Genomic DNA, 44,886 nt, shown 5'->3' on the forward strand with positions numbered 1-44,886 from the left:
AAGACCACGGCGATCCGCTGCATGACCACCCTCCTGCCGGTACCCGCGGGCATGGTCCGCGTCTTCGGGCACGACACCGCCGGGGACCGCATGGCGGTGCGGCGGCTCCTCGGCTACGTGCCGCAGCAGCTGTCCGCCGACCAGAGCCTGACCGGACGCGAGAACGTCGCCCTGTTCGCCCGGGTCTTCGACGTGTCCCGCCACGAGCGCGCCGCCCGCGTCGCCCAGGCCCTCGACGCCGTCGACCTCACCGACGCCGCCGACCGGCTCGCCAAGACCTACTCCGGCGGCATGGTCCGCCGCCTCGAACTCGCCCAGGCCCTGGTCAGCGCGCCCCGGCTGCTGATCCTCGACGAGCCGACCATCGGCCTCGACCCGATCGCCCGGACCGGTGTGTGGGAGCACATCAACGCCGTCCGCGCGGCCACCGGCATGACCGTGCTGGTCACCACCCACTACATGGACGAGGCCGACCAGTACTGCGACCGGGTCGCCCTCATGCACCGCGGCCGCGTCCGCGCCCTCGGCACCCCCACCGAGCTGAGGCAGAGGCTCGCCGTACAACGCAACACGCAGGCCCTGCCCACGCTGGAGGACGTCTTCCGCGACCTCGCCGGCAGCGGACTCGACGACCAGTCAGGAGACTTCCGCGATGTCCGAAGCACCCGCCGCACCGCAGGCCGTGTCGGCTGACCGCATCGGTCTGCTGCTGAAGCCGCCACAGCCCCGCGCGGGCTGGCGGCTGCTCCCCGCCAGGGTCGGGGCCATGTGCGCCGTCGAACTCCAGAAGCTGCGCCACGACCGCACCGAGCTCTACACCCGGGCCGTCCAACCCGCCCTGTGGCTGCTGATCTTCGGCCAGACCTTCACCCGGATCAAGGCGATCCCCACCGGTGGCATCCCCTACATCGACTATCTGGCACCCGGCATCATCGCCCAGTCCGCGATGTTCATCGCCATCTTCTACGGCATCCAGATCATCTGGGAACGGGACGCGGGCATCCTCAACAAGCTCCTCGTCACCCCGACCCCGCGCTCGGCACTGATCACCGGGAAGGCGTTCGCGGCCGGAGTGAAGTCGCTGGTCCAGGCCGTCGTCGTGATCCTCATCGCCGCGGTGCTCGGCGTCGCCCTGACCTGGAACCCGCTGAAACTGCTCGGCGTCGCCGCGGTCGTCGTCCTCGGATCCGCCTTCTTCTCCTGCCTGTCCATGACCATCGCGGGCATCGTCCTCAGCCGCGACCGGCTGATGGGCTTCGGACAGGCCATCACCATGCCGCTGTTCTTCGGCTCCAACGCCCTCTACCCGCTGTCCGTCATGCCCGGCTGGCTCCAGGCGGTCAGCAAGGTCAACCCGCTCAGCTATCAGGTGGACGCCCTGCGCGGACTCCTCCTCGGCACGCCCGCCCATCTCGCGCTCGACTTCGCGGTGCTGTTCGTCGCCGCCGCACTGGGCATCGCCGCGGCCTCGTCGCTGCTCGGTCGTCTCGCGCGCTGATCATGCACACGGACGTGATGTGCGGCACGCCCGCCGGGCGCGGTGCGCCCCCCTGTCGGCGAGTTCTTCCTGCGCACGGCTTGATCACTGATCAAAGGGGGTGAACCCGCTGGCCACAGCGCATTCCGCTCATTTGACAGTGCACTGAGCACACAGATAGGAAGCAGCTCTCTGAGGGACAAGAGGTGGATTGTGTACGAGCCGAACGTGGTCGGGGACTGGCAGGAGTACGACGAGCTTGCCGGCCTGCGTGTCCGCGTCCACGGGCTGGAAGCCTCCGAGCCACCACGCGGCCGGGACGACGCCGCCGAGGGGCTCACGTACTTCAGCGTCCGCGTGACCGTCGAGAACCGCGGCGGCCGGCACTCCACCATCCACCTGGAGGACGGCCAGATCGACGTCCGGCTCGGTCCCGACGGCGAGAGCGCGTTCATCGACTGGCGCAACTCGCAGTTCATCGAGGGCTTCGACGTCTATCCGCTGCGCCGGGCGACCGCCGTGCTCTACGCCGCCGGCCCCGAGGCGTCCCTGAGTCTGGTCGACGTACAGATCCAGCTGCGGGTCGACGACGACTGGGCCGAGCGTCGGCTGTGGGCGGGCGGTATCGGTCTTCAGGAAGGCGCCGTGCAGGCGGCGACCGGACGGGACGGCCTGGCCCACCAGGTGAGCAACTTCCTGCGGGACCAGGCCGAGGAGGGCACCGCCTGACGGCGGTACGTCAGTGCGGGATGCCGTCGATGATCTCGCGGGCTCCCTGACGCAGCAGTGCCACCGCGACCGAGGTGCCCAGGGTGGCCGGGTCCAGCCGGCCCGCCCACTCGTGGGCGTTGAGGCGGGTCTTGCCGTCCGGGGTGAACACACAGGCCCGCAGGGACAGTTCGCCGCCGTGGTCCACGCGCGCGTACCCGGCGATCGGGCTGTTGCAGTGGCCCTGGAGCACATGCAGGAACATGCGTTCCGCGGTGGCCTCCCGGTGGGTGTCCGGATCGCCGAGCCCGCTGACCGCGTCGATCAGCTCGGTGTCGCCCTCGCGGCACTGCAGGGCGAGGATGCCCGCGCCGATCGGCGGCATCATCGTCTCGGGGGAGAGGATCTCGCTGATCACGTCCTCGCGGCCGATGCGTTCGAGGCCCGACACCGCGAGCAGCAGCGCGTCCGCCTCGCCTGCCGCCAGCTTCGCCAGCCGCCGGTTGGCGTTGCCGCGGAACGGCACGCACTCCAGCTCCGGATGGGTGGCCGCCAGTTGGGCGACCCGGCGCACCGAGGACGTCCCGATGCGAGTACCGGCCGGAAGCTCGTCCAGGGGGAGCCCGCCCGGATGGATCAGCGCGTCGCGGATGTCGTCCCGCTTGAGGAACGCGGCGAACGTCGTACCCGCCGGGAGCGGCCGGTCGGCGGGCACGTCCTTGACACAGTGCACCGCGAGGTCGGCCTGCCCGGCGAGCAGCGCGGCGTCGACCTCCTTGGTGAAGGCGCCCTTGCCCTCGACCTTCGACAGGTCGCCCATCCACTTGTCGCCGGTCGTCCTCACCGGCACGACCTCGGTGCGCACCCCGGGGTACAGCGCGGTCAACTCGGCGCGGACACGCTCCACTTGGGCGAGCGCCATGGGCGAGTCGCGGGAGACGATACGGATCAGTTCGGGCACGGACATGCGGGACACGATAGACCCTCGCGGTCGTGCGGCTGTCCAGTACCGCTCTTCACATACGCCAGTCGAAGGGGAAGAACTCCTCACCCGCCGCGCCCGCGGCATCCGGCGTGCGCACCAGGCAGCGGTGACGCAGCAGTTCACGCCGCTCCTGCGGGGACAGGCCGGGGGCGGTCCAGTCCTCGGCGTCGACGTCCTCGCGCCCGCACGCGTTGATCTCGTCACCGGACGCGGTCCTCAGGTCCACCCGGAAGTCGGTGCGCCACTGGGAGTTGTGCCCCCAGCCCTGGGACAGGTCCACGGTCGGGCGGTGCCGGCGCAGATAGGTCCAGTGCAGCGGCGAACGGTCGGCCACCCCGCGCTCCGCGTGCCGGACACCCGCCCGTACCCGCACCCCGGCCCGGGAGAACAGCAGGGACCCGAACCGCAGTCCGGGCCACACGACACCGGTGATCCGTACCGGCTCGTCCGGGTCCTCGGCCTGTTCGACCTCCACGATCTCGTGCAGGAACGGGTCGAAGGCGTCGCTCTCCTCGAACGGTGTCAGGCCCAGGCCGGTGAAGAGCCGGAGGTACTCGGCCCGCGACACGGCGGGCCAGACGCCGGCGTGCTCACCGGCAGGCTGGAAGCCGGTCAGCAGGACATCGCTGACCCGGCTCAGCGCGTACAGCTCCCACAGCAGGTCGCCGCACCGCTCGTCCGGTCCGTCGACGGCCGTCGCGGTGAGCAGTTCGACGCCCGTGGTGAGGGCCTCGCGGTAGGCGAGTCGGGCCCGTGCGAGCCAGGGTTCCACGACGGTGGGGTACGCGTTCGCGCCTTCGTGGTCGCGCAGTGCCTGGAACAGCATGCGTGCGTTGACCCAGGCCTCCTCTTCGTCCATGCGCGCACCCTAGCGACGGCCAGGAGTGGTGATCCACACGTTTATCCGGCGAGGGGAACACTCATCTCGACCGAGCGCAGTGCCGCGGCGAGCGCCGGATCGTCGCCGACGTCCAGAGCCGTGTCGGTCAGCTTGATGACGTGCTCGTCGCCGTGGGCGAGGGCACGTTCCATGACCTCTTCGGGGGTGAGCCGGCTCGGAGGTGCGTAGGCGACGGGCTCTTCGGGCGCGTACATCGCGGTGACCGCCGCGGACGCGCTCCACGCCGCGCGCAGGCTCGGTGCCCACTGCTCGCGGGGCAGTGAATCCAGGGCGCGCAGCACGGCGTTGGGCGCGGTGGCGGCGTGCACGAGCATGGTGGGTTCGCCGTGGCCGTGGGTGGCGTAGCGGTGGGTCGCGGCGCGCACGAGTTCGGTCAGCCGTGCGCGGGCCGTGTCCGGATCGGTCACCTCGTCCGCCCACGCGGGCAGCCGGTGCACGGCGGCGAGGCGCTTGCGGAACCCCAGGTGGCCCGGCTCGATCGGGGGTACGGCGTCCAGGGACTCCATGGCGGTCGGCGCGCCCGGCAGCACGGCGACGCCGGTCACCGGCTGGTGCCGGGCCGCCCAGTACCCCAGCGCGTGGGCGAGTTCGGTGGTCCGGGGCGCGTTCTCACCGGTCTCCAGGGCGCGTACGGCGTGGCCGACGCGTATCACGGTGTGGGTGGCGCCGCCGTACAGACCGGGCAGCAGGCGCGGCCACCACTCGGCGAGGACGTCCCGCCACGGGCGCTCGGCGAGGGTTCGGGAGTAGTGGTCGGTCCAGTCCGAGATCCGGCGTGGATCGCCCAGTGCCTCCTGCCAGTTGTCGGCGGTGACGGGGGCCACGCGGTCGGGGAAGTCCTCCAGCTTGTCCCGGTAGAGGTCGACCCAGTGGTGCACCGCCCCCGCCTGTCCGTGGGCGGCGAGCGCCTCGACGACCATGGGGGCGTGGTTGGACAGCCAGCCGTCGCGTTCGGGGCCGGAGGCGTGGAGGCGTTCCAGGGCTTCTTCGAGCTGTCCGCTCGTGTCGGTGTTGTCCATGAGCCGGACGTTATGCCTCGTGCACGGGTGCCGGGATCGGGCGCGGGACGGAAGCCGCGGGGTGCACGGGTCCTAGGTCCCGCGCCCGATGCGCGCCGGATCAGGCGTTGGGGTCGAAGGAGATCCCCGACGGCTTGGCCTTCGTCAGGTCGGAGGCGAAGTTCGCGTCCTTGAGGGCGAAGTTGGCGCTGCCGAAGTCGTACGCGACCAGCTTGTCGCGCACGCCCGACGGGTAGCCGTTCCAGCCGACCAGCGGCGGGTACTGCCAGGTGCCCTTGGCGTTCTCCGGCGGCTCGTCATTGGAGTTGGCCAGCCGGAAGGCGTGGGTGCTGATGCCGTCCTTGTGGTAGACGATCTTCGCGTGGGTGCCGTCGAAGCGGACGCCGGAGGTCGCGGTCGTCGAGTACGCGCCGTGGGCGGACGTCGACACGTACTGGATCGTGCCGTTCTGCACCCAGATCACGACGTGTTCCCAGTCGTGCCGGTGCCCGCCGATGCTGCTGTTCGCCAGGGCCTGGTCCTTCTCGAAGTAGAGGCCGTACATGTAGGCGCACCAGCCGTTGTTGCACTTGTAGCGCGAGTACGAGTTGGTGTTGTTCAGGTCCGAGAGGTCGTGGCACTCGCCGCTGAGCGAACCCGTCGGGTTCAGACCGCCGTTGACCGTGCCGTCGGGGCCGATCGCGGGCGTGGGGTAGCAGCCGTCGGTGTCGTAGTCCCAGGCCGGCTGGTAGGTGTACTCGGCCGACTCGGCGTTGGTGGGCAGGGCGGTGGGCGGGGCGGCGAAGGCGGCGCTGGGGAAGGCGACGACCAGGACGGCGGCGCCGGCCAGGCCGGTGAACCATCTGGCGCGGTGCTTCTTGAACGACGGAGACGACACTGCGTCCTCCTCTTGGTGCGGGCGCAGCCCAACGGCTGTGGGGGAACGGGAGGTTCAGCTTCCCGAGTTTTCATGTCCGCGCCAAGAGTCCGTAAGCGACTCTCTGGTAACAACCGTCCGAACAGTGGGATCTTGTTCGGGATGTCAGACGAGGTCGTCCGGAAGGTCGGCCGCCGACTCCTCCGGTGCGAGGTCGGGGCGCAGCCGCAGCCAGGACGGCTGACGCAGCAGTCCCGCCCGGGTGCGGGTGCTGTAGCGGACCTCGCCGACCAGGCGGGGCAGGACCCAGTGCGCGCCCGCGACCGGCGGCGGGGCGTCGAAGGGGCACACGTCCGTCGCCGCGGCCCCGAGGAGCGCGGCGAGCCGGGTCCGTTCGGTCTCGCTCCAGCCGGTGCCCACGTTGCCGACGTACCGGAGGCGTCCGGCGGTTCGCTGTCCGACCAGTACGGCGCCCGGCAGGCCCGTCAGCCGTCCCCTGCCGGGCTGCCAGCCGCCGACGATGACGTCCTCGCTGCGCATGTTGCGGATCTTGATCCAGGCGCGGGAGCGCACCCCGGGCTCGTACACCGAGTCGAGCCGCTTGCAGACCAGGCCCTCCAGTCCGTGGTCGAGGGTGGCCTCCAGCGCCTGTCGACCGTGACCCACGACGGCGCCCGGGGTCGACCAGAACGGTCCGTCCAGGCCCAGTTCCTCCAGCTGTCCGCGCCGTCGGACATAGGGGAGCGCGGTCAGGGGGTGTCCCGCCAGATGCAGCACGTCGAACAGCGCCAGGTGGACGGGTGCTTCGGCGGCCTTGCGTGCGGCCTTGCCCGGGGAGTGGGCCAGCCCCATGCGGGACTGGAGCGACTGGAAGTCGGCACGCCCCTGTTCGTCGAGTGCCAGGACCTCGCCGTCCAGCACGGCGGGCAGCGTGCCGAGCGTGCCGCCGAGTGCCCCCAGTTCGGGATAGGCCGCGGTGATGTCCTCCCCGGAACGGGCGCGCAGCACCACGCTTCCGTCCCCGGCGAGGTACACCACGACGCGCTGGCCGTCCTGCTTGGTCTCATAGGCCCAGTGCGCGTCCTGCGCGGCCGACGGCAGGGTGCCCGAGGTGGCGAGCATGGGCGGGATCACGGGGAGGCTCACGGGTCAGTTGTCGACGGGCCCCGGTGCCGGCACGCGCGCGTGAGGGCGGTTTCGCCTGAACGGCGGTGTCCCGGACGGGGGAGGGCCGCACCCCTCAGATGATCCCGCCGTTGGCCCGCAGCACCTGTCCGTTGACCCAGTGCCCGCCCGGACCGGCCAGGAAGGAGACCACGGAGGCGATGTCCTGCGGTGTCCCGAGGCGCTCCAGCGGCGGCTGGGCGGCCAGCCGGGCGACGGTCTCCTCGTCCTTGCCGTCGAGGAAGAGGTCGGTGGCGGTCGGGCCGGGCGCGACCACGTTGACGGTCACGTCACGGCCCCGCAGCTCCCGGGCGAGGACCAGCGTCAGCGCCTCGACCGCCCCCTTGCTCGCGGCGTACGCGCCGTAGGTCGGGAAGGCGAGGCCGACGACCGAGCTGGAGAAGTTCACCAGCGCCCCGCCCGGGCGCAGCCGGCGGGCGGCCTGCTGGCCGACGGCGAACGTGCCGCGGATGTTGGTGCGGTACAGGGCGTCGAGCTCGTCGAGATCGAGTTCCGCGACCGGCGACAGCAGCATCCGCCCCGCCGCGTGCACCACGACGTCCACCCCGCCGTACGTCGCCTCCGTCAGGTCGAACAGGGCGGCCACCTCGGCCTCGTCGCCGACGTCCGCGCGGGCGGCGCGGGCGGAGCCTCCGGTGGCCTCGATGTCGCGCACGGCCTCGTCGGCCGCGTCCTTGTTGCCCGCGTACCCGACGACGACGGCGAAACCGTCGGCGGCCAGCCGCTGGGCGACCTGGCGTCCGATGCCGCGCGATCCTCCGGTGACGATCGCGACGCGCTGCTGTGTGGTCATGTCCGCTCCTCGTGTTAGCGACGCTACGTGCATCACGTAACGACGATAACACAGTTCCGTAGCGTTGGTATTCCCCGGCTCGTATCAGCGCTACGAATGTCGTACCGTGCAGCCATGGACGCGAGGGAAAAGATCCTGGAAGCCGCCGCGGAACTGCTGGCCGCGGCCCCGGCCGCCGATGTCTCCACCCGTGCCGTGTGCGAGGCGGCCGGCGTGGGCGCGCCGATGCTCTACCGGCTGTTCGGCGACAAGGCGGGGCTGCTCGCCGCCGTGGTGGACCGGGGATTCGAGCAGTACCTCGCCTCCAAGCGCGCGGCCCGGCCCGGCGAGGATCCCGTCGCGGACCTGAAGAGCGGCTGGGACAACCACCTGCGGTTCGCGCTGGATCACCCCCATCACTACCGCCTGATGTATTCGCCCGAACTCACGGTCCCGCCCGCCGCCGTGAGCGAGGCGCACGCCCTGCTGCACGCGATCCTCGAACGCTGTGCGGCGGCCGGCCGGCTCACCGTCCCGCCCGCCCTCGCCACGCAGATCATCATGTCCGCCAACGTCGGCGCGGCCCTGTCGATGCTCACCAGGCCGGAGCAGTACCCCGATCCGGGATTCGCGGCCCGGTCGCGGGACGCGGTGATCGACTCCCTGACACGCCCGGCCGACGCCGCGGAGGGGGACGGGGTTCCCGTCGCGGCCGCCACCCTCGCGGCCCGGCTGCGCGCGGAGCCGCGTGAGTTGTTCACCGCGGCCGAGTCCGGCCTGTTGCAGCAGTGGCTGGAGACGCTCGCCGGGAACTGACCCGTCAGGGCGCCTGTACGAGCCCCGACTGGTAGGCGATGACGACGAGTTGGGCGCGGTCCCGGGCACCCAGCTTCGTCATGGCCCGGTGCACATGCGTGCGCACCGTGAGCGGGCTGACGAAGAGCTTCTGGGCGATCTCCTCGTTGGAGTGGCCCTCGGCCACCCATGCCATCACCTCACGCTCCCGCGCGGTCAGCGCGACGAGGTCCCCCGGCACCGCGAGGCGGCCGCCCAGCGCGGGCGCGGCCAGGAAGCGGGTGATCACCGCGCGGGTGGCCGCGGGGGACAGGAGGGACTCGCCCGCCGCCACGGTCCGCACCCCGGCCAGCAGCACGTCGGCGGTGACGTCCTTGCCGAGGAAGCCGCTCGCCCCGGCCCGCAGCGCCTGGGCGACGTACTCGTCGATCTCGAACGTGGTCAGGATCAGCACCCGGGTGTCGGCCAGGTCCGGGTCGGCGCAGAGGGCGGACGTGGCGGCCAGACCGTCGGTGCCCGGCATCCGGATGTCCATCAGGACGAGGTCCGGGCGGTGGATGCGGGCCAGGGAGACGGCCTCGGCGCCGTCGGCCGCCTCGGCGACCACCTCCATGTCCTCGCAGGAGTCGATCAGGATCCGGAAGGTGGCCCGCAGCAGGGCCTGGTCGTCGGCGAGCAGTACGCGGATGGTCATGGGTTCCGTTCTTCCGGTTCCGGAGCGATGGGGTACAGCGGCAGCCGGGTCGTCACCTCGAAGCCGCCCTCGGCGCGGTGCCCGGCCTTGAGCGCGCCGCCCATGGACCGGGCCCGCTCCCGCATGCCGATCAGACCGAATCCCTGCCCGGGCTCCGCGTCGGCGGTGGTCGAGGTCCCGTCGTCGGTCACGCTGATCGTCAGATGGTCGGTGGCGTACCGCAGGCGCACCCAAGCCGCCTCGGCCGCCGCGTGCTTGGTGACGTTGGTCAGCGCCTCCTGCACGATGCGGTACGCCGTCAGGTCCACACCCGGCGACAAGGGGTGGGGCATGCCCTCCGTGTCGACCCGGACAGTGAGGCCGGCCGACTCGAACGAGGCGGTGAGTTCGTCGAGCCGGCCGAGTCCCGGGCTGGGGGCGAGAGGTGCGTCGGGGTCGTCGGCCGCGCGCAGCAGACCCACGGTGGCCTTCATCTCGCGCAGCGCCGCCGAGGTCGTACCGGCCAGGTCGGTGAGGATCCGGCGCACCTGCTCGGGATGGGTGCGCGACAGGTGCGCGGCCGTGCCCGCCTGGGCGTTGGCCAGGGCGAGATGGTGGGCGACGACGTCGTGCAGTTCCCGGGCGATGCGCATGCGCTCCTCGGCGACGCGATGCCGTGCCTCCTCCTCCCGGCCGCGTTCGGCGTACTCGGCGCGGGCCTGCACCGCCTCCACGTAGGCCCCGCGGAAGCGCACCGCGTTGCCGGTGGCGACCGGCAGCAGCAGCCAGGCGGCGGGACCGAGCGTCTTCAGGGGCCAGGGATGCGCGACGGGATCGGCGACGTAGCCCGTCGTGATCAGCAGGGCGAGCGCGGCGAGGAAGGCCCAGCGGGTGGTGCGGCGGTCGGTGTGCAGGGCCAGCCGGTACAGGGCGAGCATGAGCGGGGCCATCAGGAGCGGGGTGAGCAGCATGCCCAGCGCGCCGGCGGCGGCGGTGCACAGTGCCGTCACCGTGACGACGGTCCGGGGGCGGGTGCGCTGCCAGAACAGGGAGCCGCAGGCGACGGCGGCGAGGGCGATCGTGGGTCCCACGGGGTCCGGCTGCCGCACGCGCGGGAAATTGATCTCGCTGCCGAACAGGAAGCACGCGAACAGCAGCGCCGCCGTCATGGTGTCGACGGTGCGGGCGTGGTCGTCCGCGTAACGCTGCCAGGGGTTGCTCATCGCTGTTCTCCGGTCGGTGCCTGAGGACATGGTCGGTGCCGCCCGCCGGGAGCGACGGCGGGGCCGCCCCTGTCCGGCTCCACGAACCGCCCCAGGTTTCCTGGTGAGAGCCCTTCCTGTCGTCGTGCGCCTGCTGACAATCACGGCTACTCGCTGCGCAGTACGCGCGGCCCTGTGCGTCATCCCCGGGCACGAGCGCGGGCGGCCGGAGTTCGACGATCTTAAGTCAACTGCTTGACTTGGTTGGATCTCCGGGATTGCCTGACCGTGCGGCAATGGCGCCGGACCGGAGGAGGGCCCATGTCCCGGAGCGACGAGAAGCAGGCGCTGACCTATCCGATGTACGGCGGATCGGCCCTGGAGCCGCCCGCCGAGTGGGAACTGCTCCGCAAGGAGTGCCCCGTGGCCCGGGTGACACTGCCCAGCGGGGACGAGGCGGTCCTGCTGACCCGCTACGACGACGTCCGTCAGGTCCTCTCAGACCCCCGGTTCGCCGCGGTGCTGGACTCCGAGGGCGCCGCCCGCATCGCCGACGACGAGACGGGCGGCGTCTTCAGCACCGACATGGCCCGGTTCCTCCCGCAGCAGGGCGAACCCCACCGGCGCTGGCGGCGGATGGTCGGCCAGTGGTTCACCGTCACCCGCATGGCCGGGCTGCGGCCGGGGATCGAGGCGATGGCCGAACGTCTCGTCGACGAGATGGTGGCGCACGGCGGGCCCGCGGACCTGAGGGCCCACCTGGCCTTCCCGCTGCCGGTATGGGTGATCTGCGGCCTGCTCGGCGTCCCCGAAGCGGACCGCGACCGGTTCACCCACTGGTCCGACGCCCTGCTCAACCTGACCCGGTACACCCAGGAGGAGGTCGACACCGCGCAGGACGACTACGTCGACTACATGGCCGCCCACGTCGTCGCCAAGCGGGAGGCGCCGGGCGACGACCTGCTCGGCGCACTCGTCGAGGCCGTGGAGCCCGACGGCTACCGGATGTCCGAGCGGGAGCTCGTCTACACCGGCCAGTCCCTGCTGATCGCCGGGCACGAGACCACCGCGAACATGATCGGGAAGACGGTCGCCCTGCTGCTCGCCGACCGCCGACGCTGGGAGCGGCTGCTCGCCGACCCGTCCCTGGTGCGGCCGGCCGTCGAGGAGGCGCTCAGGGTCGACGCCGACCCCGGCATCGGCATACCGCGCTATCTCACCGAGGAGACCGAGGTCGGCGACAGCGTCCTGCCGGCCGGTACGACCGTGCTGTGCAGCATGGGGGCGGCCAACCGGGACGAGAGCATCTTCGACGCGGCCGACGAGATGAGGCTCGACCGGCAGCCCAACACGCATCTCGCCTTCGGGGTCGGACCGCACTCCTGTCTCGGCCAGGCGCTGGCCCGTGTCGAGCTCCAGACCGTCCTCGACGTGCTGTTGCGTAGGCTTCCGTCCTTGGAACTCGCCGTAGCGGCGGAGGAGCTGCGACGGCTCGAGGGGCTGGCCGTCGGAGGGCTGAGGGAAGTCCCGGTGCGATGGTGATGATGGCGGCAGGCAGGGCGGTACGGGCGGAGCAGGTCGGCGCGACCCGGGAGCTGATCCTGACCGCGGCCGAGCGGCTGTTCGCCGAGCGCGGGGTCTACGCCGTCTCCAACCGCCAGGTCAGCGAGGCCGCCGGGCAGGGCAACAACGCGGCGGTCGGCTACCACTTCGGCACCAAGGCCGACCTCGTGCGCGCCATCGTCCGTAAGCACGCCGAGCGCATCGAGGAGATCCGCGCCCGGCTGCTGGCCGCGATCGGCGACCCCACGGACCTGCGGGACTGGGTGGACTGCCTGGTCCGCCCCGTCCCCGAGCACCTCGCGGCCCTGGAGGGCCCCACCTGGTTCGCGCGGTTCTGCGCACAGGTGATGACCGACCCGGCCCTGCACCGGATCATGGTGGAGGAGTCGCTGGCCTCCCCGTCCCTGCGCCAGATCGTCGACGGACTGCACCGGTGTCTGCCCGAGCTGCCCCCCGAGGTCCGTGCCGAACGCGGCGACATGGCACGCCATCTGCTCATCCACCTGCCCGCCGAACGGGAGCGCGCCCTCGCCGAGAACCGGCCCACCGCGCGCTCCAGTTGGCACGACTACGCCACCGGGCTCGCCGACGCGGTCGTCGGCATCTGGCTGGCACCGGTGACGCAGGGGAAGGCCGAGCCCCCGCGTGATCGATGACAGGCCGGCGCTCGCGCGTGGCTCCGGGCAGCACGTACTGGTCGTCGGTGGGCCCGAGCTGGCCGAACTGCTCTCCACCACCCTGGAGTTGGCGGGGTATCGCACCGCCGTGGCCGCCACCGGGGCCGAGGCGCTGACGCGGGCCGCGGAGCACCGCTACGACCTCGTCCTCCTCGACACGACCCTGCCCGACGTGCCCGGCCTCGGCCGCCGGCCCCTGCCGCCCGCCACGCACCGACCACCGGTCCTGTTCCTCACCGCCTGCGACGCCTTGGACAGCCTCCTGCCCGAACTCGGCCCGGGCGAGAAGGACTACGTCACCCAACCCTTCCGGGTGGCCGAAGTCCTCGCCAGGATGCAGGTGTTGCTGCGCGGCGCGGGTCCGGTCCGGCGCCATGAGGGCGGACCCCGCTACCGCGACCTGGTGCTCGACGACACCCTCTGCCAGGCGCGGCGCGGCACGCTGGCACTGGACCTCACACCCGCGGAGTACCGGCTGCTGCGCCACCTCCTGGTCCATGCCGACCGCGTGCTGTCCAAGGAGCAGATCGGCCGCTACGTCTGGGGCGACTCCCGAGGCGACTCCCGGGGCGACAACGCCATCGAGCAACTCGTGTCCCGGTTGCGGCGCAAAGTGGACCGCGACGCTCCGGCGTTGATCCACACCAGGCGGGGTTTCGGGTACTGGCTGGGGCGGTCCGACGTGGATGGATCGGCAACTGGTCCGTAGAACAGGGAAGTTGCCGCCCTCCTCGGTGAGGCGGCAGGGGTGTGAGCTGGGTCACGTCGGCTTTCTGTCAGGGAACTGACCGGAGCCCGTCAGGCCCGTCTGTTTGCATGTGCTCATCGAGGCCTCACCCCTTCCCCCCGGCGCTCCGGCTCTCGACCGGAGCCCCCACCACCGAGGAGAACCCATGGCCGACGCACTGGCCGTTCCCGAATTCCCCATGCCGCGGGCCGCCCGCTGCCCCTTCGACCCGCCGCCCGGCCTCAAAGAGCTCCAGAACCAGGGGCCGTTGGCGAAGGTGCGGCTGTGGGACGGCAGCGAACCGTGGCTCGTGACCCGCTACGCCGAGCAGCGCGCCCTGTTGGGCGACGCCCGGGTCAGCTCGGACATCGACCGCCCCGGCTTTCCGCCCAAGGCCGGCTCCGAGGGCGGCGAGGGCAAGCTCAGCTTCATCATGATGGACGACCCCGAACACGCCCGGCTGCGGCGGCTGGTGACGGCCCCCTTCGCCATCAAGAAGGTCGAGGCCCTCAGGCCCGCCGTGCAGCGGATCGTGGACGGCCTGATCGACGACCTGCTCGCCGGCCCGCAACCCGTCGACCTGGTCGAGGCGTTCGCCCTGCCCATCCCCTCGCTGGTGATCTGCGAACTGCTCGGAGTGCCCTACGACGACCACGAGTTGTTCCAGTCCCACACCAAGACGATGGTCAGCAGCGCCGCGACACCCGAGCAGCGCGGTGTCGCGACCCGGGAGATCGCCGGCTATCTCGCCACGATGATCGGCAAGCGGCTCGCCGAACCCGAGGACGACCTGCTGTCGAGCATCGCCGGACGGATCACCACGGGCGAACTCGACCACCAGCAGGCCACGGAGATGGCCCTGCTCCTGCTGATCGCCGGACACGAGACCACCGCGAACATGATCGCGCTCGGCACCGCCGCCCTCCTCCAGCACCCCGACCAGCTCACCCTCCTGCGCGAGAGCGAGGACCCCGAACTGGTGGCCTCGGCCGTCGAGGAACTGCTGCGCTACCTGAACATCACCCACCAGGGGCGCCGCCGCGCGGTCACGCAGGACATCGAGATCGCCGGAGAGGTCATCAAGGCCGGCGACGGCGTCATCGTGGTCAACGAGATCGGCAACCGCGACCCCGAGGCCTTCGAGGACCCCGACCGCCTCGACATCACCCGGGACGCCCGGCGCCACGTCGCCTTCGGCTTCGGTGTCCACCAGTGCCTCGGCCAGCCCCTCGCCCGGATGGAGCTCCAGGTCGTCTACGGCACCCTCTACCGGCGCATCCCCACCCTCAAGCTCGCCTGCGACATCCAGGACGTGAAGTTCAAGCACGACGCGTTCATCTACGGCGTCCACGAGCTGCCGGTGGCCTGGTGACGGCTCCCCGTCCCGCGAACGAACAAGCACCACGCGACAAGAAGGGCAATCCCATGAAGGTGGAGCTGGAAGCCGACAAGTGCGTCGCCTCGGGGCAGTGCGTGCTCGCCGCGGCGGACGTCTTCGACCAGGACGACGACGGCATCGCGATCCTGCTGGCGGAGGAGGTCGGCGACGCACTCGTCGACGACGTCAAGGAAGCCGTCGCGGTCTGCCCGGCCGCCGCGATCCGACTGGTCCAGCGGTGAACCGGATCGTCGTCGTCGGAGCCTCGGCCGCCGGACTCGCGGCGGCCGAGACACTCCGCCGCGAAGGCCACGCGGGCCCGCTCACCCTCGTCGGCGACGAACCCCGCGCACCCTACGACCGTCCGCCGCTGTCCAAGCAGCTGCTGTCCGGCGAGTGGCGGCCCGAGCGGCTGGATCTGCGCACCCCCGCGGACCTGGCCGCGCTCGGTCTCGACCTGAGGCTCGGCGTCCCCGCGACCGGCCTCGACCTCACCGAGCGCGCGGTGCGGCTGGCCGACGGCTCGACGGTGCCGTACGACGGACTGATCGTGGCCACCGGCGTCCGGCCGCGCCGGCTGCCCGGCGAGGGCGCGCATGTGCTGCGGACCCTGGACGACGCCCTGACCCTGCGCGACCGGCTGGGTCCGGGACAGCGGCTCGTCGTGGTCGGCGCCGGGTTCCTCGGGGCGGAAGCCGCCGCGGTGGCCCGGCGGCTGGGCGCCGAGGTGACCGTGCTCGAACCCGCCCCGGTGCCGCTGGCGCACGCCGTCGGCACCGAGGTCGGACGGGTGCTCTCGCAGGCGCACCTGGAGCGGGGCGTGGACCTGCGCTGCGGGGTCGCGGTCACCGAGGTGACCGAGGACGGGGTGCGGCTCGCGAGCGGCGAGGTGATCGAGGCCGACGAGGTGCTGGTGGCCGTCGGCTCGCTGCCCAACACCGAGTGGCTCGACGGCAGCGGGCTGAGCGTCGGCGACGGAGTGGTCTGCGACGAGTACTGCGAGGCCGCGCGGAACGTGTACGCGGCCGGTGACGTCGCCCGCTGGTACAACCCGCTGTTCGGGACGTCGATGCGGATCGAGCACCGCACCAACGCCGCCGAACAGGGCATGGCCGCCGCCCGCAACCTCCTCGGCCCCCAGGCACGCAAGCCGTTCGCGCCGGTGCCGTACTTCTGGTCCGACCAGTACGACATGAGGATCCAGGCGTACGGCTTCCTGCGCGGCCACGACGAAGTCGCCGTGGTGGAGGGCGACCTGGCCGAACGGCGGTTCGTCGCCCTGTACCGCACCGGCGACCGTGTGAGCGGCGCCCTCGCGGTCGGCATGCCGCCCAAGGCGATCCGGCAATGGCGCCAGTCGATCGTGACCGGCGCGGCGTGGAACGACCCGGGCTCGTACGATCACGGCAGTAGTCCGAGTAAACGTACGCAGTAGATTACTTGAGTTACGCAACAAGATGGTAAAGTGGCTCGCATGGCCACTCCCTCGCTCCCCGAGCTCCCCGACGGCCCCGCATCTCCGGAAGTGATAGAGATCGAGCGGGCGCTGACGCGCATCACGTACCTGAGCACGCGCGCCCGGCAGCACGACCGGCTGATGGCACTGGCCGGAGTGCCCCTGGACCGGGCCGCCGTGGCACTGCTGCGCCAGGTCGCCGACTCCGAGCCGCTGCGCCCGGGGGAGCTGGCCAACCGGCTCGGCGTGGAGGCCTCGCACGTGACCCGTACCGTGCAGCAGCTCCAGAAGACGGGGTACGTCACCCGGGTCCCGGACCCCGACGACCGCCGCGCCCAGCGCATCGAGCTCACCGAGGCGGGCCGACAGGCCATCGACCGGGTCCGGGACGCCGGCGCGCGCGGTATGCAACTCGCCCTGTCCGAATGGGCGCCGCAGGAGCTGGGGCAGCTCGCCACCCTCTTCCACCGCATGGTCGACGACTTCCTGGCCTACGCCGTCGAGGACGACGCGGAGCCGACGACCACCGTCTGATCCCCGGCGCCGGGTTCACGCAGCCCGCACATCAGGAGCCGGCCCACCGCGGGCAGCGCGACGAGCGGGAGCAGCGCGGTGCGCAGGGACGTGGCGTCGGCGAGGGCACCGACGGCGGGCGCGGCCAGCCCGCCGAGGCTCACCGTCAGCCCCAGCGTGACACCGCTCGCCGTGCCGACCCGCCGCGGCAGATAGTCCTGGCCCAGCGTGACATGCAGCGAGAACGGCACATACAGGACCGCCGACGCGAGCGCGACGAACAGGTACGCGAGCGGTCCCGGCGCGAGCACCACCCCGGCGACGGCCAGGACGGTCAGCGGATACGACCGGCGCACGACCGTCAGCCGCCCGTACCGCTCCGCGAGCCGCCCGCCGGCCACCGTGCCCACCGCACCCCCGGCGTAGAGCACGCACAGCGCGACCGTGCCGGCCACCTCCCCGCCCCCGGTGCGCTCACGGACGTACAGCGGGACGAAGGCGCTCAGCCCGACGAACACGACCGACCGGCAGACGATCGCCCCCGACAGCCGCAGGAACGACGGCCAGTCGTCGCGGCCCGGACCGGCGGACGCATGACCGGACACGGAACGGCGTCCGGCCGTGCGGACCGCCGCCGCGCACAGCACCGCCCCCACGAGGGCCGGGACCAGCAGCAGGGGAGAGGCGCCCAGACCGCCGGTCCCGACCACGGCCATGACGAGCAGCGGTGCCGCGGCGAAGCCGAGATTGCCGCCCAGGGCGAACCACCCCATCGCCGTGTGGCCGCCACCCGCGGCGGCGCGGGCGGCCCGGGCGGCCTCCGGATGGTAGGCGGCCACCCCGACCCCGGACACGGCGACCGCGGCGAGGGTCAGCGCGTACGAGCCGGTGACCCCGCTCAGCGCCACCCCGGCCCCGGCGGTCAGCGCGCTCAGCGGCAGCAGCCACGGCATCGCCCACCGGTCGGTGAGCGCCCCGAACAGCGGCTGCACGACGGACGACAACAACGACGCGGCGAGGACGACGCCCGAGGCGGCGGCGTAGGTGTAGGCGCGCTCGGCGACGAAGTACGGCACCAGGGCGGCCACCATCCCCTGGTAGACGTCGACGCAGGCGTGGCCCAAGGACAGATGGCGTATCGCGGTCATACCGAGATCGTCGCGAGAGGGAGGCGTGGCGCGCTTTCGATAAACTGCCTACCTATGCCGGATGCCCGCCATACCCGCCACACCTCCAAGGCGCCGACCCGGGCCCGGAGCCTGGCCGCCGGGGAGCACATCGACGCGCACCGCCACGACGACCACCAGATCGTCTACGCCGGCTCCGGCGTCCTGGCCGTCACCACCGACGCCGGCACCTGGTTCGCCCCCGCCAACCGCGCCCTCTGGGTCCCCGCCGGCGCCGTCCACGCCCACCGCGCCACCGGCCACATCGACCTGCATCTGGTGGGCCTGCCCGCCGACGACAACCCGCTCGGCCTGAGCACCCCCACCGTCCTCGCCGTAGGACCGCTCCTGCGCGAACTGATCGTCGCCTACACCCGGACCCCCGACGACGACAGCCCCGAACGCCACCGCCTGCTCGCCGTCCTCCGCGACCAGCTGCGCGCCTCGCCCCAGCAGCCCCTGCACCTGCCCACCCCCACCGACCCGCGCCTGACCGCCGTCTGCGCGCTCCTGCACGCCGACCCCGCCGACCCGCGCACCCTGGCCGCCCTCGGCGCCGTGACCGGGGCGAGCGAACGCACCCTCAGCCGGCTCTTCCGCGGCGAGTTCGGCATGACCTTCCCGCAGTGGCGCACCCAGTCACGCCTCTACCACGCCCTGCGGATGCTGGCCGAGGGAGCACCCGTCACCACCGTCGCCCATCGCTGCGGCTGGTCGTCCACGAGCGCGTTCATCGAGGTCTTCCGCCGCTCGTTCGGGCATACGCCAGGGACCCACAACCGCCTTGCCCCGTAGGCGAACAGGCCGCCGTACGACCTGCGTGTACCGTCCAGTAATATCGCGCGGCAAGCCCCCCATAGGAGGAACCGTGCCCGGGTCCCAACGCTCACCCCTGCTGCTGGCCGGTCTGCTGGCCGGCGTGGGGGTCACCCACTTCACCGCGCCACGCTCGTTCGACGCGACCATCCCGAAGTTCCTGCCGGGCAAGCCCCGCACCTGGACCTACGCCAGCGGCGTCGCCGAGTTCGCGCTGGCGGCCGCTCTCGTCGCGCCCCGCACCCGCAGGGCCGCCGCCCTGGCCTCGGCCGCCTTCTTCGTCGGGGTCTTCCCGGCGAACGTGAAGATGGCCGTGGACTGGCGCCACCGCCCCACCCCGCAGAAGGCCGCCGCGATCGCACGGCTGCCGCTCCAGGTGCCCCTCGTCCTGTGGGCCCGCAACGTCGCACGGAACACGGAGGGTCAGGCATGAGCGCGCGCATCGACGTCGGGGACAAGATCGAGGACTTCGAGCTGCCCGACGAGACCGGCACCCCGCGCAGCCTGACCTCGCTGCTCGCCGACGGGCCCATCGTCCTGTTCTTCTATCCCGCGGCACTGACCGCCGGCTGCACCGCCGAGGCCTGCCACTTCCGTGACCTGGCGGCCGAGTTCGAGGCCGTCGGCGCCCGCCCCGTCGGCATCAGCGGCGACTCCGTGGAGCGTCAGCAGGAGTTCTCCGGCAAGCACACACTCGGCATGCCGCTGCTGTCCGACGCCGACGGGGCGATCCGGGAGCGGTTCGGGGTGAACCGCGGATTCTCGCTGGCCCCGACCAAGCGGGTCACCTTCGTCATAGCGCAGGACCGCACGGTCCTGGAGGTCGTCCGCAGTGAGCTGCGGATGAACACCCACGCCGACCGGGCGCTCGCGGCATTGCGCGACCACCGCAAGTGACGTACGAGTCCTGGTAGCCGTACCGAGGTTGTTGCGGTGCGGCAAAGGGACCATCCTGGACGATATGGAGCACGCCTCGGCCGCGGTGATCATCGACGCGCGCGGCATGGTGACGGGGTGGAGCGACGGTGCCCGGCGGCTGACCGGATACCCGGCCGAGGAGGCCGTGGGACTCCCGGTGCGCGAGCTGCTCGCCGAGGACCCGTCGCCCGACGTCCTGGCGGCCCGGACCGGCACCGTCGTCCTGCGGCACCGGGACGGCACCCCCGTCGCCCTCCCGGTGAGGGCGTGCGAGGTGCTGGGCCCGGACGGCTCACCCGGCGGGTTCGTGATCACCGCGGAGCAGCCCGGCGGGGCGGAGCCGACCCTCGCCGGGCAGGCCTTCCAACAGGCCTCCATGTCCATGTCGGTCTTCGACCCCGAGCAGCGCTATCTACGGCTCAACGGCGTCGCCTGCCAGGTGATGGGGGTGCCGGAAGAGGCCCTGCTCGGCCGGTTCTTCCCGGAGACCGTGGAGGACGCCGAGCACAGCCGGGGCTTCCACTGGCATCTGCGGCACGTCACCGAGACGGGCGAGCCCATCCAGTACGAGAGCTACACCCGCGCCCCGTCCGGCAACCGCTACCACGCCTGGAACATCGAGATGTGGCCGGTCCGCAACGGCCTCGACGACGTGGTCGGTGTCGCCCTGGCCGCCTTCGACAGCACCGAGCAGCACTGGGCCCGCCAGCGCCTGGCCCTGCTGAACGAGGCCGCGGACGCCATCGGCACCACCCTCGACGTGGTCCGCACCGCCGAGGAACTGGTCTCCCTCGTCGTCCCCCGGTTCGCCGACTTCACCAGCGTCGACCTCCTCGAATGGGTCCTCGGCGCGGACGAACCGCCCAGCGCCATGCCCCAGGACGTCGTCCTGCGCCGGGTCGCCCACGGCTCCGCCCACGAAGGCACCCCGGAGGCCGCCGTCCACCTCGGCGCGCTGGACGTCTACCCGCCGTACTCCCCGCCCGCGCGGGCCCTGCGCGAGGGCCGGGCCGTGCTCAGCCGGGTCGGCGAGCCGTCCTTCGACCGCTGGGTCCGTGAACGCAACGCACGCGCCCCCAAGGGCCGGCCCTACCGCGAGGGCACCCACTCGATGCTGGCCGTACCGCTCAGGGCCCGCGGCATCACGCTGGGTGTCGCCGTCACCGTCCGCATCGGCCCCACGGACCCCTACGTCCAGGACGACGCCGCCCTCGCCGAGGAACTGGCCAGCCGCGCCGCCGTCTGCATCGACAACTCCCGCCGCTTCGCCCGGGAACGCACGACCGCACTGGCCCTCCAGCACAGCCTGCTGCCCCGGGGCCTGCCCGGACAGGCCGCCGTCGAGGTCGCCCACCGCTATCTGCCCTCCGGCTCCCTCGCGGGCATCGGCGGCGACTGGTTCGACGTCATCCCGCTCTCCGGCAGCCGCGTCGCCCTCGTCGTCGGCGACGTCGTCGGGCACGGCATCGCCTCGTCGGCGACGATGGGCCGCCTGTGCACGGCCGTCCGCACCCTCGCTGACGTGGACCTGCCACCCGACGAACTCCTCACCCATCTGGACGACCTGGTCACCCACCTGGCGGCCTACGACGGCGACGACGACATCGCGGAACTCGGCGCGACCTGCCTCTACGCCGTCTACGACCCGGTGTCGCGCCGCCTCACCCTCGCCGCCGCCGGCCACCCGCCGCCCGCCCTCGTCCTGCCCGACGGCACCGCGGACCTCATCCCCATGTCCGCGGGACCCCCGCTCGGCGTCGGCGGACTGCCCTTCGAGGCCACCGAGGTGGAACTCCCCGAGGGCGCCGTCGTCGCCCTGTACACCGACGGACTCATCGAGGACCGCGACCGCGACATCGACCACGCCACCGGCGAGCTGTGCCGCGCCCTCACCGCGCGCGCCAGCTCTCTGGACGCGCTCTGCGACACCGTCCTCAAGGCCGTGCTTCCCGAGGAGCCGAGCGACGACGTGGCCCTCCTGCTGGCCCGCACCCGCGCACTCGGCGCCGACCGGGTCGCCACCTGGGACATCACACCCGACCCGGCCCGGGTGGCCGACGCCCGCCAGTCCGCCACCGAGCAACTCACCGCGTGGGGCCTGGACGAGGCCGCCTTCGTCACCGAACTCGTCGTCAGCGAACTGGTCACCAACGCCATCCGGTACGGCGCCCCGCCCATCCAGCTCCGGCTGATCCGCGACCGCACCCTCATCTGCGAGGTCTCCGACGGGAGTTCCACCTCGCCGCATCTGCGCCGCGCCCACGCCTACGACGAAGGCGGGCGCGGGCTGCTCCTTGTCGCCCAGCTCACCCAGCGCTGGGGCAGCAGACAGACCGGCGCGGGCAAGACGATCTGGGCCGAACAGCCGCTGCCCCCGCCCTGATCACTCGAAGTCGCAGCCGGGGTTGGGCACGTCCTCGGAGAACGCCGATCCGTGCGGCAGCACGTACAGCACCTCCAGGACGAGCGGCGTGTCGCCCAGGTTCCGGCCGAGGTGGACGTCGGTGGGTCCGCCCGGCTCCCGTACGACGGTGCCCTTCGGGTAGACCCCGTCCGTGGCGCAGTCGGAGTGGTAGTGGGTGAGCGTGCCCTGCTTCACGTACCCGTACACGGGGCCGCCGTGGTAGTGCCAGCCGGTGGCCTGGCCGGGCGGGATGGTGACCTCTCTGACGGTGTAGTCGGTGTCCCCGACGGTGATCTGGCTGATCAGCCTGGCCGTGACGCCGGGGCCGGGCGGGGTCGCCTGTGCGGTGGTGCCAGAGGTGAGGGCGGCGGCCGCGGCCACCGCCCCCGTTATGCCGACGCGGAGCGACGTGCGCATACGGGGCCTCCTGACGCTGAGCGGAAGATCGATGATGTTCCGCAGCGAACATAGAGGCAGAGATCGGCAGTCGGGGCCGGATTCGGCAGAACTCAGAACTCCTCGTGCACCTGCGGATCCCCGCCCCGGCGCTCCTGGGTCCGGTCGGCGATGGCCGCCATCTGGTCGGGCCCGAGCTCGAAGCCGAAGATCTCCAGGTTCGCGCGCTGCCGGTCGGGGTCCGCCGACTTCGGGATCGGCACCGAGCCGAGCTGGGTGTGCCAGCGCAGGACGGCCTGTCCCGGCGTCACCCCGTGGGCCTCGGCGACCGCGGCCACGACGGGGTCGTCCAGCAGCGTGGAGCCGGGCGCCAGCGGGCTCCAGCTCTCGGTGCGGATGCCCTTGGAGGCGTGGAAGGCACGCAGCTCGTCCTGCCGGAGGAAGGGATGCAGCTCGATCTGGTTGACCGAGGGCAGGACCCCGGTCTCCTCCTCCAGCCGCCCGATGTGCTCCGCCGTGAAGTTGGAGACGCCGATGGAGCGGACCAGGCCCTCCTCACGGAGCTTGATCATGGCCCGCCATGAGTCGACGTACCGGTCGACGCGGGGGAGCGGCCAGTGGATGAGGTAGAGGTCCACATGGTCCAGGCCCAGCCGGCGGCGGGACTCCTCGAAGGAGGCCAGGGTCTCCTCGTAGCCGTGGTGCCGGCCCGGGAGTTTCGTCGCGACGACGACCTCCTCGCGCGGGACACCGCTGCGGGTGACACCGAGGCCCACCCCTGCCTCGTTGCCGTAGTTCGTCGCCGTGTCGACCAGGCGGTAGCCGAGCCGCAGGGCCCGCGCCACCGCCCGCTCCGCCTCCGCGTCGTCCATGGGCCAGGTGCCGAGGCCGATGGCCGGGAACCTCGTACCGTCGTTGAGCGTGTGTACCGGGTTGTCGATCACTGTTGGACCTTTTCCCTCGACCGTGTCGTCCCTCCAGCCTCGCGGATAGGGTGAGCCGTGATCAACCGGACGGGTGGGGGATGAAGGCGGCGGACGGCATGGGCGGCACCGAGGAGAACCAGCAGCCGGGCGGACGTCCCACGTCGAAGGATGTCGCCCGGCTCGCCGGGGTCTCCCACACCGCGGTCTCCTTCGTCTTCAACGGCCGCGCCGAGGGCAACCTCTCGCCCGCCACCCAGGAACGCATCCGGCAGGCCGCCGCCCGGCTCGGCTACCGCCCCGACCCCGTCGCCCGCGGTCTGCGCCGCCGTCGTACGGCCGTGATCGGCCTGGTCACCGACGAGATCGCCACCTCGCCCTTCGCGGGCCGGCTGCTGCGCGGCGCGATGGAGACCGCCTGGGACAGCGAGCATCTCGTCCTGACCGTCGACTCCGGCGGCGACCCCGCCAAGGAGGACGCGGCCGTCGCCGAACTCCTCGACCGACGGGTGGACGGCATCATCTACGCGGCCATGTCCCTGCGCCGCGTCCGCGTCCCCGAGGGCCTGCGCCGCACCCACTCCGTCCTCGCGAACTGCGTCCCCGAGGACGACTCCCTGCCCGCCGTCATCCCCGCCGAGCGCGCCGGCGGCCGTACCGCGGCCCGGCTGCTGCTGGACGAGGGGCACCGCAGGGTCGCCATGGTGGGCGGCCAGGACGACATGGCCTTCACGGACCGGCTGCGCGGCTTCCGGGACGCCCTGCGCGCCGAGGGCATCACCGTCCCCAAGGAGTGGGTCGTGCGCAGCGGAGGCGAGATCAGCAGTGGGTACGAGGGCGCACTGCGGGTCCTCGACGGCGTCGCCGCAGACCGGCGCCCCACCGGGATCTTCTGCTACAACGACCGGGTCGCGGCGGGCGTCCTGCACGCCGCGACCCGCCTCGGCATCGCCGTCCCCGAGAACCTGTCGGTGGTCGGCTACGACGACCAGGAACACATGGCCGCGTACCTCACCCCGGCCCTGACCACGGTCGCGCTGCCCCACCGGGCGATGGGCGAGGCCGCCACACGGCTCCTCCTCGACTCCATCGACACCGGCAGGACCCCGCCCGCGACGGTACGGCGCCTGGCCTGCCCGGTGATCAGTCGTGCGTCGGTGGGACCAGCTCCCAGCCGGTGACCGTGGCCCCGGCACCCGTGACGAGGAGCTCGGGCACATCGTCCGGCCGCCGGTAGACCCGCTCGGTCACCGTGGCCCGGTCGCCCACGAACAGCTCGAACAGCGAACCGTCCACGAGGACCCGCACCTCACCGACCGGCGCCCGCACCACGATCGGCGCCGACCCGTCCGGCCGTGTCCGCGGCCAGTCCGCCCGGTCGAGCGTCACCGTGCCCTCCTCCGGATCGAGCAGGACCGTCAGCCGTGCGCCGCGGGCGGACCGCAGCAGACTCACGGTGGTCCTCGTCGACGCGGTCACGGTCAGGTCGTACGCGTCCGGCAGCGCCGTGGGACGGCCCGGCGCCGTGACGAACGGCTCGGCCGCGCGCAGCAGTTCGAGCTCCGGAGCCGGTACGACACTCAGGGCGCCGTCCGGACGGACGTCGACGACCCTCGGTGCGCTCAGCACCCCGGCCCACCCGGCGCGATCGACCTCGCCCTGCTCACGGGCCTCCCAGGACCAGCCCCACAGCAACGCCCGCTCCGGTTCCTGGAGCACGGCGGGCGCGTAGAAGTCCCGCCCGTGGTCCAGCCGGCCGCCGGTGCGCGCCACGAAACGCAACTCGCCGTCCCCGCAGGGCTGGAGACGTCCCGTCAGATAGCCGGTGGAGCACGGGTCCCCGTCCCACAGCGACAGCACCAGCACCCACTCCCCGCTCGCCGTCGCATACAGCTGCGGACACTCCCAGCCGACGGCCTCGTCCCCGAACGCGTCCACCGCGACGGGGTCGCCGCCGTCGAGCAGCACCCCGGCGAAGCGCCAGTCGGACAGGTCCTCGCAGTCGTACACGAGCACCGACGGAGTCCCGTCGGCGTGCCCCGCGCCGACCAGTGCCCACCGCCGGCCGCCGCTGCGGAACACGAACGGGTCGCGGAACATGACCACGTCCAGGCCGTCCGGCGGGCCGGCCACCACGGGTGTGGGCAGCGGCTTCCAGTCGGTCAGGGTCTCGTCCTGAGGCACCAGCGCACGTGCCAGACAGATCGAGCCGAGCCCGGTGTGGTGCCGGTCGACGCCGGTGTAGACGGCGGTCGGCACACCCTCGTCGTCGACCACGCACCCCGACCAGCAGCCCGCCTCGTCGGGGCCGCCCGGGGTCGGGGTGAGGGCGACCGGATGGTGTTCCCAGTGGGCGAGGTCGGGGCTGGAGACATGGCCCCAGTGGACGTTCGCGTGGACCGGGGCGTCCGGGTTGTGCTGGAAGAACAGGTGGTAGCGGTTGCGCCAACGGAACGGCCCGTTGGGGTCGTTGACCCAGTTCGCGGGCGGACGGACCCTGAACCGGGGGGCGTCGGGGCTGTGGCTCAACGGTTGACTCCTGCGGAGGTGATGCCCTCGCGCAGAGGGCGCTGGCCGACGAGGAACACGGCGACGGCGGGAAGCATGGAGAGCACGACACCGGCGAGCACCACCGAGATGGAGCCGGTGCCGAGGTTGCCCTGGAGGGAGACCAGACCCAGCGGGAGGGTGTAGTTCTGGCCCGAGGTCTCCAGGATCAACGGCCGGAAGAACTCGTTCCAGTGGTAGTTGAAGGCCAGCACGCCGACGATCGCCAGACCGGGCGCGGCCAGCGGCGCGTACACGGACCGGAAGATCCGCCAGGGCCCGCAGCCGTCCAGCATGGCCGCCTCGCCCAGGTCCTTCGGCATGCCCAGGAAGTACTGGCGCATCAGGAACGTCCCGAACGCGGTCGGGAAGGCCGGGATGATCAGCCCGAGGAGGGTGTCGGTCAGGCTCATCGACTTCAGCACCAGGAACACCGGCACGATGGTCACCTGCAACGGCACCATCATGGTCGCCAGGACCAGGCCGAACAGCGGCTTCTTGAACCGGAACTCCAGGCGTGCGAAGGCGTATCCGGCGAGACCGGCGGTGATCATCTGGCCGACGGCGATCAAAGCGGTCACGAGCGTGGAGTTCAGCGCCAGCAGCCAGACGTCGATCTGGTCGAAGACCCCGCGGTACGACTCCAGCGTCGGGTCCGTCGGGATGATCTTCGGTGGCAGGTCGAAGGACTCGGCCGGGGTGCGCAGGGACGTGGAGACGGTCCAGATCACCGGGCCGAGGGTCAGCAGCGCGCACACCGCGAGGGCGGCGATCCGCGCCCAGGGGGCGAGCGAGTGGCGGACGCGGCTCGGATTCAGGGTCGCTTGGGTCATGGAGGTCACCCGGCTCACTGGTAGTGGACGAAACGCCGGCTGAGCCGGAACTGGAGGGCGGTGACCGCCATGATCAGCACGAACAGCAGCACGCCCACCGCGGAGGCCTCACCGAAGCGCAGCTGCTCGAACGCGCTCTCGTAGATGACCATCACCACGGTCCGGGTGGAGTCACCGGGCCCGCCGTTGGTGAGGACGTAGGGCTGCTCGAAGACCTGGAGCGCGTTGATGATCCCGACCACCGACGCGACCAGCAGGGTGGGGGAGAGCAGGGGCAGGGTGATGCTCAGGTGCTTGCGCAGGCCGGTCGCGCCGTCGAGAGAGGAGGCCTCGTGGATCTCCTTGGGGATGTTGTTCAGGCCGCCGACGAACAGCAGGAAGGAGAAGCCGAACTGCTGCCAGACATAGACCAGGACGACCGTGGCCATTGCCCCGTTCTCCGAGGTCAGCCAGGGCGCGGGGGCGATCCCGACCGTTCCCAGCAGCCAGTTCACGACCCCGAAGTCCTGGTTGAACAGGTACTTCATCACCACCGAGATCGACGCGGCGGACAGCACCAGCGGGAAGAAGAACGCCGAGCGGAACACCGAGCGCAGCCACACCGGCATCCGCCCGTTGACCGCGAGCGCCAGCACCAGGGCGATCAGCAGTTGCAGCGCGACCGCGAGGACCATGAACACGAGGGTGTTGCGGAAGGAGACCAGCACGGTCGAATCGCCGAACACCTCACGGTAGTTGGCGGTACCGGCGAAGGTCGGGTCGTCGATCACGTTCCAGTGGAAGAGGCTCAGCACCACCGAGCCGACGATCGGCACGACCGTGAAGACGACGATGCCGACGATGGTGGGCGCCAGGAAGAGCGCGGCCAGCAGCCGGGTGCCGCGGTCGCGTGCCGAGGGCGGCGAGGCGGCCGGGGGCGGGGTGAACGTCCTGACCGGCGTGGGTATCTGAGTGTTCGTCATACGTCACGCTCCATGGCCTTCTCCAGATCGCCCTGCATCCGGCGCAGCGCCGGGGCCACCGCACGCCGGGAGGCCAGCGCGGTGCCGGTGTGCTTCAGCAGTACCTGCTCGACCTCGGCCACCTGCGGCGGGGCGGGGATGGGCCCGGTGTCGGGGAAGGTGTCGAGGGTGTCGTAGAAGACCTTCCAGTGCTTCGGGCCGGTCTCCCGGTAGCGGTCGGCGGTGAGCATCGAACGCCGGGCCGGGGTGGTCTGGTTGGTCTCGAACAGCCGCATCAGGGTGTCCCTGCGGGCGGCGTACTTGATGAACTCCCAGGCCTCGTCCTGCCGCTTCGAGGTGCGCAGCAGCGCGTAGCCGGCGGCGCCGAACTGCATGCGCTGGGTGCGCCACCGCGGGAAGTACTGCACGTCGAAGCTGTCGGACGCCATGCCCGCCTGATGCAGACCGCCCGCCCAGAAGCCGCCGGCGGGTGTCACACCGACCCGCCCGGTGGAGAACACCCCGATCAGGTTCTGGCCGTTGCCGCCCTCGGGCCGGGTGCACAGGTCCTCCTGGATGAGGGAGGCGAGATAGTCGTACGCCTCCTCCACCCGCTCATGGGTGGCCTGCGGGGTCGTCCACCGGAACCCGCCGCCGCGCCCCTGACGCTCGGCGGCCGGGTAGAAGGAGTCCCACAGCCATGTGCCGCCGGGCGCCTTGGACTCGGCGAGCAGATTGGTGCCGTTGGCGAACAGCCACGGCACCACACCGCCCCACAGCCGGTTCGTCCAGAAGTACGGCGTGAACTGGGAGCCGCTGGACCTCTTCATGTCCCGCAGCAGCGTGGTGAAGTCGTCGCGGGTCCAGTCGGGCGCCGGGAAGTCCGCGCCGGCCCGCTTGAGGACCTGGTCGTTGAGGTACATGTCGGCCGCGTTGAACTCGACCGGCAGCTGGTAGAGGCTCCCCTCGTACATCATCGACTCCACCAGCGAGGGGTGGACGTCGGCGAAGTACTCGCGCAGCTCCTCGGCGTCCCGCTTCACCCAGTCGTCCAGCGGGACCCCGAGGCGCTGCGCGAACAGCTGCACGCCCTCGGTGGCGACGTACACGAGATCGGGCGCGGTGCCCGCCGCGATCTGGGTGAGGATCTTCGCGAAGAAGTCCGACCAGTCGACGGCCTGCACGGCGTTGATCCGGAGCTTGATGTCGGGGTGGACCTGCCGGAAGCCCTCGGTGAGAGTACGGACGGCCTCCGGTCCGTAGGCGGGGCCGAGCGTGGCGACGACGAGCGAGCCGTCGTCGCGTCCGGGGATGTCGGCTCCGGTGAGCCGGTCCCAACTGGCGGCGGTACCGGCCAGCGCGGCGGCGCCCGCGCCGTAGGCGCCGTACCGCATGAGTGTGCGGCGGGTGAGGTGCGAGTCGGTCATCCAAGGGCCTAACTCGTGTTAGTTGAGGGTTGACGCCCCAGATGATGGGAAGTGACGCCCGGCGGTGTCAAGAGTCGTGCACCCCTTGACCTTTAACGAGTTAGGTCCCAGAGTCCTGGTCCACATGAGCCGCCGTTTCGGACGAGAGGAACGATGTGTGATGCGTGGGTTGTCCAGGAGAGCGCTGTGCGCGGACCGGACGTGGACTCGCAGGTCAGGATGCGGGTGGCGGAACCCGTAGGCCGGCGGGTGCACGAAGGCGAGGGCGCCGTCGCCGTGTCGATCCGGGCGCGCGATCACGGACCGGCGCCGACCGTGCGCCGAAAGGCAGGTCGGTGTACGCCCGGCGGACCCGTTCAGCGCCGTACCACGCCCAAGGGTGGCTAGGGTCGGTGGCATGCGTGTCGTGCTGATCGGGGGGACCTCCCACACAGGCAAGTCGACCGTGGCCTCGGCGGTCGCGGAGCGGCTCGGGTTCGAGTGCCGCTCGACGGACGGGCTGGCCCGGCACCCGGGAAGGCCGTGGGGGAACGTGCCCGCGCATGTCGTCGAGCACTACGGGACGCTCACCGTCGACGAGCTGATCCGGTCGGTGCTCGACCACTACGAGCGGCTGTGGCCGCGTATCGAGGAGCTGATCACCGAACGCGCGAAGGGCGACGGGCCGGGGCTCGTGCTGGAGGGCTCCGCGCTCTGGCCCGACCGGGTCGCCGGGGCGGGCGTTCCCCACACCCGGGCCGTGTGGCTCACCGCGGACCAGACGGTGCTCGGCGCACGCGTGCGGGAATCCGCGCGGGAGGAGAGGCGGCGGCATCCCGTGGACAAGTTCCTTGCCCGGAGCGTGCGTTATCAGCAGCTGATGACGGAGTCGGTCGACGCGCACGGCCTGCGCCGCGTCGACACGAGTGGCCGCCGCGTGACCGAGCTGGTGGACGCGATCCTGGAGAGGCCCTGTCGCCAGGACCCGTGATCGCTGACACGATCTTCGGGAGCGGCCGCGGACGACCAACGGAGTACGCATGACGACGGACACGGGCACGGCGGAGGCGGAGCACATCCCGGGGATCGAGGTGAAACCGGTCGCCGGGCACATCGGGGCGGAGATCACGGGCGTCGACCTCGCCGGGGAACTCGACGACGCCGTGGTCGCCGCGATCCGGTCGGCGGTGCTGCGCTGGAAGGTGGTGTTCTTCCGGGAGCAGCGGCTGGACCACGCCGGACATGTGGCGTTCGCTCGCCGGTTCGGTGAGCCGGTGGCGCTGCGGAAGCGGGGCGGTGCCTCGCCGCCGGGCTTTCCCGAGGTGGAGACGACCGCCGACCGGCTGGAACTGGGCGGCAGGTTCGGCATGGAGCACGACGAGTGGCTCCAGCGGCGCCGGCACACCCTGCTGCGCGGCTGGCACTGCGACCACGGCGCCCGTATCGACCCGCCGGCCGCGACGATCCTGCGCGCCGAGACCGTACCGCCGTACGGCGGCGACACGACCTGGTCCAATCTGGCCGCCGCGTACGCCGGACTCTCGGCGCCGGTACGGGAGTTCGTGGACGGACTGCGGGTGGAGCACCGCCTCGGCGTCGGCTACCGGTCCCGCCCCGGTGACGACTCCTACGTCCGCCATCTGCTGGACCACCAGGTCGCCTCGCTGCACCCGCTGGTGCGCGTCCACCCGGAGACCGGCGAGCGGATCCTCTACGTCAACGGCTACTACGTCGAGCAGATCGCCGACATCTCCCGAGCCGAGAGCACCGCGATCCTGGACATGCTCCTGGAGCAGGCCGTCCGGCCCGAGTACACCGTCCGCTTCCGCTGGGAGCCGGGCAGCGTGGCCTTCTGGGACAACCGTGCCACCATCCACCTCGCCCCCGGCGACAACGCCCACCTCGGCTTCCCGCGGACCATGCACCGGGTGATGCTCGCCGGGGACGTCCCGGTGGGTGTGGACGGCAAGCCGTCGGAGCCGGTCGTCGGCACGGAGGCGGGGCGCTGGTGAGGTGCGGTCGGGAGTGCCGGAGGGCGCGTAGGGCCGTTACGGCCGTCCGGGGCGCCCGCCGGTGCTCGGCGGGGCCGGCTGGGAGGCGATCACGGCCGCCTGGACGCGCCGCTGGACGCCCAGCTTGGCCAGCAGCCGGCTGATGTGGTTCTTGACGGTCTTCTCCGACAGATAGAGCTTCTTGCCGATCTCGCGGTTGGTGAGCCCCTCCCCGATCAGGGCGAGGATGTCCCGCTCGCGCGGGGACAGGCTCGCCAGCTCGGGGGACACGGCCGGGGTCTCGGCGGGATCGGCGCGCAGCGAGCGCATCAGCCGGGCCGTGGTCGCGGGGTCCAGCATGGACTGGCCCGAGGCGACCGTGCGGACGGCCGAGACCAGGTCGGAGCCCCGGATCTGCTTGAGGACATAGCCCGAGGCTCCGGCCATGATCGCGTCGAGCAGGGCGTCCTCGTCGTCGAAGGAGGTCAGCATCAGACAGGCCAGATCCGGCAGCCGGCTGCGCAGCTCCCGGCAGACCGTGATGCCGTCGCCGTCGGGGAGCCGTACGTCGAGCACGGCGACGTGCGGGCGCAGCGCCGGACCGCGCGCGAGTGCGTGCTCGACGGTGCCCGCGTCGCCGACGACCGAGATGTCCGGCTCGGAGTCGAGAAGGTCGGTGAGCCCCCGTCGTACGACCTCGTGGTCGTCCAGCAGGAACACGCGGATGGGGTCCTGTTCGCTGAAGGTGTGTGCCTCGGCCATGACGACCCCTCGCTCCCCGATGACGGACGGACTGCGAACTGTCCGTGATGACGATCATTGCTCGCCTGGGGCGGACGCACCAGGGCCGTCCGGCCCCAGTCGGCTCGGAGATCCTCGTCGATGTCATGGGGGATCGGATCCCGACTCCTTCTCGGTACGGGACGCGGATGTGGTCACACGACGCTGCCGGCGCCGTACGGGGCGTAGAGGTCCAGGAGCCGGACCCGGGCGGAGCGCAGACGGTGGGCGAGCACGTCGCCGACCCACTGGGCGATGGTGTGGCCGATCGCCGGATCCTCCTGGCACATCGTGCGGACGGCCGTGGCGTCGAACTCGTACGCCCGCACCGGAGTCGTCGCCGTGGCGCCCAGGTGCCAGGCGTGCGGGGTGAACAGCCAGGACCAGCCGACGAGTTCGTTGTGGTGGAGGATCTCGATCACGGCCGCGCTGCGGCCGGGCACACGCATGTCGAGCTCGATCGTGCCCGTTCGGATGATCCAGAACCGGTCCGCCTTGCCGCCCTCCTCGAACAGCCGCGTCCCTTGCGGGAACGAGACTTCGCGGGCGACACGCATGAGCCGCTGCCGGTGCTCGGCGGGCAGGGCCCGCATCATGCTGGGCGTGGTGGTGGTGATCACGGCGTGCCTCCCGACGGGGTGTGGGAACTGCCATGGCCAGCGTCCGCCCGCCGGTGGCGGCGGGCCCATGGGCCACTCGGCCCCTTGACCGGTCCACCCAGCCCTTCCGCGGGCGGCCTGCCCACCCGGGTCGCCGGAAGTGCGGCTGTCACGGCCACGGGCCGCTACCTCGCCGCGTTCTCCTCGGGGTTCGCCTCGCTCCACTGCCGGTAGGCGGCCACCGCCGTCGGAAGGGTGGGGAAGATGCGGTCGGTGCCGACGGAGTCCGTGAGGCCGTACGCCACGAGGTCGCCCAAAAGGTCCTGCTTGACCCGGGCCAGGGCGAACACGACGCCGCGACCGGCGAGTTCGCGGCGCAGCTCGTCGACCGCGTCGAGTGCGGTGATGTCGACCTCCACGTTGGCCTCGGCGTTGAGGACGAACCAGCGGACGGGCCGGGTCTGTTCGTCGACGGAGGCCAGGGCGCGGCGGCGGAAGTCCTCGGCGTTGGCGAAGAACAGCGGTGAGTCGTAGCGGTAGACCAGCAGGCCGGGAATCGTACGGGCCTCGGGGTAGTCGTCGATGTCGTGCATGCCCGCGATCCCGGGCACCAGCCCTTCGACGGCGTCGTGCGGACGGGCCACCCGGACCAGCAGCTCCGCCACCGACAGACCGACGGCGACCAGTACGCCGTAGAGGATGTCGAGGGCGAGCACCCCGGCCAGGCAGCCGAGGGCGAGCAGGAGTTCGCGGCGGCGGAAGGACGCGAGGCGGCGGAAGCCGGCCAGGTCGATCATGCGGACGGCGGCGTAGACGACGAGCGCGCCGAGCACCGCGGACGGCGTACGGGCGAGCAACGGGCTGAGGAACAGCAGGACGGCGAGGACCACACCGCCGGCGACCAGGGAGTACGCCTGGCTGCGGGCGCCCGCCGAGGAGGCCAGCGCGGTGCGGCTGGCACTGCTGCTGACGGGGAAGCCGTGCAGGACGCCTGCGCCGAGGTTGGCCGCGCCCAGCGCCAGGAACTCCTGGGTGGCGTCGAGACCGGGGCCCTTGCCCTCCTCGTGTCCGGTGAACGCCCGGGCGGTGAGGATGAAGTCGGTGTACGCGACCAGGAGCACCCCGAGGGCGGGCAGCACGAGATGCGGCACTTCGCTCCAGTCCGGCCAGGCGAGGCCGGGCAGGCCCGACGGGACGTCGCCGATCACCTTGATGCCGTACCGGTCGTCGAGGTCGAACACCACCACGGCCGCCGTGCCCAGGACCACGGCGAGCAGGGGACCGGGGACGGCGCGGAGATACCTGGCCGCCGCGAAGAGGAACACCAGCACGGTGGCCGAGAGGACCACTGTGGACGGCCGGGCGTCGGCCAGGTTCCCCGCGAAGGACCACAGCTGCGGGAAGAACTCGGTGCCTGTCGCCTCCACGCCGGTGAGCTTCGGCAGCTGGTCCACGATCATGATCAGCGCGACGCCCGCCAGGTAGCCGATCAGGACGGGCCGGGAGAGCAGGTCGGCGAGGAAGCCCAGCCGCACCGCCCGTGCCACCAGGCACAGGAGGCCGACCGTGACCGCGAGGGTGGCCGCCAGGGTCGCGTACCGCCCGGGGGCGCCGGCCGCCAGTGGGGCGACCACGGTGGCGGTCATCAGGGCGGTCGTGGACTCGGGTCCGACCGAGAGCAGCCGCGAGGAGCCGAGGAGCGCGTACACGCCGAGGGCGGGCAGGATGGCCCACAGCCCGGCGACCGGGGGCAGTCCGGCGACGCCCGCGTACGCCATGACCTGCGGCACCAGATACGCGGCCACGGTGACGCCGGCCAGCAGATCGCCCCGCACCCAGGCGCGTCGATAGCCGATCAGCGGTCCGAGCCCGGGCATCGCACGGCGCCACCCCGGAACGTGTTCGCCCGCGCTCTGGGACATGGGCCGCCTCTCTCCGTCCGAACACAGGATCCACCGGCGTGCCCCCACCCGCGAGAGGGCGTGGAGCCGGTGCGTCGAGGCACTGATCATGCACCCCGACGGGTCCTGTGGACAGAGTCGCCCGGCCGGACCGCGCAGGTGCTCAGGCCGTGTCCGGGAGCCACAGGTCCGGGCCGAACACCTCGTAGTGGATGTGGTGTGCGGGGATGCCGAGGCTCAGCAGCCGGGTGCGGATCGTGCGCATGAAGGGCAGTGGGCCGCAGAGGTACACGGTGGCGTCGGTCGGTATGTCCAGACCGGTGAGGTCCATCAGGCCGGTGTGCGCGTCGGGTTCGGGGTGGGCGTCGGGTTCGGGGTGCTCGTACCAGAACTCGGTGGCCGCTCGGGGCAGTCGGTCCGCCAGCTCACGCGTCTCGGCGCGCAGGGCGTGTGCGTGCGGGGCGGTGTCCGCGTGCAGGACGAGGACGGGGCGGGTGGAGCCGGTTGCCGCGAGGTGGGCGAGCATGCCGACCATGGGGGTGCAGCCGATGCCCGCCGAGACGAGGAGCAGCGGGGTGTCGGTCTCGTCGAGGACGACGTCGCCGCAGGGCACGGAGACGGTCAGCTCGTCCCCGGGCCGCACGGTGCGGCACAGCAGATTCGACACCTCGCCGTCCGGGGCCGCGTCCGTCCCGGCGATCCGTTTGACCGTGATGCGGCGCAGGTCGCCGCCGGGGTCCGCGGACAGGCTGTACTGGCGCACCTGGTGCACGCCGTCCGGCATACGCGTCCGGACGCTGACGTACTGTCCCGCCCTCGCCGCCGGGGCGGGGCGGCCGTCGGCGGGACGCAGCAGGAAGGAGGTCACCTCCGTGGTCTCCTCGTGGCGCTCGACGACGGTCCACGGCCGCCATGTCCCGCCCGGAGCGACCCCCGCCTCCTGGTAGAGGCGGGCTTCCTGGGCGATGAGGGCACCGGCCATCAGCCAGTAGACCTCGTCCCAGGCCTCGGCCATCCGCGGGGTGACGGCGGCGCCGAGGACCTCGGCGATCGCGCCGAAGAGGTACTTGTGGACGATCGTGTAGTGGGCGTCGGTGACCCCGACCGCGGTGTGTTTGTGGGCGATCCTCGACAGCAGGGCGTCCGGCCTGGTGTCGGGGTCGCCGACGAGGGCGGCGGCGAAGCCGGCGATCGAGCCGGCCAGGGCCCGCTGCTGGACGCCGCCGGCCTGGTTGCCGCGGTTGAACATCCCGTCCAGCAACTCGGGCCGGTCGCGGAACATCGTGGCGTAGAACCGGGTGGTGATCTCGTCGAGCGCCCCCGCCACGGCGGGCAGCGTGGCCTTCACGGCGGCGGTGGACTCGGCGGACAGCATGAAGCCTCCCAGGGCTGGGACGGGAAGGGGGGAACGAAGGACCGGCGGTCGCCGATCGCGCGGCGACAGAGCCTGTATAGCAAGAGGAAATCTGGCATTTCAGTCCCTTTCGGGCGGCGCGGGGGTGGTCAGGGACCATCGGTACCGCGGTCGGGGACGAAGGTCCCGGTCAGCGGGCCGTCCGGCACCGCCCCGTTCCCGCACCGCCGCGGGTAAGGGGCCGGTACCGTGAGCCGTGCCGGAGCGGTCGGCGTCCGTGCGGCCGAGGGATCGGAGGAGACGCAGGTGGGAGGCCCCGAAGAGCCCCGGGAGGCCCGTGTACGGCTGCCACAGCTCAGGCTGGACGAGCTGCTGGAGGAGCTGCAGGCCCGGCTCGACGCGGCCCGCGGCACCCGGGACCGGGTGCACAGCCTGCTGGAGGCGGTGCTCTCCGTCGGCCGGGAACTCGACCTGGAGCAGGCGCTGCACAGCATCGTCGAGGCCGCCGCGGTGCTGGTCGACGCCGAGTACGCCGCCCTGGGAGTGATCGGGCCGGACGGCAGGCGGCTGTCGGCCTTCCACACGGTCGGGGTGAGCGGGGAGCAGATCGCCCGGATCGGCCCGTTCCCGGAGGGGCACGGCATCCTCGGTGAGCTGATCCGGCATCCCGAGCCGCTGCGGCTGGCGAAGATCTCCGAGCACGAGGCGTCGTACGGCTTCCCGCCCAACCACCCGCCGATGAACACCTTCCTCGGCGTCCCCATCCGGGTGCGCGACCAGGTCTTCGGCAATCTCTACCTCACCGAGAAACGGGGCGCGGCACAGTTCGACGAGGAGGACGTCTCGGTGACGTCGACGCTGGCCGTCGCGGCCGGGGTCGCCATCGACAACGCCCGCCTGTACGAGGAGTCCCGGCTGCGGGAGCGCTGGCTGCGGGCGAACGCGGAGATCACCCACACCCTGATGTCCGGTGGCGAGCAGGGCGAGGTCCTGCGGCTGATCGCCGACCGGGCCCGCGAGATCACGGGTGCGGCACTGGCCGTGGTCGCGGTGCCGATGGCGGACACCGACTCGCTCGTCCTGGAACTCGCCGTGGGGACGGACGCGGACGCGCACCGGGGTCTGGTGGTGCCCGGCAAAGACAGCCTCATCGGTGAGGCCTTCGCCGCCGGCACCCCGGTCACCAGCGGTGACGTGTCCCACGACGAGCGGATGTCGTCAGGACCCGACGGCTTCGCCGGGCTCGGCCCCGCCGTGGCGGTCCCCATCGGAACGGACCCCGGGGCGGTCCGGGGCGTCGTCCTGCTGGTCCGTGCGCGAGGCCGGGCGGTGTTCTCCGGCAAGGAGATCGAGCCGCTGAAGGGCTTCGCCGCGCAGGCGGCGGTCGCCATCGAGCTGGCGGAGCGGCGCGCGGACGCCGAGCAGGTCGCGGTGCTCCAGGACCGCGACCGGATCGCCCGTGACCTGCACGACCTGGCGATCCAGCGGCTGTTCGCCGCGGGCATGACCCTCCAGAGCGCGGGCCGCTTCATCGATCACCCCGAGGCCTCCGAACGCGTGGTGCGCGCCGTCGACGACCTCGACGAGACCATCAAGATCATCAGGTCGACCATCTTCGGTCTGCGGGCCCGCGAGGGCGTCGGCGGCGCCGGACTGCGGGCCCGCGCGGTACGGATCGTGGGCGAGGCGGCACCGGTGCTGGGATTCGCGCCCAGCGTGCGGATGGAGGGGTTGCTGGACACCCGGGTGCCGCGCGAAATCGCCGACCATGTGGTGGCCGTGCTCTCCGAGGCGCTCACCAACATCGCCCGGCACGCGCGGGCCCAACGCGCCGACGTCGTCCTCACGGAGGACTCCCACCAACTGCGCCTCACCGTCAGCGACAACGGCGTCGGTATCCGGTCCGAGGGCCGCCGCAGCGGGTTGCGCAACATGGCCGAGCGGGCTGAGCAGCTGGGCGGGGAACTGGAGTTGAGCGGCCTGCCGGAGGGCGGCACCGTATTGGTGTGGCGGGTGCCGGTGCCCGCGGAGTAGGCGAGGCGGCTCGCGAAGGGATCGTCACCGCTTCCCGGCCGGGCCCGCGCGTCAGGCGGAAGGCTGCCAGCCCAGTGCCGGACCGAGCCGCGTGGCCATGTCCGTGAGGATCTGCACGTAGTCCTCGTGCCCGAAGGTGAACGGCAGCGCGAACGCGACCTCGTCGACCTCGCGGAACGCGGCGTGCGCGTGCAGCCGTTCGGCGATCTCGGCCGAGGTGCCGACGATGTCCGGCGCGAACATCAGACGGGCCGGGCCCTGCGGTGACGTGGTGCGAGCGGTGCGCTTCGCCGCGTACTCCTCGTACCGCGCGCGCTGGTCGGGGGTGGCCGAGTCGGTGGGGATGACGACCAGGCCCTGGGAGACGCGGGCGGCCTCGCCGTCGGGGTGGTGGGCGCGGAAGGCGCGGATGTGGGAGAGCTGGATCTGGGCGAAGTCCGTCGTCCCGTCCGGGTCTTCGGCCTTGACGACGCTGCTGGTCAGGAAGTTCATGCCGTGCTCGCCGGCCCAGCGCGCCGAACTCAGGCTGCCGCCGCCGTACCAGAGACGGCGGCCCAGACCGGGGGAGTGCGGCTGCACACGATCCGAGAACACCTCGAAGCCCTCGACACCGCTGAAGTCGGTCGCCGGCTTGCCGCGCACGAAGTCCAGCAGCCGCCGCACCCGCTCGTACGAGAAGTCCTCGACGTCGGCGGTGTCCGGGTAGAGCGCGCCCTTGACCTGGTCGTAGTGCATCGGCGGACCCACGCTCACACCCGGGTTGATCCTCCCGCCGGACAGGAGGTCGACCGTCGCCAGGTCCTCGGCCAGCCGCAGCGGGTTCTCCCAGCCGAGCGGGATGACCGCGGTGCCGAGTTCGATACGGCTCGTGCGCTGCGAGGCCGCCGCCATGACCGCGACCGGGGAGGAGATGCCGTACTGGAGGTGCCGGTGGCGCAGCCAGGCGCTGTCGAAGCCGAGCCGTTCGCCCAGCTCGATGATCTCCAGCGTGGACTCGTGGCCGCGGCGCGGATCCGCGTCGTCGAAGAGTCCGATGGTCAGGAAGCCCAGCTTGCGCAACGGGCGTGGGGTGGGGGGCACCGGCTCCTCCAGGTGTGCGCCGACCGATGTCGTACAGCTGTGGCAACTTGATCGTGGTCCGCGATGTTCCCCGCCGCCGCGCTCAGATCAGCGCGATGGTGACCTCGTCCTCGACCGGTGGGTCCAGCTCCTGGCGGCGATTGCCCGTGGCCGCGTGGCAGCGCAGCCGGATCGTCTCCGGGGTGACGTCCAGGCGCAGGAAGCACTTGAAGAACGGCGGGCTGTAGGTCGCGGAGCCCGGGGAGAACAGCTGCGTGTAGATCTTGCGGACCGGGAGCCGGAACCGCGAGACGCGGTCGGGACGGCCGCCCGCGCCCAGCAGACTGGCGACCAGCCGGGTGCGGAAGGTGACCCGGGCGGGCGCGCCGGGGGAGCGGGTCAGGGGGATGCCCAGGCGCTCGGCGATCACCGCCGCCGCGTCGGCCTCGGTGAGGGTGAAGAAACGGCGCAGCCGCAGTCGGCGGCCGTAGAGGGCGCTGTAGAAGGCGAGGGAGTCGCCGCGCAGCGGATAGCAGCGGAAGTCCTGCTCCGTGACGTTCGCGACGGAGACGCGCGGGATGGTGTGGGTGGCGTGCATGAAGGCACCGCCACCGCCCGAGACGACGTACTGGATGGTGCGGTCGCCCACCTCGACCGGGTAGCGCTGGTAGTTGTGGATGTCGCCGCCTATCGCCGCGACGTAGTGGTGCTCCGGGGCACGGACGATGTCGTCGACCGTGCCGCCCCCGTCGATGGGACAGGGGTGGTGCGCACCGTCCACGTACAGGGGCGAGCCGGTGATGAGGATCTTCGGGCGCGGCCCCTGGGACACCTCGCGCAGCCACGCGCCCTGCTCGGCGTCGATCGTCCCCAGCAGTCCGGTGTCGATGCCGATGATCCGCACCGGCCCGGCGTCGATCGCCCAGTACGGGCCGGGCTGGACCGCCTGTTGCCCGGTCGCCGAGCGCAACTTCCGCGCATGGTCGAGGTGTTGCCCGTCGTGCGGGCTCGGGCGGTGCCAGAGCAGGGCACGCAGCCAGGCCCGCCCGAGGGGACGCGGCCCGGGTTCGGGGGCGAGCGGTGGGGCGTCGTCGCAGAAGACGCGCATGAAGGCGCCGAGGTCCTCGTACCAGTCGTGGTTGCCCGGTATCGCGTAGATGGGCGCCGGATAGTCCTGGTACGGGTGGAAGAACTTCGTGTCGTAGTCGTCGGCGCTGCCCACCGGGTAGATCACGTCGCTGGCGACGACGGAGAAGCGGGTGTCCTGACTGACCTTCAGGAAGCCGGGCACGACGGCGTACTGGGGCGCGTCGCCCTCGCCGGTGTCGCCGATCACCATGAAGGAGAACCGGTCCGGGTCGTCCCGCCGGATCACCTTGTCGGCGGGTGCGCCGGCCGCCGCCCGCTGGGCCACCCAACGGCCGCGGGTACGGCCGGTGGGGTCCCCGAACAAGGACGCCAGCACGCCGTTGCGGGCCGCCCACAGGGTCTTGGGGCTGAGCCACGAGAGCTTCTCGACCTTGGGCGGCATCAGCCGCTCGTACGCGCCGGGTTCCGCGGCGCCCCAGCCGGCGCCCTCGGCGGTATCGCGTGATGAGTCAGACACCGGTGCACCGTAACAATGATCTCTCGACGGCCGTGCAGGGGGAGGGCCTTGCCTCTCGTGAACGCGCCGGGCGGGAAAGGGTGTTGGGCGGTCACCACTCGCCGGTGCGCTGCGACGCCTCGTACGGGTGCTGCCGGGCGCGCACGGGTGCCGTGGGCGAGTCGAAGACCGAGCTGTGCCGTGGCGGTGCCGGTTCCTCGGCGGGGGCCTTGGCGCGCCGGTGCGAGGTGGGGCGGTTCCAGTCGCCGTCGCCCAGCACGAGCAGGGGGTCGAACATCACGACCACGCCTGCGAGTACGAGGAAGATGACCGGCCCCAGCAGCATCGGCAGGAGCAGCGAGGACGCCGAGTCGCCGTCCCAGGTGCCGCCGGTCAGGCTGTGCACATGGACGCTCACCGCGGCCATCGCCGTGTAGTGCATCCCGGACACGGCCACGCCCATGACGAGACTGGCCCCGAGGCTCGTCATGAACCCCCGGATGGTGACGGCGGCCCACAGCGCCGCGGTGGCGGCGACGATGGCGATCACGATGGACAGGCCGACGGTCAGCACGTCGTAGCTGATCGCGCCGTTGAGCCGCATCGCGTACATGCCCAGGTAGTGCATCGCGGCCACGCCGAGACCGGTGACCGTGCCCGCCAGTGCCAGGTTGGCGGTGCCGGCACCGCGGTAGCCGACGATGAACACGCCGATGCCGACCACGACGACCGCCACGGCCAGACTGAGAAGGGTGAGGCCCGCGTCGTAGCGGATCCTCGTCTCCTCCACCTGGAAGCCGATCATGGCGATGAAGTGCATCGTCCAGATACCGCAACCGATCGACGCGGCGCCCAGCGCCAGCCAACCGGGTTTCCACGACTGGTCGTTGAGCAGGGACCGGACGATGCAGCGCAGCCCCAGCGCCCCTCCCAGACAGGCCATGAGATAGGCCGCGACCGGAGTCACGACACCGTAGCGAAACCCGTCAACCGTGCCTTCCATAAGCCAACTCCCCCCAGAGTCATGGCTGCTGATGGAGCCAGGTCTACGGGGTAAGGACCGTGTAAAGCAAGCATTTACCGCCAGTAACCAGTGAACTCTGAACTACCGGAGGTTCACTTTGGTCACTCAGTGGCGAGATTCGGCCATGGAGGACGGGCGGCCTAGGCTCTCACCCGGCACCGGCACGAGCTCAGGAGCGCACACATGGAAACCCCTTACCCCGACGGCCGCGGCCCCGACGAGACGCCTGTCCCGCACGCACTGCTCGCACCCGTGCTCGGCCTCCTGGGGACATGGCACGGGCGGGGCCAAGGCGGATACCCGACCCTCGCCGAGGACTTCACGTACGCGCAGGAGGTCGTCTTCAGCCACGACGGGCGCCCCTTCCTCCGCTACGAGGCCAGGGCCTGGCTGCTCGACGGCGCCGGGGCGCCCCTGCGGCCGGCGGCCCGGGAGAGCGGCTGGTGGCGGCTTCAGCCCGACGGCCGGGTGGAGGCGCTGATCACCCAGCCGACCGGCATCGCGGAGATCGCGGTCGGGCAGGCCGCGGACGGCACCGTCGACCTCTCCACCCACGACGTCGCCCTCACCCCCACGGCCAAGGACGTCACCGCCACCCGCCGCCGCTACACCCTGACGGACGCCGACACGCTCACCTTCGTCCACGACCTCGCGGCGGTCGGCCGGCCCTTGCAGCACCATCTCGCGGCGAGCCTGCGCCGCGAGCGGTAGGCTCGTGCGCGTTCGTGTGTGCCGGGTCGAGGAATGCGGGGAGGCGAGGTCGATGACCGCGCTCAAGGTCACTGCCGTGCGCAGCGCCCGGACCTTCCTCACGCCCCGGGCGACGGCCTGACCGCCACCGGAGCCGCCTCGCCGGGAGCGTGAGCCCGCGAGGCCCCACCCACACGAACACCACCATGGAACGGATCCGTATCCCGTCATGAGCATGCGCACCGACTGGATCACGCGCGCCGAGACCGGCGCCGACCTCCCCGCCATCCGCGAGATCGACCTGGCGGCCTTCGACACCCCCCTGGAGGCCGACCTCGTCGAGGCCCTCCGCGCCGACACCGCCTGGATCGACGGCCTGTCCCTGGTCGTCACCGATCCTCACGGCAAGGTCGTCGGCCACGCGCTGATGACCCGCTGCCACATCGACGACACCCCGGCCCTGTGCCTGGGCCCCGTCGCCGTACTGCCCGAGTACCAGAACACCGGCGCCGGGTCGGCCGCCATCCGGGCCGCACTCGCGGCGGCCGAGAAGCTCGGAGAGCGTTTCGTCACCGTCCTCGGACACCCGCCGTACTACCCGCGCTTCGGCTTCACCCGGGCCTCCGCCCACAGCATCCGCATCACCCTCGACGTCCCGGACGAGGCCATGATGGCCCTCGCCCTCGACGCCGGACACCCGCTGCCCGGCGGCACGGTCCGCTACGCGGCACCCTTCGGTATCTAGAGCCCGCTCCCGGACTTCTGGAACAGGCTTTGTCCGGCCCGCTGTGCGGGAGCGCGCGTCGCTCCCGCACAGCGGTACCCGGGGATCAGTGCACCGACAGCCCGCCGTCGACGAAGAGCGCCTGCCCCGTGACGTACGCCGAGGCCTCGCTCGCCAGGAACACCGCCGCGCCCGCGAAGTCCTCGGCCAGACCGTTGCGCCCGACCATCGTGCGCCCGGCCAGCTCAGCCACCTTCTCGGGATCGGACGCCAGCCGCGCGTTGAGCGGTGTCATCACGAAGCCCGGCACGAGTGTGTTGCAGGTGACGCCGTACGGCGACCAGGCCTCGGCCTGCGAACGGGCCAGCGACTCCAGCGCACCCTTGGAGACCCCGTAGGCGCCGCTCTGCACGAACGCCCGGTGCGCCTGCTGCGAGGTGACGTGGACGATCCGTCCGAAGCCCCGCTCGGCCATGCCGGGCCCGAACCGCTGCCCCAGCAGGAACGGCGCCTCCAGGTTCACCGCCATCGTGGCGTCCCACACCTCCTCGCTCAGCTCGCCCATCGGCGGCCGCAGGTTGATCCCGGCGCTGTTGACGAGGATGTCGGGCTCCCCGAACACGGCGGCCGCCTCCTCCGCCGCGGCGCGCACCCCCGCACGGCTGCCGAGATCGGCGCTCACCCAGGCCGCCCGGCAGCCCTCCGCGGTCAACTCGTCGACGGTGGCGGCCAGTTCCGTCTCCTTGCGGGCGACCACCACGACACCCGCCCCCGCCCGGGCGAGCGCTCCGGCGATCGCCCGTCCGATGCCGGAACTGGCACCGGTCACCACCGCGACCCGGCCGTCCAGCGCGAACAGTGCGGAGAGATATGTCTGCGGGCTCATGCCCCGCACCCTAGACGCCGTGATCAACACGAACCAGCGGGCGGGGTGCGGGGCGGCGGGGTGGTCAGCTCAGCGGGTCCAGCGTGAGGTACGCCTGCTGCGGGTTCCCGTCGTGGACCAGGGACTCGTGGTTGCCGACGTCGTCGAAGGCGAACGCGTACGCCTTGCCGTCGGCCATCCGGTCGTGGATGAGACGGGCGTAGTGGTTGGTCACCGCGTCCTTGTAGAAGTTCGCCGAGGAGGCGTCCGGCTGGTTGGGGTTGGTGAGGAGCGTGGAGCGGTTGAAGCCCGCGCACAGGGTGCGGGAGATCGGGCCGCGGACCAGGTCGTTGGGTGCGTCCAGAAGCCTGTGGCAGCCGAAGACGCTGCTCGCGTCCGGCTTCTGGAAGCTCGTGACGGTCGCGCCGGAGGAGTTGGTGAAGTTCATGACGCCGCCGGAGACCCGGCCGTAGTACTTGGTGTTCGGCTGGTCGGTGAAGGGGGTCACCGTGAGGGTCGCCGTGGCGTACTTCTGCCAGACCCGGTTGATGTAGTCGTCCAGGACGGAGGCCGGCAGCGCTCCGGTCTCCAGGCCGTAGGCGGGCGAGAGCGCGCGCAGCACCGTGCCGTCCGGACGCGTCTGGACCAGACCGCCCCAGCCGCCCGACTGGCCGCGCAGACCGTTGATCACCGCGTTGTAGCCACCGGACTTGAGGTGTCCCGTGTTGATCGTGGTGCCGTCGGCGCGCTGGACTCCCACCGCGTAGGGGGCGGAGAACATGTCGACCTGGGTGCTGTTGAGCCACAGGCCCGAGTCGTTGAGTGTGTACTCCGACCAGTTGAAGAGGATGTTGCGGTTGGGGTCGCTCGGATTCTGCACGGCCGGCTGCACCAGGCCGCCGGTGGTCAGCCGGAAGTCGAGTTTCTGGCCGTAGGAGAAGTAGACGCGGCCGGAGAACTTGGGCATCCGGATCGTCTTGGACTGCCCGGCGGCCGGGCAGTCCAAGACGATCCGGATGCCCAAGTTCTCCAGCCGCGTCTAC

Annotated in this window: 44 protein-coding genes and 1 pseudogene (1 of these 45 cut by a window edge); 21 read left to right on the forward strand and 24 right to left on the reverse strand. The window is 71.8% G+C overall.

The features are described from left to right. The 3 genes from HLK59_RS06095 to HLK59_RS06105 all read left to right on the forward strand — a co-directional run. Nucleotides 1-693 carry the 3' portion of an ATP-binding cassette domain-containing protein gene (locus HLK59_RS06095; protein WP_171140197.1) on the forward strand. The gene continues 129 nt to the left of window position 1, outside the view, so 693 of the gene's 822 nt are visible here — the last part of the coding sequence; the start codon falls outside the window, past its left edge; the stop codon is at nt 691-693. After that, the gene (locus HLK59_RS06100; protein WP_171140198.1) at nt 653-1,498 is read left to right on the forward strand and encodes an ABC transporter permease; all 846 of its coding nucleotides are present in this window, start codon (nt 653-655) and stop codon (nt 1,496-1,498) included. Before HLK59_RS06095 ends, HLK59_RS06100 begins: the two co-directional genes overlap by 41 nt. Nucleotides 1,499-1,690: 192 nt before the next feature. Further along, entirely contained in the window at nt 1,691-2,206 is a 516-nt protein-coding gene (locus HLK59_RS06105; protein ID WP_171140199.1) for a hypothetical protein, read from the forward strand. A 10-nt stretch (nt 2,207-2,216) separates the two neighbouring features. Here HLK59_RS06105 and hemC read toward each other — a convergent pair whose 3' ends face one another. The 6 genes from hemC to HLK59_RS06135 all read right to left on the reverse strand — a co-directional run bounded on the left by hemC (nt 2,217) and on the right by HLK59_RS06135 (nt 7,924). Next, a complete protein-coding gene (hemC, locus tag HLK59_RS06110) occupies nt 2,217-3,152 on the reverse strand; it encodes a hydroxymethylbilane synthase (RefSeq protein ID WP_171140200.1) in 936 nt (311 codons plus the stop codon). 49 nt (nt 3,153-3,201) lie between these two features. Beyond that, nucleotides 3,202-4,029 (reverse strand): hypothetical protein, encoded by an 828-nt coding sequence (locus tag HLK59_RS06115; RefSeq protein WP_171140201.1) that lies wholly within the window; start codon nt 4,027-4,029, stop codon nt 3,202-3,204. A 41-nt stretch (nt 4,030-4,070) separates the two neighbouring features. Next, on the reverse strand, nt 4,071-5,090 hold the full coding sequence (locus HLK59_RS06120) for a questin oxidase family protein (protein WP_171140202.1): 1,020 nt from the start codon (nt 5,088-5,090) through the stop codon (nt 4,071-4,073). Nucleotides 5,091-5,190: 100 nt separating this feature from the next. Continuing rightward, entirely contained in the window at nt 5,191-5,967 is a 777-nt protein-coding gene (locus tag HLK59_RS06125; protein WP_171140203.1) for an NPP1 family protein, read from the reverse strand. Nucleotides 5,968-6,111: 144 nt separating this feature from the next. Next, nucleotides 6,112-7,092 (reverse strand): ATP-dependent DNA ligase, encoded by a 981-nt coding sequence (locus tag HLK59_RS06130; protein WP_171140204.1) that lies wholly within the window; start codon nt 7,090-7,092, stop codon nt 6,112-6,114. Nucleotides 7,093-7,186: 94 nt separating this feature from the next. Then, the gene (locus HLK59_RS06135) at nt 7,187-7,924 is read right to left on the reverse strand and encodes an SDR family oxidoreductase (RefSeq protein WP_171140205.1); all 738 of its coding nucleotides are present in this window, start codon (nt 7,922-7,924) and stop codon (nt 7,187-7,189) included. Between the two features lie 114 nt (nt 7,925-8,038). On the opposite strand from HLK59_RS06135, the gene HLK59_RS06140 reads away from it, so the two are divergent. Then, nucleotides 8,039-8,719 (forward strand): TetR/AcrR family transcriptional regulator, encoded by a 681-nt coding sequence (locus HLK59_RS06140; RefSeq protein ID WP_171140206.1) that lies wholly within the window; start codon nt 8,039-8,041, stop codon nt 8,717-8,719. A gap of 4 nt (nt 8,720-8,723) precedes the next feature. On the opposite strand, the gene HLK59_RS06145 is transcribed toward HLK59_RS06140, so the two are convergent. Continuing rightward, nucleotides 8,724-9,392, reverse strand: coding sequence for a response regulator transcription factor (locus tag HLK59_RS06145; protein WP_171140207.1), 669 nt, complete (start codon nt 9,390-9,392; stop codon nt 8,724-8,726). After that, the gene (locus HLK59_RS06150) at nt 9,389-10,594 is read right to left on the reverse strand and encodes a sensor histidine kinase (protein ID WP_171140208.1); all 1,206 of its coding nucleotides are present in this window, start codon (nt 10,592-10,594) and stop codon (nt 9,389-9,391) included. Before HLK59_RS06150 ends, HLK59_RS06145 begins: the two co-directional genes overlap by 4 nt. Nucleotides 10,595-10,894: 300 nt before the next feature. Here HLK59_RS06150 and HLK59_RS06155 point away from each other — a divergent pair, with 300 nt between their 5' ends. From HLK59_RS06155 to HLK59_RS06185, 7 genes are all read left to right on the forward strand, one after another. After that, nucleotides 10,895-12,115 carry a cytochrome P450 gene (locus HLK59_RS06155; protein WP_171140209.1) on the forward strand — a complete coding sequence of 407 codons (1,221 nt, stop codon included), beginning with the start codon at nt 10,895-10,897 and terminating at the stop codon, nt 12,113-12,115. After that, nucleotides 12,109-12,792 (forward strand): TetR family transcriptional regulator, encoded by a 684-nt coding sequence (locus tag HLK59_RS06160; protein WP_171140210.1) that lies wholly within the window; start codon nt 12,109-12,111, stop codon nt 12,790-12,792. The genes HLK59_RS06155 and HLK59_RS06160 overlap by 7 nt, the downstream gene beginning before the upstream one ends. Further along, nucleotides 12,782-13,522 (forward strand): response regulator transcription factor, encoded by a 741-nt coding sequence (locus HLK59_RS06165; RefSeq protein WP_171140211.1) that lies wholly within the window; start codon nt 12,782-12,784, stop codon nt 13,520-13,522. Before HLK59_RS06160 ends, HLK59_RS06165 begins: the two co-directional genes overlap by 11 nt. A 184-nt stretch (nt 13,523-13,706) precedes the next feature. Next, nucleotides 13,707-14,912: a cytochrome P450 gene (locus HLK59_RS06170; protein WP_171140212.1), complete on the forward strand. Its 1,206-nt coding sequence runs from the start codon at nt 13,707-13,709 to the stop codon at nt 14,910-14,912. A 53-nt stretch (nt 14,913-14,965) separates the two neighbouring features. Then, nucleotides 14,966-15,160, forward strand: a complete 195-nt coding sequence (locus HLK59_RS06175) for a ferredoxin (RefSeq protein ID WP_171140213.1) — start codon at nt 14,966-14,968, stop codon at nt 15,158-15,160. Continuing rightward, on the forward strand, nt 15,157-16,353 hold the full coding sequence (locus HLK59_RS06180) for an FAD-dependent oxidoreductase (RefSeq protein WP_171140214.1): 1,197 nt from the start codon (nt 15,157-15,159) through the stop codon (nt 16,351-16,353). The genes HLK59_RS06175 and HLK59_RS06180 overlap by 4 nt, the downstream gene beginning before the upstream one ends. A 39-nt stretch (nt 16,354-16,392) precedes the next feature. After that, on the forward strand, nt 16,393-16,908 hold the full coding sequence (locus tag HLK59_RS06185; protein WP_171140215.1) for a MarR family transcriptional regulator: 516 nt from the start codon (nt 16,393-16,395) through the stop codon (nt 16,906-16,908). On the opposite strand, the gene HLK59_RS06190 is transcribed toward HLK59_RS06185, so the two are convergent. After that, nucleotides 16,866-18,035, reverse strand: coding sequence for an MFS transporter (locus tag HLK59_RS06190; protein ID WP_171140216.1), 1,170 nt, complete (start codon nt 18,033-18,035; stop codon nt 16,866-16,868). The two genes, HLK59_RS06185 and HLK59_RS06190, sit on opposite strands and share 43 nt — an antisense overlap. Before the next feature lie 54 nt (nt 18,036-18,089). Here HLK59_RS06190 and HLK59_RS06195 point away from each other — a divergent pair, with 54 nt between their 5' ends. The 4 genes from HLK59_RS06195 (at nt 18,090) to HLK59_RS06210 (ending at nt 22,170) form a co-directional block, all read left to right on the forward strand. Then, a complete protein-coding gene (locus HLK59_RS06195) occupies nt 18,090-18,848 on the forward strand; it encodes a helix-turn-helix transcriptional regulator (protein ID WP_171140217.1) in 759 nt (252 codons plus the stop codon). A 73-nt stretch (nt 18,849-18,921) separates the two neighbouring features. Further along, nucleotides 18,922-19,302 (forward strand): MauE/DoxX family redox-associated membrane protein, encoded by a 381-nt coding sequence (locus HLK59_RS06200; protein ID WP_171140218.1) that lies wholly within the window; start codon nt 18,922-18,924, stop codon nt 19,300-19,302. Then, nucleotides 19,299-19,766 (forward strand): peroxiredoxin, encoded by a 468-nt coding sequence (locus tag HLK59_RS06205; protein ID WP_206326826.1) that lies wholly within the window; start codon nt 19,299-19,301, stop codon nt 19,764-19,766. Before HLK59_RS06200 ends, HLK59_RS06205 begins: the two co-directional genes overlap by 4 nt. Nucleotides 19,767-19,830: 64 nt before the next feature. Beyond that, nucleotides 19,831-22,170, forward strand: coding sequence for a SpoIIE family protein phosphatase (locus tag HLK59_RS06210; RefSeq protein ID WP_171140219.1), 2,340 nt, complete (start codon nt 19,831-19,833; stop codon nt 22,168-22,170). On the opposite strand, the gene HLK59_RS06215 is transcribed toward HLK59_RS06210, so the two are convergent. Next, nucleotides 22,171-22,608, reverse strand: a complete 438-nt coding sequence (locus HLK59_RS06215) for a cupin domain-containing protein (RefSeq protein WP_171140220.1) — start codon at nt 22,606-22,608, stop codon at nt 22,171-22,173. 92 nt (nt 22,609-22,700) lie between these two features. Further along, nucleotides 22,701-23,531, reverse strand: a complete 831-nt coding sequence (locus HLK59_RS06220) for an aldo/keto reductase (protein WP_171140221.1) — start codon at nt 23,529-23,531, stop codon at nt 22,701-22,703. Nucleotides 23,532-23,629: 98 nt separating this feature from the next. Here HLK59_RS06220 and HLK59_RS06225 point away from each other — a divergent pair, with 98 nt between their 5' ends. Then, the gene (locus tag HLK59_RS06225; protein WP_171140239.1) at nt 23,630-24,691 is read left to right on the forward strand and encodes a LacI family DNA-binding transcriptional regulator; all 1,062 of its coding nucleotides are present in this window, start codon (nt 23,630-23,632) and stop codon (nt 24,689-24,691) included. Here the strand turns inward: HLK59_RS06225 and HLK59_RS06230 are convergent. Genes HLK59_RS06230 through HLK59_RS06245 form a run of 4 tightly spaced genes read right to left on the reverse strand, consistent with a single transcriptional unit; the run spans nt 24,654 to nt 29,258 of the window. Further along, entirely contained in the window at nt 24,654-26,039 is a 1,386-nt protein-coding gene (locus HLK59_RS06230; protein ID WP_171140222.1) for a glycoside hydrolase family 32 protein, read from the reverse strand. The genes HLK59_RS06225 and HLK59_RS06230 overlap by 38 nt on opposite strands. Beyond that, a complete protein-coding gene (locus HLK59_RS06235; protein ID WP_171140223.1) occupies nt 26,036-26,890 on the reverse strand; it encodes a carbohydrate ABC transporter permease in 855 nt (284 codons plus the stop codon). The genes HLK59_RS06230 and HLK59_RS06235 overlap by 4 nt, the downstream gene beginning before the upstream one ends. Nucleotides 26,891-26,904: 14 nt before the next feature. Continuing rightward, a complete protein-coding gene (locus HLK59_RS06240) occupies nt 26,905-27,852 on the reverse strand; it encodes a sugar ABC transporter permease (RefSeq protein WP_171140224.1) in 948 nt (315 codons plus the stop codon). Continuing rightward, nucleotides 27,849-29,258 carry an extracellular solute-binding protein gene (locus HLK59_RS06245; RefSeq protein WP_171140225.1) on the reverse strand — a complete coding sequence of 470 codons (1,410 nt, stop codon included), beginning with the start codon at nt 29,256-29,258 and terminating at the stop codon, nt 27,849-27,851. Before HLK59_RS06245 ends, HLK59_RS06240 begins: the two co-directional genes overlap by 4 nt. 397 nt (nt 29,259-29,655) lie before the next feature. On the opposite strand from HLK59_RS06245, the gene HLK59_RS06250 reads away from it, so the two are divergent. Together HLK59_RS06250 and HLK59_RS06255 are read left to right on the forward strand one after the other, a co-directional pair. Further along, on the forward strand, nt 29,656-30,228 hold the full coding sequence (locus HLK59_RS06250) for a hypothetical protein (RefSeq protein WP_171140226.1): 573 nt from the start codon (nt 29,656-29,658) through the stop codon (nt 30,226-30,228). Between the two features lie 49 nt (nt 30,229-30,277). Further along, nucleotides 30,278-31,249, forward strand: coding sequence for a TauD/TfdA family dioxygenase (locus HLK59_RS06255; protein WP_171140227.1), 972 nt, complete (start codon nt 30,278-30,280; stop codon nt 31,247-31,249). 36 nt (nt 31,250-31,285) lie between these two features. Here HLK59_RS06255 and HLK59_RS06260 read toward each other — a convergent pair whose 3' ends face one another. From HLK59_RS06260 to HLK59_RS06275, 4 genes are all read right to left on the reverse strand, one after another. Beyond that, nucleotides 31,286-31,990, reverse strand: coding sequence for a response regulator transcription factor (locus HLK59_RS06260; RefSeq protein ID WP_171140228.1), 705 nt, complete (start codon nt 31,988-31,990; stop codon nt 31,286-31,288). Nucleotides 31,991-32,163: 173 nt separating this feature from the next. Further along, nucleotides 32,164-32,628, reverse strand: coding sequence for a cyclic nucleotide-binding domain-containing protein (locus HLK59_RS06265; protein WP_171140229.1), 465 nt, complete (start codon nt 32,626-32,628; stop codon nt 32,164-32,166). A 164-nt stretch (nt 32,629-32,792) separates the two neighbouring features. Further along, complete coding sequence (gene sulP, locus HLK59_RS06270; RefSeq protein ID WP_171140230.1) at nt 32,793-34,529, reverse strand: sulfate permease; 1,737 nt, start codon at nt 34,527-34,529, stop codon at nt 32,793-32,795. A gap of 142 nt (nt 34,530-34,671) precedes the next feature. Further along, nucleotides 34,672-35,883, reverse strand: a complete 1,212-nt coding sequence (locus HLK59_RS06275) for a globin domain-containing protein (protein WP_171140231.1) — start codon at nt 35,881-35,883, stop codon at nt 34,672-34,674. A 285-nt stretch (nt 35,884-36,168) separates the two neighbouring features. On the opposite strand from HLK59_RS06275, the gene HLK59_RS06280 reads away from it, so the two are divergent. Further along, nucleotides 36,169-37,896, forward strand: coding sequence for a GAF domain-containing sensor histidine kinase (locus tag HLK59_RS06280; RefSeq protein WP_171140240.1), 1,728 nt, complete (start codon nt 36,169-36,171; stop codon nt 37,894-37,896). Nucleotides 37,897-37,947: 51 nt separating this feature from the next. Here the strand turns inward: HLK59_RS06280 and HLK59_RS06285 are convergent, their stop codons facing one another. The 3 genes from HLK59_RS06285 to HLK59_RS06295 form a co-directional block, all read right to left on the reverse strand. After that, the gene (locus tag HLK59_RS06285; protein ID WP_171140232.1) at nt 37,948-38,976 is read right to left on the reverse strand and encodes an LLM class flavin-dependent oxidoreductase; all 1,029 of its coding nucleotides are present in this window, start codon (nt 38,974-38,976) and stop codon (nt 37,948-37,950) included. 82 nt (nt 38,977-39,058) lie between these two features. After that, nucleotides 39,059-40,561 (reverse strand): metallophosphoesterase, encoded by a 1,503-nt coding sequence (locus HLK59_RS06290; protein ID WP_171140233.1) that lies wholly within the window; start codon nt 40,559-40,561, stop codon nt 39,059-39,061. A 91-nt stretch (nt 40,562-40,652) separates the two neighbouring features. Continuing rightward, nucleotides 40,653-41,543 (reverse strand): MHYT domain-containing protein, encoded by an 891-nt coding sequence (locus HLK59_RS06295; RefSeq protein WP_171140234.1) that lies wholly within the window; start codon nt 41,541-41,543, stop codon nt 40,653-40,655. Between the two features lie 204 nt (nt 41,544-41,747). On the opposite strand from HLK59_RS06295, the gene HLK59_RS06300 reads away from it, so the two are divergent. Both HLK59_RS06300 and HLK59_RS06305 read left to right on the forward strand, forming a co-directional pair. Continuing rightward, entirely contained in the window at nt 41,748-42,275 is a 528-nt protein-coding gene (locus HLK59_RS06300; RefSeq protein WP_171140235.1) for an FABP family protein, read from the forward strand. A 214-nt stretch (nt 42,276-42,489) separates the two neighbouring features. Next, on the forward strand, nt 42,490-42,999 hold the full coding sequence (locus HLK59_RS06305) for an N-acetyltransferase (protein WP_171140241.1): 510 nt from the start codon (nt 42,490-42,492) through the stop codon (nt 42,997-42,999). 85 nt (nt 43,000-43,084) lie between these two features. Here HLK59_RS06305 and HLK59_RS06310 read toward each other — a convergent pair whose 3' ends face one another. Both HLK59_RS06310 and HLK59_RS06315 read right to left on the reverse strand, forming a co-directional pair. Next, the gene (locus HLK59_RS06310; protein WP_171140236.1) at nt 43,085-43,864 is read right to left on the reverse strand and encodes an SDR family oxidoreductase; all 780 of its coding nucleotides are present in this window, start codon (nt 43,862-43,864) and stop codon (nt 43,085-43,087) included. Nucleotides 43,865-43,928: 64 nt separating this feature from the next. Continuing rightward, nucleotides 43,929-44,840, reverse strand: a pseudogene (locus HLK59_RS06315) (beta-1,3-glucanase family protein); the annotation flags it as partial. Nucleotides 44,841-44,886: the final 46 nt, after the last annotated feature.

This window comes from Streptomyces sp. S3(2020), assembly GCF_013044505.1.
Lineage (GTDB): Bacteria > Actinomycetota > Actinomycetes > Streptomycetales > Streptomycetaceae > Streptomyces.

Coding starts and splice junctions, on each gene's coding strand:
- HLK59_RS06100 (WP_171140198.1), top strand. CDS start 653: ATGTCCGAAGCACCCGCCGCACCGCAGGCCGTGTCGGCTGACCGCATC.
- hemC (WP_171140200.1), bottom strand. CDS start 3,152: ATGTCCGTGCCCGAACTGATCCGTATCGTCTCCCGCGACTCGCCCATG.
- HLK59_RS06115 (WP_171140201.1), bottom strand. CDS start 4,029: ATGGACGAAGAGGAGGCCTGGGTCAACGCACGCATGCTGTTCCAGGCA.
- HLK59_RS06120 (WP_171140202.1), bottom strand. CDS start 5,090: ATGGACAACACCGACACGAGCGGACAGCTCGAAGAAGCCCTGGAACGC.
- HLK59_RS06135 (WP_171140205.1), bottom strand. CDS start 7,924: ATGACCACACAGCAGCGCGTCGCGATCGTCACCGGAGGATCGCGCGGC.
- HLK59_RS06140 (WP_171140206.1), top strand. CDS start 8,039: ATGGACGCGAGGGAAAAGATCCTGGAAGCCGCCGCGGAACTGCTGGCC.
- HLK59_RS06145 (WP_171140207.1), bottom strand. CDS start 9,392: ATGACCATCCGCGTACTGCTCGCCGACGACCAGGCCCTGCTGCGGGCC.
- HLK59_RS06150 (WP_171140208.1), bottom strand. CDS start 10,594: ATGAGCAACCCCTGGCAGCGTTACGCGGACGACCACGCCCGCACCGTC.
- HLK59_RS06155 (WP_171140209.1), top strand. CDS start 10,895: ATGTCCCGGAGCGACGAGAAGCAGGCGCTGACCTATCCGATGTACGGC.
- HLK59_RS06160 (WP_171140210.1), top strand. CDS start 12,109: ATGGTGATGATGGCGGCAGGCAGGGCGGTACGGGCGGAGCAGGTCGGC.
- HLK59_RS06170 (WP_171140212.1), top strand. CDS start 13,707: ATGGCCGACGCACTGGCCGTTCCCGAATTCCCCATGCCGCGGGCCGCC.
- HLK59_RS06175 (WP_171140213.1), top strand. CDS start 14,966: ATGAAGGTGGAGCTGGAAGCCGACAAGTGCGTCGCCTCGGGGCAGTGC.
- HLK59_RS06185 (WP_171140215.1), top strand. CDS start 16,393: ATGGCCACTCCCTCGCTCCCCGAGCTCCCCGACGGCCCCGCATCTCCG.
- HLK59_RS06190 (WP_171140216.1), bottom strand. CDS start 18,035: ATGACCGCGATACGCCATCTGTCCTTGGGCCACGCCTGCGTCGACGTC.
- HLK59_RS06195 (WP_171140217.1), top strand. CDS start 18,090: ATGCCGGATGCCCGCCATACCCGCCACACCTCCAAGGCGCCGACCCGG.
- HLK59_RS06205 (WP_206326826.1), top strand. CDS start 19,299: ATGAGCGCGCGCATCGACGTCGGGGACAAGATCGAGGACTTCGAGCTG.
- HLK59_RS06210 (WP_171140219.1), top strand. CDS start 19,831: ATGGAGCACGCCTCGGCCGCGGTGATCATCGACGCGCGCGGCATGGTG.
- HLK59_RS06215 (WP_171140220.1), bottom strand. CDS start 22,608: ATGCGCACGTCGCTCCGCGTCGGCATAACGGGGGCGGTGGCCGCGGCC.
- HLK59_RS06225 (WP_171140239.1), top strand. CDS start 23,630: ATGGGCGGCACCGAGGAGAACCAGCAGCCGGGCGGACGTCCCACGTCG.
- HLK59_RS06235 (WP_171140223.1), bottom strand. CDS start 26,890: ATGACCCAAGCGACCCTGAATCCGAGCCGCGTCCGCCACTCGCTCGCC.
- HLK59_RS06240 (WP_171140224.1), bottom strand. CDS start 27,852: ATGACGAACACTCAGATACCCACGCCGGTCAGGACGTTCACCCCGCCC.
- HLK59_RS06245 (WP_171140225.1), bottom strand. CDS start 29,258: ATGACCGACTCGCACCTCACCCGCCGCACACTCATGCGGTACGGCGCC.
- HLK59_RS06250 (WP_171140226.1), top strand. CDS start 29,656: ATGCGTGTCGTGCTGATCGGGGGGACCTCCCACACAGGCAAGTCGACC.
- HLK59_RS06255 (WP_171140227.1), top strand. CDS start 30,278: ATGACGACGGACACGGGCACGGCGGAGGCGGAGCACATCCCGGGGATC.
- HLK59_RS06260 (WP_171140228.1), bottom strand. CDS start 31,990: ATGGCCGAGGCACACACCTTCAGCGAACAGGACCCCATCCGCGTGTTC.
- sulP (WP_171140230.1), bottom strand. CDS start 34,529: ATGTCCCAGAGCGCGGGCGAACACGTTCCGGGGTGGCGCCGTGCGATG.
- HLK59_RS06275 (WP_171140231.1), bottom strand. CDS start 35,883: ATGCTGTCCGCCGAGTCCACCGCCGCCGTGAAGGCCACGCTGCCCGCC.
- HLK59_RS06295 (WP_171140234.1), bottom strand. CDS start 41,543: ATGGAAGGCACGGTTGACGGGTTTCGCTACGGTGTCGTGACTCCGGTC.
- HLK59_RS06300 (WP_171140235.1), top strand. CDS start 41,748: ATGGAAACCCCTTACCCCGACGGCCGCGGCCCCGACGAGACGCCTGTC.
- HLK59_RS06305 (WP_171140241.1), top strand. CDS start 42,490: ATGCGCACCGACTGGATCACGCGCGCCGAGACCGGCGCCGACCTCCCC.
- HLK59_RS06310 (WP_171140236.1), bottom strand. CDS start 43,864: ATGAGCCCGCAGACATATCTCTCCGCACTGTTCGCGCTGGACGGCCGG.